Annotated in this window: 52 protein-coding genes (1 of these 52 running past the window's edge); 35 read left to right on the top strand and 17 right to left on the bottom strand. The window is 65.6% G+C overall.

All coding sequences use genetic code 11. The features are described 5' to 3' along the window. From GOSPT_RS07450 to GOSPT_RS07430, 5 genes are all read right to left on the bottom strand, one after another. On the bottom strand, positions 1-831 hold part of the coding region annotated (locus GOSPT_RS07450) for a metal ABC transporter permease (protein WP_005204725.1) (this coding region is incomplete at its 3' end). The annotated region extends 63 nt beyond the left edge of the window; 831 of 894 annotated nt are visible. Beyond that, positions 828-1,640, bottom strand: coding sequence for a metal ABC transporter ATP-binding protein (locus GOSPT_RS07445; protein WP_005204723.1), 813 nt, complete (start codon positions 1,638-1,640; stop codon positions 828-830). The genes GOSPT_RS07445 and GOSPT_RS07450, both read right to left, overlap by 4 nt. Then, positions 1,637-2,554, bottom strand: a complete 918-nt coding sequence (locus GOSPT_RS07440; protein WP_005204721.1) for a metal ABC transporter solute-binding protein, Zn/Mn family — start codon at positions 2,552-2,554, stop codon at positions 1,637-1,639. The genes GOSPT_RS07445 and GOSPT_RS07440 overlap by 4 nt, the downstream gene beginning before the upstream one ends. Before the next feature lie 79 nt (positions 2,555-2,633). Beyond that, a complete protein-coding gene (locus GOSPT_RS07435; protein ID WP_005204720.1) occupies positions 2,634-3,224 on the bottom strand; it encodes a TetR/AcrR family transcriptional regulator in 591 nt (196 codons plus the stop codon). Between the two features lie 9 nt (positions 3,225-3,233). Then, positions 3,234-4,538 carry a cytochrome P450 gene (locus GOSPT_RS07430; RefSeq protein ID WP_039855115.1) on the bottom strand — a complete coding sequence of 435 codons (1,305 nt, stop codon included), beginning with the start codon at positions 4,536-4,538 and terminating at the stop codon, positions 3,234-3,236. A 148-nt stretch (positions 4,539-4,686) separates the two neighbouring features. Here GOSPT_RS07430 and mshA point away from each other — a divergent pair, with 148 nt between their 5' ends. The 9 genes from mshA (at position 4,687) to GOSPT_RS07375 (ending at position 14,707) form a co-directional block, all read left to right on the top strand. Next, positions 4,687-6,024, top strand: coding sequence for a D-inositol-3-phosphate glycosyltransferase (gene mshA, locus GOSPT_RS07425; protein ID WP_005204717.1), 1,338 nt, complete (start codon positions 4,687-4,689; stop codon positions 6,022-6,024). A 42-nt stretch (positions 6,025-6,066) separates the two neighbouring features. Further along, positions 6,067-6,675: a type III secretion system chaperone family protein gene (locus tag GOSPT_RS07420; protein ID WP_005204714.1), complete on the top strand. Its 609-nt coding sequence runs from the start codon at positions 6,067-6,069 to the stop codon at positions 6,673-6,675. 95 nt (positions 6,676-6,770) lie between these two features. After that, a complete protein-coding gene (locus tag GOSPT_RS07415; RefSeq protein WP_005204712.1) occupies positions 6,771-8,378 on the top strand; it encodes an AMP-binding protein in 1,608 nt (535 codons plus the stop codon). 349 nt (positions 8,379-8,727) lie between these two features. Next, a complete protein-coding gene (locus tag GOSPT_RS23845; protein ID WP_168431217.1) occupies positions 8,728-8,871 on the top strand; it encodes a hypothetical protein in 144 nt (47 codons plus the stop codon). 1,056 nt (positions 8,872-9,927) lie between these two features. After that, positions 9,928-10,605: a hypothetical protein gene (locus GOSPT_RS07395; RefSeq protein ID WP_373278531.1), complete on the top strand. Its 678-nt coding sequence runs from the start codon at positions 9,928-9,930 to the stop codon at positions 10,603-10,605. Between the two features lie 712 nt (positions 10,606-11,317). Further along, positions 11,318-12,064: a phosphoglyceromutase gene (locus GOSPT_RS07390; RefSeq protein WP_005204705.1), complete on the top strand. Its 747-nt coding sequence runs from the start codon at positions 11,318-11,320 to the stop codon at positions 12,062-12,064. A gap of 54 nt (positions 12,065-12,118) precedes the next feature. Beyond that, positions 12,119-12,454, top strand: a complete 336-nt coding sequence (locus tag GOSPT_RS07385; RefSeq protein ID WP_005204704.1) for a GNAT family N-acetyltransferase — start codon at positions 12,119-12,121, stop codon at positions 12,452-12,454. 109 nt (positions 12,455-12,563) lie between these two features. Next, complete coding sequence (locus GOSPT_RS07380) at positions 12,564-14,024, top strand: sensor histidine kinase (protein ID WP_005204702.1); 1,461 nt, start codon at positions 12,564-12,566, stop codon at positions 14,022-14,024. After that, complete coding sequence (locus GOSPT_RS07375; RefSeq protein ID WP_005204701.1) at positions 14,021-14,707, top strand: winged helix-turn-helix domain-containing protein; 687 nt, start codon at positions 14,021-14,023, stop codon at positions 14,705-14,707. The genes GOSPT_RS07380 and GOSPT_RS07375 overlap by 4 nt, the downstream gene beginning before the upstream one ends. On the opposite strand, the gene GOSPT_RS07370 is transcribed toward GOSPT_RS07375, so the two are convergent. After that, the gene (locus tag GOSPT_RS07370; protein WP_005204699.1) at positions 14,689-15,834 is read right to left on the bottom strand and encodes a GGDEF domain-containing protein; all 1,146 of its coding nucleotides are present in this window, start codon (positions 15,832-15,834) and stop codon (positions 14,689-14,691) included. The genes GOSPT_RS07375 and GOSPT_RS07370 overlap by 19 nt on opposite strands. Before the next feature lie 39 nt (positions 15,835-15,873). Continuing rightward, positions 15,874-16,698: a DUF3109 family protein gene (locus tag GOSPT_RS07365; protein ID WP_373278530.1), complete on the bottom strand. Its 825-nt coding sequence runs from the start codon at positions 16,696-16,698 to the stop codon at positions 15,874-15,876. A 127-nt stretch (positions 16,699-16,825) separates the two neighbouring features. Here GOSPT_RS07365 and GOSPT_RS07360 point away from each other — a divergent pair, with 127 nt between their 5' ends. The 10 genes from GOSPT_RS07360 to GOSPT_RS07320 all read left to right on the top strand — a co-directional run bounded on the left by GOSPT_RS07360 (position 16,826) and on the right by GOSPT_RS07320 (position 26,919). Further along, entirely contained in the window at positions 16,826-17,851 is a 1,026-nt protein-coding gene (locus GOSPT_RS07360; RefSeq protein ID WP_051993779.1) for a Ppx/GppA family phosphatase, read from the top strand. 27 nt (positions 17,852-17,878) lie between these two features. Further along, a complete protein-coding gene (locus GOSPT_RS07355) occupies positions 17,879-19,588 on the top strand; it encodes an Rv0497 family membrane protein (RefSeq protein WP_005204688.1) in 1,710 nt (569 codons plus the stop codon). Between the two features lie 7 nt (positions 19,589-19,595). Then, positions 19,596-20,492 carry a sugar phosphate isomerase/epimerase family protein gene (locus GOSPT_RS07350; protein WP_005204686.1) on the top strand — a complete coding sequence of 299 codons (897 nt, stop codon included), beginning with the start codon at positions 19,596-19,598 and terminating at the stop codon, positions 20,490-20,492. Next, complete coding sequence (locus tag GOSPT_RS07345) at positions 20,489-21,340, top strand: thioesterase family protein (RefSeq protein ID WP_005204685.1); 852 nt, start codon at positions 20,489-20,491, stop codon at positions 21,338-21,340. The genes GOSPT_RS07350 and GOSPT_RS07345 overlap by 4 nt, the downstream gene beginning before the upstream one ends. A 70-nt stretch (positions 21,341-21,410) precedes the next feature. Further along, complete coding sequence (gene proC, locus GOSPT_RS07340) at positions 21,411-22,247, top strand: pyrroline-5-carboxylate reductase (RefSeq protein WP_005204682.1); 837 nt, start codon at positions 21,411-21,413, stop codon at positions 22,245-22,247. Positions 22,248-22,468: 221 nt separating this feature from the next. After that, positions 22,469-22,699 (top strand): helix-turn-helix domain-containing protein, encoded by a 231-nt coding sequence (locus GOSPT_RS07335; RefSeq protein WP_005204681.1) that lies wholly within the window; start codon positions 22,469-22,471, stop codon positions 22,697-22,699. Positions 22,700-22,941: 242 nt separating this feature from the next. Next, complete coding sequence (locus tag GOSPT_RS23100) at positions 22,942-23,043, top strand: 30S ribosomal protein bS22 (protein WP_003402602.1); 102 nt, start codon at positions 22,942-22,944, stop codon at positions 23,041-23,043. Between the two features lie 122 nt (positions 23,044-23,165). Beyond that, entirely contained in the window at positions 23,166-24,230 is a 1,065-nt protein-coding gene (locus GOSPT_RS07330) for an NAD-dependent epimerase/dehydratase family protein (RefSeq protein WP_005204679.1), read from the top strand. A gap of 214 nt (positions 24,231-24,444) precedes the next feature. Continuing rightward, positions 24,445-25,617, top strand: a complete 1,173-nt coding sequence (locus tag GOSPT_RS07325; protein ID WP_005204677.1) for a lysophospholipid acyltransferase family protein — start codon at positions 24,445-24,447, stop codon at positions 25,615-25,617. Positions 25,618-25,755: 138 nt separating this feature from the next. Beyond that, on the top strand, positions 25,756-26,919 hold the full coding sequence (locus GOSPT_RS07320) for a zinc-binding dehydrogenase (protein ID WP_005204675.1): 1,164 nt from the start codon (positions 25,756-25,758) through the stop codon (positions 26,917-26,919). A 466-nt stretch (positions 26,920-27,385) separates the two neighbouring features. Here the strand turns inward: GOSPT_RS07320 and GOSPT_RS07315 are convergent, their stop codons facing one another. After that, complete coding sequence (locus GOSPT_RS07315; RefSeq protein ID WP_085941919.1) at positions 27,386-28,444, bottom strand: HAD family hydrolase; 1,059 nt, start codon at positions 28,442-28,444, stop codon at positions 27,386-27,388. Between the two features lie 281 nt (positions 28,445-28,725). Here GOSPT_RS07315 and GOSPT_RS07310 point away from each other — a divergent pair, with 281 nt between their 5' ends. The 9 genes from GOSPT_RS07310 to mce1N all read left to right on the top strand — a co-directional run bounded on the left by GOSPT_RS07310 (position 28,726) and on the right by mce1N (position 37,983). Continuing rightward, positions 28,726-28,983 carry a glutaredoxin family protein gene (locus GOSPT_RS07310; protein ID WP_005204670.1) on the top strand — a complete coding sequence of 86 codons (258 nt, stop codon included), beginning with the start codon at positions 28,726-28,728 and terminating at the stop codon, positions 28,981-28,983. A 135-nt stretch (positions 28,984-29,118) separates the two neighbouring features. Next, a complete protein-coding gene (locus GOSPT_RS07305) occupies positions 29,119-29,931 on the top strand; it encodes a redox-sensing transcriptional repressor Rex (RefSeq protein ID WP_005204667.1) in 813 nt (270 codons plus the stop codon). Between the two features lie 34 nt (positions 29,932-29,965). Beyond that, complete coding sequence (locus tag GOSPT_RS07300) at positions 29,966-31,360, top strand: glutamyl-tRNA reductase (protein WP_005204666.1); 1,395 nt, start codon at positions 29,966-29,968, stop codon at positions 31,358-31,360. After that, the gene (gene hemC / locus GOSPT_RS07295) at positions 31,357-32,283 is read left to right on the top strand and encodes a hydroxymethylbilane synthase (RefSeq protein ID WP_005204665.1); all 927 of its coding nucleotides are present in this window, start codon (positions 31,357-31,359) and stop codon (positions 32,281-32,283) included. Before GOSPT_RS07300 ends, hemC begins: the two co-directional genes overlap by 4 nt. Positions 32,284-32,335: 52 nt before the next feature. Beyond that, on the top strand, positions 32,336-34,006 hold the full coding sequence (locus tag GOSPT_RS07290) for a bifunctional uroporphyrinogen-III C-methyltransferase/uroporphyrinogen-III synthase (protein WP_005204664.1): 1,671 nt from the start codon (positions 32,336-32,338) through the stop codon (positions 34,004-34,006). A gap of 11 nt (positions 34,007-34,017) precedes the next feature. Beyond that, entirely contained in the window at positions 34,018-34,995 is a 978-nt protein-coding gene (hemB, locus tag GOSPT_RS07285; RefSeq protein WP_005204663.1) for a porphobilinogen synthase, read from the top strand. 600 nt (positions 34,996-35,595) lie between these two features. Further along, on the top strand, positions 35,596-36,594 hold the full coding sequence (locus tag GOSPT_RS07280) for a hypothetical protein (RefSeq protein WP_005204662.1): 999 nt from the start codon (positions 35,596-35,598) through the stop codon (positions 36,592-36,594). A gap of 19 nt (positions 36,595-36,613) precedes the next feature. Further along, positions 36,614-37,150, top strand: coding sequence for a hypothetical protein (locus GOSPT_RS07275; RefSeq protein ID WP_005204660.1), 537 nt, complete (start codon positions 36,614-36,616; stop codon positions 37,148-37,150). Beyond that, a complete protein-coding gene (mce1N, locus tag GOSPT_RS07270) occupies positions 37,147-37,983 on the top strand; it encodes a transport-regulating membrane protein Mce1N (RefSeq protein WP_005204658.1) in 837 nt (278 codons plus the stop codon). The genes GOSPT_RS07275 and mce1N overlap by 4 nt, the downstream gene beginning before the upstream one ends. 10 nt (positions 37,984-37,993) lie before the next feature. Here mce1N and GOSPT_RS07265 read toward each other — a convergent pair whose 3' ends face one another. Then, positions 37,994-40,045: an acyl-CoA dehydrogenase family protein gene (locus tag GOSPT_RS07265; RefSeq protein ID WP_039855121.1), complete on the bottom strand. Its 2,052-nt coding sequence runs from the start codon at positions 40,043-40,045 to the stop codon at positions 37,994-37,996. Positions 40,046-40,248: 203 nt separating this feature from the next. Between GOSPT_RS07265 and GOSPT_RS07260 the strand changes: the two genes are divergently transcribed. Further along, entirely contained in the window at positions 40,249-41,934 is a 1,686-nt protein-coding gene (locus tag GOSPT_RS07260; protein ID WP_005204639.1) for an AMP-binding protein, read from the top strand. Between the two features lie 13 nt (positions 41,935-41,947). Here the strand turns inward: GOSPT_RS07260 and GOSPT_RS07255 are convergent, their stop codons facing one another. The 4 genes from GOSPT_RS07255 to GOSPT_RS07240 all read right to left on the bottom strand — a co-directional run bounded on the left by GOSPT_RS07255 (position 41,948) and on the right by GOSPT_RS07240 (position 45,683). Next, positions 41,948-42,424, bottom strand: coding sequence for a hypothetical protein (locus tag GOSPT_RS07255; RefSeq protein ID WP_005204638.1), 477 nt, complete (start codon positions 42,422-42,424; stop codon positions 41,948-41,950). A gap of 220 nt (positions 42,425-42,644) precedes the next feature. Further along, positions 42,645-43,463, bottom strand: coding sequence for a mycofactocin-coupled SDR family oxidoreductase (locus tag GOSPT_RS07250; RefSeq protein WP_005204637.1), 819 nt, complete (start codon positions 43,461-43,463; stop codon positions 42,645-42,647). A 28-nt stretch (positions 43,464-43,491) separates the two neighbouring features. Beyond that, positions 43,492-43,944: a nuclear transport factor 2 family protein gene (locus tag GOSPT_RS07245; RefSeq protein ID WP_005204636.1), complete on the bottom strand. Its 453-nt coding sequence runs from the start codon at positions 43,942-43,944 to the stop codon at positions 43,492-43,494. A 23-nt stretch (positions 43,945-43,967) separates the two neighbouring features. Next, entirely contained in the window at positions 43,968-45,683 is a 1,716-nt protein-coding gene (locus tag GOSPT_RS07240; protein ID WP_005204635.1) for an FAD-dependent oxidoreductase, read from the bottom strand. 254 nt (positions 45,684-45,937) lie between these two features. Between GOSPT_RS07240 and GOSPT_RS07235 the strand changes: the two genes are divergently transcribed. The 3 genes from GOSPT_RS07235 (at position 45,938) to GOSPT_RS07230 (ending at position 48,087) form a co-directional block, all read left to right on the top strand. Beyond that, positions 45,938-46,627 (top strand): TetR/AcrR family transcriptional regulator, encoded by a 690-nt coding sequence (locus GOSPT_RS07235; RefSeq protein WP_039855107.1) that lies wholly within the window; start codon positions 45,938-45,940, stop codon positions 46,625-46,627. A 36-nt stretch (positions 46,628-46,663) separates the two neighbouring features. Then, positions 46,664-46,804, top strand: a complete 141-nt coding sequence (locus tag GOSPT_RS23840) for a hypothetical protein (RefSeq protein ID WP_168431215.1) — start codon at positions 46,664-46,666, stop codon at positions 46,802-46,804. 119 nt (positions 46,805-46,923) lie between these two features. Continuing rightward, positions 46,924-48,087: an acyl-CoA dehydrogenase gene (locus tag GOSPT_RS07230; RefSeq protein ID WP_005204633.1), complete on the top strand. Its 1,164-nt coding sequence runs from the start codon at positions 46,924-46,926 to the stop codon at positions 48,085-48,087. Positions 48,088-48,171: 84 nt separating this feature from the next. On the opposite strand, the gene GOSPT_RS07225 is transcribed toward GOSPT_RS07230, so the two are convergent. Further along, positions 48,172-48,762, bottom strand: coding sequence for a YdcF family protein (locus tag GOSPT_RS07225; protein WP_005204632.1), 591 nt, complete (start codon positions 48,760-48,762; stop codon positions 48,172-48,174). Between the two features lie 258 nt (positions 48,763-49,020). Here GOSPT_RS07225 and GOSPT_RS07220 point away from each other — a divergent pair, with 258 nt between their 5' ends. Beyond that, a complete protein-coding gene (locus GOSPT_RS07220) occupies positions 49,021-49,917 on the top strand; it encodes an endonuclease domain-containing protein (RefSeq protein ID WP_005204630.1) in 897 nt (298 codons plus the stop codon). An 83-nt stretch (positions 49,918-50,000) separates the two neighbouring features. Here GOSPT_RS07220 and GOSPT_RS07215 read toward each other — a convergent pair whose 3' ends face one another. The 3 genes from GOSPT_RS07215 to gabT are packed head-to-tail and all read right to left on the bottom strand — an operon-like array spanning position 50,001 to position 54,834. Then, a complete protein-coding gene (locus GOSPT_RS07215) occupies positions 50,001-51,467 on the bottom strand; it encodes an NAD-dependent succinate-semialdehyde dehydrogenase (protein ID WP_005204629.1) in 1,467 nt (488 codons plus the stop codon). Further along, positions 51,445-53,415 (bottom strand): primary-amine oxidase, encoded by a 1,971-nt coding sequence (locus tag GOSPT_RS07210; protein ID WP_005204628.1) that lies wholly within the window; start codon positions 53,413-53,415, stop codon positions 51,445-51,447. Before GOSPT_RS07210 ends, GOSPT_RS07215 begins: the two co-directional genes overlap by 23 nt. Positions 53,416-53,454: 39 nt before the next feature. Then, positions 53,455-54,834 (bottom strand): 4-aminobutyrate--2-oxoglutarate transaminase, encoded by a 1,380-nt coding sequence (gabT, locus tag GOSPT_RS07205; RefSeq protein ID WP_005204627.1) that lies wholly within the window; start codon positions 54,832-54,834, stop codon positions 53,455-53,457. Positions 54,835-54,938: 104 nt separating this feature from the next. On the opposite strand from gabT, the gene GOSPT_RS07200 reads away from it, so the two are divergent. Further along, a complete protein-coding gene (locus GOSPT_RS07200; protein ID WP_005204626.1) occupies positions 54,939-56,441 on the top strand; it encodes a PucR family transcriptional regulator in 1,503 nt (500 codons plus the stop codon). Further along, positions 56,438-57,364 (top strand): SGNH/GDSL hydrolase family protein, encoded by a 927-nt coding sequence (locus GOSPT_RS07195; protein WP_005204624.1) that lies wholly within the window; start codon positions 56,438-56,440, stop codon positions 57,362-57,364. Before GOSPT_RS07200 ends, GOSPT_RS07195 begins: the two co-directional genes overlap by 4 nt. Positions 57,365-57,671 lie beyond the last annotated feature (307 nt).

Below are 57,671 nucleotides of genomic sequence, written 5' to 3'. Positions count from 1 at the left end.
GACGAACACCGACACCGGCAGCTTGGGGGCCAACGACAGGATCAGCCCGCCGACGGCGGCGACCTCGGCGAAGATCACCGACAGCACCATCATCAGTGTGGGGTTGGCGGTCAGGCGGGCCGCGGCGGCGCCGGGGGTGATCATCAGCGACATCACCAGCAGCGCGCCGATGATCTGCACGCCCTGCGCGCAGGCGAGGCCCATCAGGATCGCGAAGATCACCGACAGTGTGCGCATCGGAACGCCGTTCGCCTCCGCGACGCGCGGGTCCATCGACGCGAAGAGCAGCGGCCGGTAGATCACCGCGAGCACTGCGAGCACGACGGCGGTGGTGATCGCGATCGCGGTCAGGCCCTGCACGCCGACGCTGACCACCTGCCCGGTCAGCAGCGCGAAGCCCGTGCCGATCCGACCGTAGAGCGCGAGGAACAGCACGCCGAGACCCAACCCGAACGCCATCACCACGCCGATGACCGAATCACGTTCTCGCGCTTTGTTTCCCAGATAGCCGAACACGCCTGCGGCCACGACGGCGCCGATGATCCCGCCGATGTTCACGCTGATGCCGGCAAGCAGTGCGGCGGCGGCGCCGGTCACCGACAGTTCGCTCGCGCCGTGCACCGCGAACGACATCTGTCGCACGACGATCAGCGGCGCCAGCACGCCGCCGAGTAGTCCGAGCAGCGCCAGCGCCAACATGGCCTGCAGCACGAAGTCGTAGTGCAGCAGGTCCGCGGTCACCGAGAAATCCCAGAAGTCGCTCCAGTGCACGTCGGCGGCAAGCACCGTCTGCCCGGCGGCGAGGTCGGTTGGGGTCGAGCTGATCGTCATGTCGCCGGAAGCCCCTCGGGAGCGGTGCAGTGATGCGCGTCCTCTTCCCCACCGACGACGAGCAGTCGTCCGTTGACCCGCAACACCTCGACGTCGCTGCCGTAGAGCTCCGACAATGTCGCGGTGTTCATCACTTCCTCGGTGGTGCCGATGCGGAATCGGCCGCCGACCAGGTACAGCACGCGATCGACGTAGGGCAGCACGGGGTTGATCTCGTGCGTGACGAATACGACGGCTGTGCCCGCGTCGCGGCGTCGTTTGTCGATGAGTTCGACGACCCGCTCCTGGTTGGCCGGGTCGAGGCTGGCCAGCGGTTCGTCGCAGAGCAGCAGTTCGGGATTGGTGGTCAGGGCTTGGGCGACGCGCAGTCGCTGCTGCTCGCCGCCGGACAGCAGGCCGACGGGTGCGTCGGCGAACTCGGTCGCGTCGACCTCGGCGAGCGCAGCGTCGACCTTCGCTCTGCGCGCACGACGCCCGCGGATGCCGAGACCCCAGTGCGCGCCGTCGACTCCGAATCCGACGAGGTCGCGACCGCGGATCGCCATCGAGTCGGCGTCGTCCGCGTGCTGCTGCGGGATGTATCCGACCTGGTCGGTGACGGTCAGCTCACCCGCCGACAACGGGTACTGATGCAGCAGTGTGCGTAGAAACGACGTCTTGCCCGAGCCGTTGGGGCCGAGGACCGCGACGAACTCGCCGGGCATGATGTCGAGATCGAGATCATCCCAGAGCACCCGCTCACCGAAGGCGAGTCGGGCGTGCCGGAACGATGCGACGGGTTCGCGACCGTCGGGATCGGACCCGCTCACGCCGGCAGTGCCGAGGCGAGCGCAGCGATCTGTTTCTGCTGCCAGTCGATGTAGCTGGTCTGGCCCGCGGGCAGTGTCTCGGTGAACTCCACAACAGGAACGTTGGCAGACTTCGCGATCGACAGCAACGCTTCGGTGACCGCGTCGACGGCCTGGGTGTTGTAGATGAACACCTGCACCTCGTGCTTGCGGAGCAGATCCTCCATCGCGGCGCGGTCGGCGGCCGACGGCGACTGTCCCTCTTCGACGGCCGAGGTGAAGCCTTCCGGGGCAATATCGCGCAGGCCGGCCTCGGTGAGCAGGTACGCGGCGAGCGGCTCGGTCTGCGCGACCTTCGTGCCGTCGTGGGTCTTCTTGATATCGGCGAGAGATCCGCGCAGGCCGTCGATCTTCTCGTTGAACGCCTTGGCGTTGTCGCGGTACGTGGTGGCGTTGGCCTCGTCCTTCTTGGCGAGGTCGTCGGCGAGTTCGGTGGCCACCTGGCCGACGACGGGCAAGTTGTAGAAGACGTGCTCGTTGGTCTCGCCGTGCGCGGAGTGGTCGGTGTCCTCGTGGTGGCCGGTCATCGTGTCGAAGGCGTTGATCACGGAGCCCTTGGCGTTCTGCGACGCCTTCTCCATGTACTCGTCGTAGTGTCCGCCGTTCATCAGCACCACGTCGGCGTCGACGACCTTTGCCGAGTCGGCCGCAGACGGCTCGAACTCGTGCGGATCGCCCGTCGGATCGTTGAACAACACCGTCACCGACGCTTTGTCGCCCGCAACCGCCGACGCGACTGCACCCCACACGTTGGTCGAGGTCACGACGGTCGGTTTGCCGTCGGAGCTGCCGGAGTCGTCGCCAGAACAACCGACAAGTGTCAGTGCCCCGCCGACGGCGAGGGCCGTGGTCAGTGCCAGGACTGCGCGTTTCATCGTTCGCCTACCCGTTTCGCTAATGACAATCGTTACCGAAAGAAGTGTAGGTGATGATCGGCGACGACGCGCTGCGGGGTCAGTTCGCCCGCGTGACCAGCGTCGGCGCGACGAATCGGCGCAGCAGTTCGCGTTCGGCGGCGGCGTCGACCTCCGGTGTGCTCAGCAGCGACACGATCACGCGGACGAGCCAGGCGGCGCGAACCTCGAGGTCGGCGTCGGTGGTACCGGGAACGATGCGCCGCAGGAAACCCGCCGCCACCGCGTCGATGGCGGGGGACAGCTGCGCGAGGCGCCCAGACGTCGCGGCCATGTCGGCGGTGAACCATTGGGACAGAGCAGGATTGGCGCGCACTCCGGCGATCGCTGCCCCGGTGGCGATCAGGAGTTGCTCATCGGGCGCGGCGTCGTCGGGGATGGCCGAGTCGACGTCGCGCGCCACTGTGCGCGCGGCCCGCTCGACGTAGGCGGCCATCAGCTCCTGCTTGCCGGGGAAGTGCCGGTACAGCGTGGCGCGCGAGCATCCCGCCGCATCGGCGATGTCGCGCATGGTGACCTCGCCGACACCGCGCGCGGCGAACAGTTCGGCGGCGGTGTCGAGGATGCGGGTCGCCGCGATCTGCGCGCGGTCGTCCGCGAGCCAGTCGACTCGTGTCTCACTCATCGGCATCTCTGGCGATCATCGGGAGCCGTCCGCGTAGAACGGCACGTACGTGGGGCGTCGAACGTAGTTGCCAGGCGCGTAGGTGATGCCGTCGGTGTCGACGTCGAAGTCGGGGTGGCGGGCGAGCAGTTCGGTCAACGCGACCCTGGCCTGCATCCGCGCTGCCGCCGCGCCGAGACAGTGGTGGTGACCGTGGCTGAACGACAGGATGCGGCGAGGTCTGCGTTCGACGTCGAGGTGCTCGGCGTCGGGACCGAACACCGACTCGTCGCGGTTGGCCGCGGCGTAGCAGAGCAATACCTTGCGGCCGTGCGGCACGGTGACCGGTCCGTCGGGAGTGTCGGTGTAGGTGACCGTGCGCGTGGTGGTGCGTGCGAGTCCCTGCACGGGCGAGGTCAGCCGCAGCAGCTCGTCGACGGCGTCGGGGATCAGGGCAGGGTCGTCGACGAGGCGTCGGCGCTGCTCGGGGTATCCGGAGAGAAGGTCGACGCTGCCGCCGAGCAGGCCGGTCGTCGTGTCGTTGCCGCCGGTGATCATGGTGAACACAAAGGCGAGAATCGACACCATGCCCGCGGGATCGTCGGCGACGCCCGCGTCGACGAGCGCCGAGACCGTGTCATCGCCGGGGTGCGCGCGGCGATGCTCGACCAGTTCGCCGAAGTACGTGAGCAGTTCACTCGTGGCCGCCGCAGCTCCGCTGCCGTTCGACGCCGCAGCTCCGCTGCCGTTCGACGCCGCGGGTTCCGGACCGGCCAGGGCGCCGACGATTGCTGCGGTCCAGTCGTCGAAGCGAGTCCAGTCCTCGTCGGGAACTCCGAGGTAGTGGGCGACGACCATGCTCGGCAGTGGCTTGAACAGCTCGCCGACGATGTCGGTGGGACCATCGCCGTCGAGGCGCTCGAGTCGTTCGACGACGAACTCGCGGACGCGCGGTTCGATCGATATCACCTGCCGGGGCGTGAACCCGCGCGCGACGAGCGAGCGGAAGGCCGTGTGCTGCGGCGGGTCCTGCATGACCAGGGGAGGGTTGTCGGCGAGGCCGATCGCCTCCAGTTCGCCGTAGACCACGGTCAATCCCGCTGCCGAGGAGAAGGTGAGTGGGTCCGACGCTGCGGCGAAGACGTCCGCGTGCCGCGTGAGTACCCAGTAGTCGTCGGGGTTCCGCACGTCTCCTGAGTCGTGCGGGCTCTGTGCATCGCCGGTCACGTGGAGAACGGGCGACTCGTGCCGAAGACGCGCGTACATGCCGAACGGATCGCGCCACGTATCGGCGGATCGCAGTTCGAATGAGGCATCGCTGCGAGACACTTGCACTGCCATGTCTCGACAGTGAGGCATTCGGGCATGACTGTCAATGGTGTGATCGCCGGGCAACGCACGTCGTGAGACGGTCGGCCGCAGCCGTCTACCTGCGTTGTTCGGGTGTGCTGAGGATCGTCGACCGTCAGACCTTCTCTACAGTGGAGTAATGAGTTTCAGGGGGCCGCGGCGAGTCGCGCTCGTCTCGGTACACACCTCTCCGCTGGCGCAACCCGGTACGGGCGACGCCGGCGGTATGAATGTGTACGTGTGGCAGACCGCGCAGCGCCTCGCCCGACGTGGCGTCGAGGTGGAGATCTTCACCAGAGCGACATCGTCGTCGGACGCGCCGATCGTCGAGGCCGCGCCCGGCGTAACCGTGCGCAATGTGGTCGCCGGGCCATTCGAAGGCCTCGACAAACGCGATCTTCCGACGCAGCTGTGCGCGTTCACCGCCAGCGTGCTGCGGGCCGAGGCGCAGCAGCGTCCCGGGTACTACGACCTGATTCACTCGCACTACTGGTTGTCGGGGCAGGTCGGCTGGCTCGCGCGGGACCGCTGGGGAGTTCCGCTGGTGCATACCGCGCATACCCTGGCGGCGGTCAAGAACGCCTCACTCGCCGCGGGCGACACCGCGGAGCCGATGCTGCGCGTGGTGGGCGAGCAGCAGGTCGTCGACGAGGCCGATCGCCTCGTCGCGAACACTGAGACCGAGGCGCACGAGCTGGTCTCGATGTATCACGCCGACCCCTCGCGGATCGACATCGTGACGCCCGGCGCCGATTTGGACTGCTACACACCGGGATCGATGGCGCAGGCCCGCGCTGAACTCGGATTGCCCTCTGACGCAACGCTGTTGACGTTCGTCGGACGTATTCAGCCGCTGAAGGCTCCCGACGTACTGCTGCGCGCCGCGGCCCCGCTGATCGAGAGGTCGCGGGGCGGTGATCGTCCCGTGCGGGTGCTCATCGTCGGCGGTCCGTCGGGTTCTGGTCTCGAAACGCCTTCCGCGTTGGTCGATCTCGCCGCCCAACTGGGTATCTCCGACGAGGTGATCTTCCTGTCCCCGCAGCCGTCTGCGAAGTTGGCGCAGGTGTACCGGGCGTCGGATGTGGTTGCGGTGCCCAGCTATTCGGAGTCTTTCGGTCTCGTCGCGATCGAGGCGCAGGCCTGCGGAACGCCCGTGATCGCGGCGGATGTCGGTGGGCTGTCGGTCGCGGTCTCATCGGGACGCAGCGGCGTTCTGGTCAACGGCCACGCCATCGGCGACTGGACCAACGCGCTGGAGAAGATGATCAGCTCTCCGGACGAGCTTGCCGCGATGCGTCGACACGCACGTGCGCACGCCGAGAACTTCTCCTGGGAGCACACCGCGGATGCGTTGCAGGAGAGCTACTCCCGCGCGATGGCCTCGTTCGCCGCGGCGCCCGGTGCGCGGGTGGGCCCGACCGTCGCCGCGCGGCGCGCGTCGAGGCGATGGCGTCGTCGTCATCGCGCGAATGTCTGATCCGAGTATCCAACCGACCCAGCGTCGTCAGGAGCGATAGCGATGAGCCACATCGAGAATCTCGAACTGCTGGAGGAGTCGCTGTCCGAGCGCGACATCCCGTACAGCCGAAAGAGTTCCGGCGGAGCGCAATCCGAACACGTCATCCTCGAACTGCCCGGCGAGAAGAAGCTCAAGACGACGGTCCTGCTGACCGCGGGACCGTACGGGGTGCGCGTCGAGGCATTCGTCTGTCGTCACGCCGATGAGAACCACGAGGCCGTCTATCGCTACCTGCTCAAGCGCAATCGTCGTCTCTACGGGGTTGCCTACACCATCGACAACATCGGCGACATCTATCTGGTGGGTCGAATATCGGTGGACGCGTTGACATCTGACGAGATCGATCGTGTGCTCGGACAGGTTCTCGAGGCCGCGGACGGCGACTTCAACACGCTTCTCGAACTCGGCTTCGCGACGTCGATCCGCCGCGAATGGGCATGGCGTGTCTCGCGAGGCGAGTCGCTGCGCAACCTGCTCGCCTTCGAGCACCTCATCGACAAGGAGTCGCTGCCGCAGCCGGGCGAGCCGCTCGAAGGTCGGTACGAGCCCTCCTCGGTGGTCGACGCCGCGCAGGACGGTCCCGCGGAAGGCGCGCAGCTCGACGAGTGACGGTGCGCGGACCTGCGAAGGAACCGAGAGGGCCGTCACATCGTGGCAACAGCCATTGGTACGATCGATTTGACTGATTTACCAACGGAGGTGCCATGAGCGTCAAGAGTCCCTACCCCGACGTCGAGATCCCGAATGTCAGCGTTTACGAGTACCTGTTCGGCAACATCGCCGACGACGATCTCGACCGCGTCGCGCTCATCGATCCCAAGGCCGACACGAAGACCACATATCGCCAACTGATCGGCCAGATCAACGCTGCAGCAGGCGCTCTCGCGGCTCGCGGCATCGGTGTCGGCGACGTCGTCGGCATTCTCTCGCCGAACATTCCCGCGTTCGCCACCGTCTTCCACGGAGTGCTGCGCGCGGGTGCGACGGCCACGACGATCAACGCGTTGTTCACCGCGCGCGAGATCGCCAAGCAGCTCACCGATTCCGGTGCCAAGATGCTCGTCACCATCTCGCCGATGGCCGCGCAGGCACTCGAGGCTGCCAAGGAAGTCGGGATCGCCGACGACGCCGTGATCATCCTCGACGGTGAGGGCGTCGAGGCGTCGGGGCACCCCAACGCCGCCGACCTGCTCGGCCCCAATCTGCCCGCACCCGACGTCTCATTCGATCCGGCGACGCACGTCGCCGTCCTGCCCTACAGCTCGGGCACTACCGGAAACCCCAAGGGCGTCAAGCTTTCTCACACCAACCTCGTCGCCAACGTCGCGCAGATCGCCCCACTGCAGGGAATGGCGCGCGACGATGTGATCGTCGCGGTGCTGCCGTTCTTCCACATCTACGGCATGACTGTCCTGCTGAATGCCGCGCTGCGCGCGCGGGCGAGCCTCGTCGTGATGGCCAAGTTCGACCTCGTCGAATTCCTGGAGAACATCCAGAACTACAAGGTCACCTATGCGTTCATCGCGCCGCCGGTCGCCGTCGCCCTCGCGAAGCATCCGATCATCGACAACTACGACCTCTCGTCGCTGCACACCATGCTCTCGGGCGCGGCGCCGCTCGACGACGAGCTCGGCAAAGCTGTTGCCAAGCGGCTGAATCTGCACATGCTGCAGGGCTACGGCATGAGTGAGCTCTCGCCGGTCAGCCACCTCATCCCGATCGACTCACAGGACGTACTCGGACTCGACGAGCCGCCGCTCTCGTCCGTCGGCTGGCCAATCCCCAACTCGGAGAACAAGATCGTCGATCCGGCAACGGGTGAAGAGTTCGCGGTGCCGAGCGAGGGAATGTCGGAACCCGGCGAACTGTGGGTCCGCGGACCCAACGTCATGCTCGGCTACCTCAACAACGAGCAGGCGACCGTCGACACCATCGACGCCGAGGGCTTCCTACACACCGGCGACATGGCCCAGCTCGACGCGACCGGATCGGTCTACATCGTCGACCGCCTCAAGGAGCTCATCAAGTACAAGGGCTACCAGGTGCCACCCGCCGAGCTCGAGGCCCTGCTGCTCACGCACCCGAAGATCGCCGACACGGCAGTCATCGGCGTGATCGACGAGGAGTCCGGCGAGGAGATCCCGAAGGCTTTCGTGGTCACGCAGTCCGACGCGGAGCTGACCGAAGCCGACGTCATCGAGTTCGTCGCCGCCAAGGTCGCGCCGCACAAGAAGGTGCGCGCCGTCGAATTCATCGACGTCATCCCGAAGTCGGCGTCGGGCAAGATCCTGCGCAAGGATCTCCGCAAGTAGAGCACCCAGACGCTCGGATACATGGCCGGTGACCTGCGCAATTGCGTGGTCACCGGCCATCACTGTACGCAGCACAGTGAAGTGCTCAACAGAAGACATCCCATTCATCGACGTCACATGCGGGCGCACCTGGTACGACAATGGGCGACGCTGCCTCGAGACCGGACGCCGCTGGTAACAGGGGTGGGGCGGGGGTCTGGAGATGGGGGCGCCAGCCACCTTCAAGCAGATAGCCACTCTCCCCGACACTTTTTCGAGACCGCTGAGGAGGCATCGAGAGGGCGACTACGGTCTCGGGATGCGGAAACGAAGGATCAGGATCGATGTGACATGCGACGACGACCAATATATGGCAATCGCGAACATGCTGTGGCATGCCCTCGAATTCAGCAAAGCCAGCGACTTCAACGTCCACCACGATGGCAAACAGACGGATCAGCAGTTGAACGACTACTGGGACGACCTTGGTAGCGGCTCTCGGTGGACAACCTGACGCGTGCGCTGATCGCCTGCCCCTCGCAGCTACACACAGGCCATACGACAGAGGGTGGCCGTGGGGCTTGGAGGAGGTCACAGGGGCACGGGTGGTCGGTCGTCTGATCGGAGGGTTGTAGCTTCTGGTCGGTCATTCTGCGGAGATTGTCTGGTATTCGTGAATACCTGTCGTCCGAGGGAAAGCGTGGACCGGTGCAAAAACAACTTACGATGACTCGACTTGTCGGCCTTGTTGCTGCGGCGTTGGCTGTTCTGGTGGTCATTGTGTGGGTGCCACTGGCGACGTCGACGATGCGTGCTCCAGGCGTTGACTCCGGAACTATCTTTGCGTCGTCTAGCTCGTGGACGTATTCGTCGAGTTTTGACGCTAACGACACCTCGTCCTATTACGACGGGGCCTCGTCGGAAGCCGACATACGGGCGGGAGCGGAGGCGTCGATCCACGACTGGTTGGCGGACGTTGACCGCGGTGCTGCTGCTTTCGACTATTGCGATGAGCGGCACTCTGATAGGCGCGTCATGCTCATTTCTCTTGGGGTGGCCGCAGTCGTTCTCGCGGGTGTCACCGCCATCATGTGGTGGCGTGACCGGAGTAGGCGACCAGGACCGAGAGTTGGCCTGACTGACAGGTAGGCTTTCGTCCTGAAATCCTAAGACGACTCGACCTTGTGTCGCAGCGGAGGCGACTGTGCCAGCTGGGGTTCGCCGGGGTTGGCGATCAAATCGCATGCCTTCTGATCAGCGAGAACCGGATTGTCGGTGATCGATGTGATGCTGTGACATGTATCCCGACTTCATGCGAGGCCAGAGCGACCTATGTCACACTGGTCACACGGGGACACCGCACCCGCGGATTGGAGAATATCGATGACCGCTGTCTTAGAGCCTGACGGCGCTGTTGAGGTTGCGTCGGCAGCTGATCTGCATGCGGCGATTGACAACGCTCTACGCCGCGCTGATTGCACATTCGATGATCTTGCTCGCCAGGCGCGTGAGGGTCGCTTTGAGTCCATGCGAGCACGTCTCGCCTGGGTAGCGATAGGCGACTTGTATGGTGTCGACATTGAGCAAGTCTTTCAACCTTGAGCGCGAGTCTCACACCTTTGCCGACGAGCTTTCTGGGCTCCTGAACGGCACGATTTGCGATGGCGTGCGGCTGACATCGGTTGTAACGGCGGGCCGTGACCGCTCGCGCAGCGTGATTGGCTACCGAATCACGAAGGATAACCAGGATCTAGAGACGTGTATCCCTGTCACTCTCGGCTCAGATCCCACGTTCCATCTGGGCTTTTCAATGCGCCTCGAACGCGACCATGAGAACAAATTCTTGATGGTTCGCCAGTCGGTGATGTTGCTCTCGCCAACTGCCGACCCGTCAGATGCGTTGCTGCACTACGACTACGCGCGAGACAAGCGGGATGGCTACCCAGACGCGCACCTGCAGATTTGCGCGACATCTGAGACATGGCAAGACGTTGGGCAGCGGCTCGACGGATCGACACGACTACTTGAACGAATGCACCTTCCAGTTGGAGGTCGTCGGTTCAGGCCGACCCTCGAGGACATTGTCGAGTTCCTCGTCACGGAGCACCTCGTGGAGGCGCGGCCATCGTGGAGGGATGCCGTAGATTGCGGCCGCGAGAGCTTCCGAAAGAAGCAGTTGCGCGCTGCGATTCGCCGCGACCCCGATACGGCTCGGGATGCCCTGGCGAAGATCGATGCCGACAGTTAGCGGGCACATTTTGCCCACACTTGCCTACAAGGCTGGGTGATCTGCGGTGATGTTCAATTCTGCTAATCCGCAGGTGAGGTTGTTTCACTGCCGGTGAAATACCCACGGTTGCACTTGAGATATACCGTCAGGCGCTCCCATTCGCCGGTAGTGTTTGGGCTTGCTTGTATGTGCGTCGCTGGACGAATCCGCAGCAGAGTGCGAGGCACAGGCTCCCTTTCATGACGCCTTCCCGGCTGTCCGCTGAGGACCGCCAACCGTCACTGTCATCGTGCAGGTGTTCATGGGGTCGCCTGCTCTCCATCGAGTGCTACCAGTTCGGCGTCAATCAGCAAGGCGCCCAGGCGAATCGCGGAGTCCGTATTCAGCTCGAACAGATCTAAGTTGCCCGACGTCGCATACAAGGTGTGCCATTGGTCCCCGCTCTGGATGAGGTGCTGGTACTCGACGATAGGGCCGGCGCCCTCACGGCAAAGCAGTTAGGGATGCTGCCGATTACGCGAATCTTGCTGGTCATGGGAGCCTTACGCAAGGCGCAGAGCGTCGGGCAAGATCCTGCGCAAGGATCTCCGCAAGTAAACTCAGATCGCAAGGCAGCGGGCCGCTTTCGGATACTTCCGAGAGCGGCCCGCTCTGGTTGATGACCCACGGCCCTGCGCGAAGCCCCATGCGCAGCTCCCGTGTGACGCTTCCGTGTGGAAAACTGACTCCCATGAGCAACGGCACCCTGATTCTCATGCGGCACGGCGAGAGCGAATGGAACGCGTCCAACCAGTTCACCGGTTGGGTCGACGTCGCGCTGACCGACAAGGGTCGCGCGGAGGCGACGCACGCGGGCGAGCTGCTCGTCGAGCACGATCTGTTGCCGGACGTCCTCTACACCTCGCTCCTGCGACGCGCGATCACCACCGCGAACATCGCACTCGACGCCGCCGACCGGATCTGGATTCCCGTCGTCCGCGACTGGCGTCTCAACGAGCGCCACTACGGTGCGCTGCAGGGCCTCAACAAGGCCGACACGCTCGAGAAGTTCGGCGAGGAACAGTTCATGCTGTGGCGTCGCTCGTACGACACCCCGCCGCCGCCGATCGATCCCGACTCGGAGTACAGCCAGACGCACGACCCCCGGTACGCCGACCTCCCCGAGGTACCGCTGACCGAGTGCCTCAAGGATGTCGTTGAGCGACTCATCCCGTACTTCGAATCCGACATCGCCGCCGACCTCAAGGCCGGTAAGACGGTGCTGATCGCCGCGCACGGCAACTCGCTGCGCGCGCTGGTCAAGTACCTCGACGGCATCTCCGACGCCGACATCGCCGCGCTCAACATCCCGACCGGCAACCCGCTGCGCTACGACCTCGACGACAACCTCAAGCCACTCAACCCCGGCGGGACCTACCTCGATCCCGAGGCGGCTGCAGCGGGTGCTGCGGCGGTCGCGGCGCAAGGTAAGAAGTAGTCCGTAACCCAATCGTCACGGGCGGGTTGCTGTGACCGCGGTTACATTGGTTGCATGGCCGATTCTGGAACCCTGCGCATAGTCCACTCGGCACCGCAGGAAAGGTACGAGGCGATCCTCACCGATCCCGAGTCCGATCCGCGCGATGAGCCCTCAGAACATCTCGTCGGGTACCTGGATTACGTGTCGGAGCCCTACCAGGTGATTTTGACTCACACGGTGATCCTCGACGCCTACTCGGGACGGGGATACGCCGGCCAGCTCGTGCGGACCGTTCTCGACGACATCAGGTCTCAGGGCAAGCAGGTCGTGCCGGTCTGTTCGTACGTGCGCCACTACATCGACGAGCACCCCGAGTACGCCGATCTGGTGGCGTCGGTCACCTCTTGAATGTCGGAGACCGCGGTGTCACGTAATGCGGGTGGAACGGTGCGTGAACAGCGGTCGAACTGTCCTGCACTGAGTGTTCCTGCAGTTTGGTGGGCCGTAAGCTGACGTTGTGACCGGTGTATTCGTGGGCGGCGTGACAGTTGCCGTCGCCCTCGTGGCGGCTGTCGTCGTCGGATTCGCGCTCGGTCGTTTCTGGCGCCGTGACGCGATCGCCCGTAACTCGCCCGCCCGCACCCGCGACGATGCGCAGCGCACCCTCGACGACGCCGCCGTGGTTCCCGAGGTCGCCGACGATCAGCCCAGCTACTCGTTAACTCTCGCCGAACGCCCGCGGGTGGTGCCCGAGAGTGCGGAGCTGCGCGACAGCGATGTGCACGGCACCACCGAGGACGGTCGGATGACCACCGCGGGACTGCTCGGCCTGATCGTGCGCAACTCCGACACCGCGGTCGCCGTCGTCGACCAATTCCGCGACGTCGTCCTGTACAACCATCGCGCCGTCGAACTGGCCCTCGTGCGTGACAGACTGCTCGACGATTCGGTCTGGGAGGCGGCGAAAGAGGTCCTCGACACCGAGGCCGAGCGTCGTTTCGATTTCGAACCCCCCGCGTCCGCGTTGGGATTCCTCTCGACGGGGCGCGCACGCGGCAAAACCATCGAATCGGTGAGCTGTGTCGCGCGACTGGTCCGTGAGGGCGAGGAGCGCTACGCCGTTGTCTACGGTGTCGACGACACCGAGCATCTGCGCGTCGAAGCCACCCGTCGCGACTTCGTCGCCAACGTCTCGCACGAACTGAAGACACCGGTCGGTGCCATCAGCCTGCTCGCGGAGGCGCTGCTGGAGTCGTCCGACGACTCGGATTCGGTGCAGCACTTCGGTAATCGCGTGGTCGCGGAGGCCACGCGCATGGGCAACATGGTCACCGAGCTGCTCGCGCTATCGCGACTGCAGGAGGGTGAGACTGCTGACTTCTCGCTCGTCGACGTCGACACCCTGATCGACGAAGCGATCGAATCAGCGGGTGTAGCTGCCGAAGCGGCGTCGATCTCGCTGCGCGCCGACGCCGCAGCAGACCTGACGGTGCGTGGTGACCGCATGCTCTTGTTGACGGCGCTGAACAATCTGATCGTCAATGCCATCTCGTACTCGCCGCCGCACACGACCGTCTCGGTGAGCAGGCGCGTGACCCGCCACGACGGGAGGCCGATGGTTGCCATCTCCGTCACCGACCGGGGGATCGGGATCGCACCCGCCGACCAGCAGCGAGTCTTCGAGCGCTTCTTCCGTGTCGACAAGGCGCGGTCGCGCAGTACCGGCGGCACCGGTTTGGGGTTGGCTATCGTCAAGCACGTCGCCGCCAATCACGGTGGAGTCATCTCTCTGTGGAGCAAGCCCGGTACGGGCTCTACATTCACCCTGTGTATCCCGCAGGACATGAGCACCGAGAGTGTGTGGGACACCGAGATCGCCGACACCGAGATATTCGAACCTACGGCAGTTGTTGCCGTGGTCCAGGGCGAGGCAGTTCAGCCTGCGCCGATCGCACGACCGAAGGAAACCGACAGGTGACTCACGTTCTGATCGTCGAGGACGAGGAATCGCTGGCCGATCCGCTGGCATTCCTGTTGCGCAAGGAGGGATTCGAGGCCACCGTCGTCAACGACGGCGCGGCGGCACTCGGCACCTTCGACCGCGTCAGCCCCGACATCGTTCTGCTCGATCTGATGCTTCCCGGTATGTCCGGCACAGAGATCTGCAAGTCGTTGCGCACGCGGTCGAGCGTGCCGGTGATCATGGTGACCGCACGCGACAGCGAGATCGACAAGGTCGTCGGACTCGAACTCGGTGCCGATGACTACGTCACCAAGCCGTACTCGGCTCGCGAGCTCATTGCCCGAATCCGTGCCGTGCTGCGTCGCGGTGGCGACGGGATCGACGACGACCTGGCCATCGGTATCCTGGAGGCCGGTCCGGTCCGGATGGACGTCGAGCGCCACATCGTCGCCGTCAGTGGACAGCAGATCACGTTGCCGCTCAAGGAGTTCGACCTCCTCGAGTACCTGCTGCGCAACTCGGGTCGAGTGCTCACCCGCGGTCAGCTCATCGACCGCGTGTGGGGTGCCGACTACGTCGGCGACACCAAGACCCTCGACGTGCACGTCAAGCGGCTTCGCTCGAAGATCGAGCCCGACCCGGCCAGCCCGAAGCACCTCGTGACGGTCCGGGGACTCGGCTACAAGCTCGAGCCTTGACTGCTCGACTCCCGGTTGTCCGGGTCGTGAGTGTTGGAGTTCTGACCCGGCCCGAGCGTGACCCGAGCCGCCTGGTCGCCGCCTGATCGTTTCGCGGTGTACATCGCCGTGTCCGCCGACGCGACCAGTTCGAACACGTCGCTGTCGGGATGGCCCGTGGCGACGCCGACGCTCGCCGACACGCCGAGATCCGTTTCCTGGCTGATCGCGTGCAGGACGCGGGCGGCGAGGCGCTCTGCATCGGTCTTTGTCGCGCGCAACGCCATCGCGAATTCATCGCCGCCCAGTCTGACGATCAGTGTGTGCGTACCGGGGACCTGGCAACGTCGGAGTAGATCGGCCACGGCGACGAGGACATCGTCGCCTCGCTGGTGCCCGTAGATGTCGTTGACGGCCTCGAAGTTGTCGAGGTCGACTGCGACGACCGTCCACGGGGGCGAGTCGGGTGATTCGATCTCGGCCTTTGCGACTTCCTGTCGAAGGCCGCGCCTGTTCAGCAATCCGGTCAATGAGTCGACCGCCGACGCGTCAGCACTGGAACGGAACATGCTGTAGGCGATGCGCAGGAACGGTAAGACAAGCGCTGTCAGCAACAGGGCGATCAAGCCTTTGCTCATCGCGACCGGAAGCCATTGCGGGCCTTGGACGAAAGCGCTTGCGACCACCGCAGTGACCACCACGGTGACCGCGAAGACGATGTGGCAGATATTGGCTGCGGTGCTGTGGAAGAAGGCGATGTAGGCCCCGGTTGCCGCGAACAACGGTGTCGCGGCAACGCCGAGCACGAGGTTGTGATGAGCGAAACATGCTGTCGCGACACCGATGTCGGCTGCGGCGATCAATACCAACGATTCGAGATGTGATGGCCAGCGTCCGAGGAGCCACCGTGCCGACCAGCAGATGCCTGCGACGGCCAGGCCTACCATCACGAGGTTGCCGTACGGCCACAGCACGCCTGGGGGAGCGAGGGCGGCGAGCATCGCGGTCACCCCGATGGTGGCGCCGTCGATCGCTACCAGCCACCTGCTCCAGCGGAGCAGGCCGCGAGAGGTGAGGTAGGACACCAGCCACTCGTACTCGTCGGTCTTCAGTAACTGCCGAGCTGTATTTGGTATCCCAAATCGCATGCTCGGTAGTGTGCCCGATCAGCGGCGACTGCGGGGTGGTTAGCCCAGTTCCTCGTACTTGATGTCGGTTGTTCGACGCGTCGTCGCCGCTGCGGTCGCCGGATGAACCGCGACGATCCCGAGGCCGTTGCGGCGTCGGCACGCCCTGGCCAACTCGTCGTATGCGGGTTTGCCGAGGAGTTCGGTCAATTCGGGTGCGTAGGACTCGAAGACCTGTGTCGCGCCGACGTGGGCGTCGGGCGAACCCGAGCAGTACCACTTGAGGTCGTGGCCGCCCTCGCCCCAGCCGCGGCGATCGAACTCGGTGATGGTGGTCTTGAGGACCTGCGTGCCGTCGGGACGCTCCACCCAGTCCTGCTCGCGCCGGATCGGAAGTTGCCAGCACACATCGGGTTTCACGCTCCACGGCTCGATGCCCTTGCGCAATGCCATCGCGTGCAGTGCACACCCGGGGCCGCGGTCGAAGCCGGGACGATTGAGAAAGATGCACGCGCCCTTGTGCGTTCGCGTCTTGAGCGCGGGTTCGTCGTCGAGGTCTCCCTCTTCGAGATAGCCGCGCTTGCCGAGAGGGTCTTTGCCAGAACCCTTCTCGTAGTACTGCCAGTCGTCAGGGGTGAGCATGGCGACGCTCTTCGCGAGGTGCTTGCGGTCGTCCTTGTCGGTCAGGTAGGCGCCGTGGCTGCAGCAGCCGTCGTCGGGCCTGCCGTCGATGATCCCCTGACAGGCCGGGGTTCCGAAGACGCAGGTCCAGTGCGACAACAGCCAGGTCAGGTCGGCGTTGATGAGGTGTTCTGGGTCCGCGGGATCGAAGAACTCATACCATTCCCGCGCGAAGTCGAGTGGTACCTCGGGGGCCGGTGAGATCTGTGCGGACGGGGTGGGGCTTGGCACGCGTTCACGGTAGTCGTATCGGCCGCGTGGTGTCTGATCGCGCCCGTGTGTTTCGCCACCCACGCAACCTGGCGAATCGTCGACGCACTACCGTGTATTCGTGCGTTTAGGAGTGCTCGACGTGGGCAGCAACACTGTCCACCTGCTCGTCGTCGATGCCCATCGAGGCGGCCACCCGACACCGATGAGTTCCACCAAGTCGGTGCTGCGGCTCGCCGAACAGATCGACGAGAAGGGCAGGCTCACCGAGCGCGGTGCCCGATCGTTGATCGACTCGGTCGACGAATTCACCCACATCGCCGCGACGTCGGGGTGCGAACAGACGATGGCGTTCGCGACGTCTGCCGTGCGCGACGCAACCAACTCTGACGAGGTACTCGACCGCGTCGAAGCCAAGACCGGTGTACGGGTGACCGTGTTGAGCGGTCGCGACGAGGCGCGGCTGACCTCGCTGGCCGTGCGGCGCTGGTACGGCTGGAGCGCCGGTCGCATCCTCGCGCTCGACATCGGAGGGGGATCACTGGAGATCTCCAACGGCGTCGACGAAGAACCCGACGTCGCGTTGAGTCTGCCGCTGGGCGCGGGCAGGTTGACCCGCGAGTGGCTGCCCGACGACCCGCCGGACCGTCGACGTATCGGCGTGCTGCGTGACTGGCTCGACGCTGAACTCAGAGACCCCGCGCGCGAACTGCGTGCGGCGGGCAAACCCGACATCGCGGTGGCGACGTCGAAGACGTTCCGGTCGCTCGCGCGGCTGACCGGGGCTGCGCCGTCGGGAGCCGGATTGCGGGTCAAGCGTCAGCTCACCGCGAGTGGGCTGCGCCAGTTGATCGCCTTCATCTCGCGGATGACCCGCGACGACCGCGCAGAACTCGAGGGCGTCAGCGCCGACCGTGCTGGTCAACTCGTTGCGGGCGCGCTCGTCGCGGAGGCGGCGATGCGGGCGCTGTCGGTCGATACACTGGAGATCTGTCCGTGGGCGTTGCGCGAGGGCGTGATCCTGCGTCGTCTCGACACCGAGCTGGCGGACAACCAAGAACAGATCGGGACGACCCCCGCTGAAGCGACCCGCACAGGGACGGCGCAGTCGGCGGGTTCGGCACCGGCAACCCAGGGCCTGCGCTAGGCGGCCTGAGGAGGAGAGCGAGTTTCGATGGCCAAGCAACCGGGGTCACCCACGGGCGGATCGGACGACTCGGCGTCGGAGTCGAGGCCCATCTCCGTGTCGGAACTGCTCGCACGTCGCGACGCTGCCATCGCCGACGAGGAACGCGCGAAGCGGCTCACCGAAAACCGGGGTAGGCGCCGCGCCGGGCGCGACGGAGCCGTCTCGGTGTCGGAGCTCACCGGCGAGATCCCGCGGATCACCGACGCCCCGAAGAGCGAAACCCCGAAGGCTCAGGCCCCGAAGACTCAGGCCCCCAAGACTCAGGACGCGAAGTCCAGCGCACCGAAGTCCGACACCCCGAGTGTCTGGAACTCGCCCGATTCCGCGTCGCATTTCCCGCGCTCGAGCAGCCCGGTCCCGCGGCGCGCATCCGACCGCCGACCGCTGCAGGACTCCGCCGACCCGGCCGGCGCGTCGACCGGCTTCGACGGCGGCGTCTACGACGCGCCTCCGCAGACCCGCGACTTCAGCTCAGCTGCCATCGCCGAGCGGGCATCACGCAGCACGCGCGACGGGCGACAGGCGAACGATGACGAGCACGCCAATGCCGTCACCGGAATCATTCCGATCGTTGGCGATGACGACACCGACGACGGTGTGCGGCTCGTCGAAGCCGACGACGTCGACGTCGTCGAACTCGATTCGCCGCCGCCCACCCGCACCGGCCGATTCGCGGACGTCATCGACGACGACTTCGACGCATACCGGTCCTTCGCCGAGTACGACGAGAAGCGCGCGACGTCGAAGAAGCGTTCCGACCGACGATCCGGCGACAAGCCCAAGCGCAAGCGCGGGTGGTTCGGCCGCAAGGCGTCCCGAGACGACCGCTCCGCTGTTGCATCCGATTCCGTTGCATCCGATTCGGTCGAGTCCGATACGCCCGCCGACGACGATCACCTCAGCGGCACCCCCGCTGCCGCCGCGGTGGTCGAGGAGACCACGGTGATCGGGATCGTCGACGATTCACGCGATCCGGCCCCGGCCGCCCGCGGATTCGACGACGCAGACGCGCTCGACGACGAACGTTCGTACGGGTACTCGTCGTTCGACAGCATCCGCGAAGATGCCGACGACAACCACCGCGATGCGGCCGACCACGACACAGTCGAACACGGTGCGGCCGAACACGGTGCGGCCGAACATGATTCGGCCGCCCGCGAAGCGACGTCCGCGTTCGACGTCGCGGAAACCCGTACCGCCGAGGCGCTCGAGTCGGACTCTCCCGAGACCGCGGGCAGCGACTTCACCGCCTTCACCGAAGTCGACGAAGACACGGCCGCACCAGTAGCGGACAAGACAGCAGCGGACGAGGAGACAGCCGACAGCGCGGCGGCAACGCTCCGCACCCCGGCGTCCAAGGCTTCCCGATCCGCCAAGGACTCCACATCCGCAGCCGCGAAGTCCGACGAGAGGCCCAGTGGCTCCGACGACGACCGCTCGCCCGCGAAGGCGTGGCTGTTGGTCATCGGTGAGGCGATCCTCGGGTTGGCGGTCGGTGTCGGATTGTTCTGGGGATTCACCGAACTCTGGCGCTGGAACGTCTACTTCGCGCTGGTGCTCGCGGTGCTGGTGATCTTCGGCATCGTCTCGTTCACGCACGCCGTGCGACACTCCCGCGATCTGTTCACCACGCTGTTGGCGCTGGGCGTCGGGCTCATCGTGACCATCGGTCCGTTGGTGTTGCTCGCGACGTGAGGATCTGATGATCACTCCTGTAGCCGACATCCCGATCGGGCTGTCGACGGCGTCGGTCTATCCGCAGAACACCGAGGCGGCCTTCGCGTACGCGGCCGAGCTGGGTTTCGACGGCGTCGAACTCATGGTGTGGGGCGAAGCCGTCAGTCAGGACATCTCGCATGTCGAGTACCTGTCAGAGCGATATCAGGTTCCGGTGCTGTCGATCCACGCGCCGTGCCTGCTCATCTCGCAGCGCGTGTGGGGTCGCGATCCGCAGGCCAAGCTGGCGCGTGCGGTGTCGGCGGCGGAGGATCTCGGAGCGCCGACCGTCGTCGTGCATCCGCCCTTCCGCTGGCAGCGGGCGTACACCGCCGCATTCGACGACCTCGTGACAGAACTCGAGGAGAACAGCGGCGTCGACGTCGCGGTGGAGAACATGTTCCCGATGCGCGCCGACCGACTCTTCGGTGCGGGTAAGCGTTCGGCGCAGCGGTTGAATGCACGCGGGGGAGGGCCGGGACGCGCGGCGTCGGCGTTCGGAAAGTCCACCGACCCGACCGACGACGGCTACGCGCACTACACGCTCGACCTCTCGCACACCGCGACCGCAGGGGTCGACGCGGTCGACCTGTTCGAGCGCATGGGGCCGGCACTGAGCCATCTCCACCTTGCCGACGGCAGCGGTGCGGCCACCGACGAGCACCTGATTCCGGGAGACGGGTCGCAGCCCTGTGTCGAGGTGTGTCGACGCCTCGCCGCGAGCGACTTCGCCGGGGCGGTCGTGCTCGAGGTCAGCACGGGATCCGCTCGCACCAAACCCGAACGCGCAGCCCTCCTCGGCCGCGCCCTCGACTTCGCGCGAACCAACCTTCGACGCGATCCCGTCCGCACAGCACCGATCCAGGAGACCGAAACCGAATGAGCGACAAGATCGCCGGGCTGTTGACCCTGCGTCCCACCGAGGGCCCCGGCGATGTGAACTATCACGCGAGTATCGATCCGACGTTCACGATCGGCCCCAAGGTGCACGGCGGCACGATGCAGATGCTGGTCGCCCGCGCGGCGCTGCACGCATACGACGAGCTCGTCGGCTCAGACGAGTCGATGCCGTCGGCAGCCGACCTCGTGCCCGTCGCCATCGCCAGCGACTACCTCGCAGCACCGGATCCGTCCGACGTCGACCTCGCGGTGACGCTACGCAAACGCGGCCGCACCGTCACGCTGCTGACCGTCGACCTCGCGCAGAACGGACGACTGATGGTGTCGTCGTCGGTCACCCTCGCGCGACCCGACAGCGGCACGCCGCATCACTCGGCGCCGTCCGTGCTCGACGACCTGCCCGTCGATCCGCAGCCCGACGGCATATCCATCGACGGCTCGCCCGTCGGTGAGGTCATGCACCTCGGCGGCGCACTCGACCTCGTGCTCGATCCGACGAGTTTTCCCGTCGCGCGTGGCGAGACCGGTGAACCGGTCGTCCGCGGGTGGACACGTCCCAAGAACACCGAGCCCGACGTCGATTTCGCGGTGCTCGTCTGCGACATCTCGCCCCCGGTGGTGATGAACCTCGCGCTCTTCGGCTGGGCGCCGACCGTCCAGCTCACCACCTACGTCCGACGACATCCCGCGCCTGGCTGGCTGAGGTTCGCGGCGTCGAGTACCGAGGTCGGACCCGGAATGTTCGAGGAGGACCACCTCGTGGTGGACTCGACGGGCACCGTGGTCGCACAGTCGCGTCAGCTCGCGCTGATCCCGCAGCGGCAGAGCTGACCCGAGCGACCCTGACTTCAGAACCCCGCTGACTTCAGATGTCACGGTTGAGAACGAAAGGCATCACGACGTGAGTGAACGGATCGCCGTCATCGGCGGTGGCAAGATCGGTGAGGCACTACTCGCCGGACTCATCGCAGCGGGTCACCAGCCCAAGAACCTGGTCGTGGCCGAGCCCAACGAGGGACGCGCCCGCGAACTCTCCGAGGAGTACGGCGTACTGGTCACCGACGTACCGACCGCCGTGGAGGGTGCCCAATACGTCTTCATCGCGGTGAAACCCGACATCGTCGACGCCGTGCTGCGCCAACTCGCGCGGGTCGACGACGACGGCGAATCCGAGCGCGTCACCATCAGCCTCGCAGCGGGTGTGCCGATCGCCCGCTACGAGAACGCGCTGCCCGCGGGCGTACCGGTCGTGCGGGTCATGCCGAACACGCCGATGCTCGTCAACGAAGCGATGTCGGCGGTCGCGCCGGGGCGCCACGTCGACCCCGAGCAGCTCACCGCGGTCGTCGGACTGCTCGAGAGCGTCGGCAAGGTCATCGTCGTTCCGGAGAAGCAGATGGATGCGGTTACCGCGATCTCCGGCTCCGGACCCGCCTACGTGTTCCTCCTCGCCGAATCGATGATCGACGCAGGCGTCGCACTCGGCCTCACGCGCGCGCAGGCCAGCGAGCTGGCAGTGCAGACCATTCGCGGGTCGGGGATCTTGATGAGCGACTCCGGGGTCTCTCCGGTAGAACTGCGCGCAGCCGTGACATCGCCGGGCGGAACCACCGCGGCAGCGATCCGTGTGCTCGAGGAAAACGGCGCGCGAGCAGCGATGTACCGGGCGACGGAGGCGTGTGCGCAAGCCAGTGCACGGGCAGGACGTCGACCCGACGTTGAGGGTTTGGGAGGCTGATCGACCGACCACGCCCGGCGTCGACTCCCAATATTTGGGGCCTCTACCGGCCAAAACCCCAGTATGTTGTGGTCGGGGATCAGAAATCAGGCCAATCCAGGCCACTTACGTCGCTTTTTTCACATCTGCCACGCTAAGCTGCTTTAAGCACGTGCGTGTCTGGTGTCCGCCGGAGGGGAAGCCGGCGGCCGCGACGCGTGCTCCGGAGGTATGAGTAACTCATGGCAGCAGAGACTCCTGGTGACAGGTCAGGTGCGGTCAGCAACGCGGCTTCAGGGTCGCAGTTCTTGACCGTGGCCGAGGTCGCATCCCTGATGCGCGTCTCGAAGATGACCGTTTATCGCCTCGTCCACAGTGGGGAACTCCCCGCGGTGCGCGTGGGTCGTTCCTTCCGCGTGCACGCCAAGGCCGTGCACGACTACCTGGAGACGTCCTACTTCGACGCGGGCTAGTCCGACCGTGAACTACGAGGCCAACTCCTGCCGAACGGCTGCAGCTCGTCGTCGGCAGGAGTTGTGCTGTTCGCCAGAGGTCACCTGATTTTTCTCTTTGCGACCTCGACCGGTAGTGTTGATGATCGCGTAGCTGATCTCGCCGCAGGGTTCCGGCGGGCAGGCCTCACCACCCAAGTGTGAGTGTCGACGACAGCGTGCCGTGAAACCGCGTGAGACCGTGTGAGTAAGGAAGTGCCCCGATGGGTTCAGTGATCAAGAAGCGCCGCAAGCGCATGTCGAAGAAGAAGCACCGCAAGCTTCTGCGTCGTACCCGCGTGCAGCGTCGCAAACTCGGTAAGTGAGCCTTCGCGCCGATTAGACCCGGCGCGGATTCGCTCCACCGACTTGTTCGCGGTCACCTCGACCGCGCGCCGAAGAACCCGCCTGAGTGCGGGTTCTTTTTCGTCGGGCTAGCCTTGCCTTCATGCCCGATGGTTCTCAGTCCGACGTCCAACAGGTTCCGCGCACGGTGCTGGTCACCGGGGCGTCGACCTTCCTCGGTGGATATCTCGTCGCCGCGCTGGCGGCCAACCCCGACGTCGAGCGGGTCCTCGCTGTCGACTCCCGGGTGCCGCGCAAGGACCTGATGCGACGAATGGGGCGCGCAGAGTTCCTGCGCCTCGACATCCGCAGGCCCGCGATCGCCAAGGCGATCTCGCACTACCAGGTCGACACCGTCGTGCACGCCGCGACGTCGATCATGGAGACCGCTCCGCACTCGGCGGCCATCAAGGAGTTCAATCTCCTCGGTGCCATGCAGGTCTGCGGTGCGTGTCAGCGAAGCCCCTCGGTCAAGCGGCTCATCCTGCGTTCGACGGCGATGGTTTACGGTGCGAGTCCCCGCGACCCCGCCTATTTCACCGAGGAGACGCCCGCGAAGCGTGAGCCGCGGCGCGGCTACGGACGCGACATGCTCGACGTCGAGGGGTACGTGCGCGGGCTTGCGCGACGACGCCAGGACATCGACGTGACGACTATGCGACTGCAGGCGATGCTCGGTCCTCGAATCAACACGCGGATGAGTTCTTACCTTTCGCTCCCTGTGGTTCCGACTGTCATCGGCTATCAACCACGTCTGCAATTTCTGCATGAAGAGGACGCGCTCGCAGCAATGGAACACGTGACGCTGCGTGGGCGGCCGGGAACTTTCAACATCGCGGGCGACGGAGTGGTGACGTTGACGCAGGCCATTCGACGCGTCGGACACGTCGAACTACCTGTGGTGAGTGGTCTGCTCGCTCCGATCACCGGGGTGATGCAGAATCTGCGCTCGGCTCGTCTGCGGTCGTCGCAGACCGAATTCCTCACGTACGGAAGGGTTCTCGACACAAAGCGGATGCGCACCGAACTCCGATTCGCGCCGCGGTTCTCGACGTCGGAGACGCTCGACGACTTCGTCGAGCGCAGCGGAGTGAGTCCGGTGATCGCGCCGGATACCTGGCGAAAAGCGGAGCGACAAGTCGTATCGGCGGCTCATCGTCTCGCCTGAAAATGGGCGCCTAAATCGCACAGAGTGTCCGCTTTAGGCGTCAATTTGAATCCGCAATTTGACGCAATCAATGACGATGCAAATACGTCGAAGCAACGTGCACTATCAGGGACGAACCCGTAAACTCGGGCGTCAGACCCGGTGCGTCGACGCAGCGACACCGGGCACCCCCCCTCCAGTTCTTCTGCGTCATACCCGTTGGGGGTGGAACGCCTTGTCGAATCACGTGACGTCTTCTGGTGATGCACGCACGGCAAAGGTGATCCAGTTGTACGCAAGCTCCGGCGCGGGCAACCCCAGGGCAGGCATCGAAGCGTCGCGTCGCGATCAGTCGGGCGTCACGCGCGACGGCGGCCGCGGTCGCCACCCGAGCCAGCAGGCAACGGCGCCGTCGAGCATCGGCCACCCCAACACCGACGGCTTCGGTCGCCCGCCGGCTGCGGTCACCCCCATCAACGACGACGTCGCGCTCGAGACAGACGCCCTCGGCGTCGAGCAGCGTGGGCCCGCGCGCAGCCCGTTGTTCAGTCTCGGTGGTATTCGTGGCGCCGTCGCTGATTCACTTACTGCCACAGCAGGTTTCATTCGTGAGCGGATGACCGGCGACTACGAGATCGACGACTTCGGCTTCGATCCGCACTTCACCGAGTCGGTCTGGTTCCCCGCGATCCGTCAGGTGTACGAGAAGTGGTTCCGCGTCGAGGTGACCGGCGTGGAGAACCTGCCGCTCACCGGTGGCGCCCTGCTCGTCGCCAACCACGCGGGCGCGTTGCCCATCGATGCGCTGATGACCAGTCTGGCCGTCCACGACAATCACCCGACCGGTCGGTATCTGCGAATCCTCGCCGCCGACATGGCTTTTGACACACCCGCGGTCAGCGAGGTGGCTCGCCGTATCGGCGCGACGCTCGCATGCACCAACGATGCCGATCGCCTGTTGCGGGCGGGCGAACTCACCGCGGTGTGGCCCGAGGGCTACAAGGGGATCGGCAAGCTCTACAAGGACCGGTACAAGCTAGCGCGCTTCGGCCGCGGCGGCTTCGTCACGACGGCCCTGCGCAACGCCAGCCCGATCATCCCGGTGTCGATCGTCGGGTCGGAGGAGATCTACCCGATGCTCGCCGACCTCAAACCGATCGCTCGGATCCTCGGGCTGCCGTACCTGCCCATCACGCCGACGTTCCCGCTGCTCGGGCCGCTCGGCCTGGTGCCGCTGCCGTCGAAGTGGCACATCCACTTCGGGCGTCCCATCGAGACGGGTGGCTACGACGAGTCGTCGGCCGACGACCCCATGGTCGTCTTCGACCTGACCGACCATGTCCGCGAAGAGATCCAGCAGACACTCTTCCGCATGCTCAGCCGTCGGGGGAGCGTGTACTTCGGCTGACCGTGTCCGGTCTTGCTGGCTGGGCTCGGTCTTTGGCTGGGCTCGGTCTTGCCGGCCGGGCGAGCCGCGTCACAGCGTCGGCGTATTGTGCGGTAGAACGTTACAACGAGTGTTGGAACATCGCACGAGAGGAAGCCGATGCGGGCAGTGGTGTGTCACGAGGGCAAGCTGAGCGTCGAAGAGATCGAGACGCCGCAGCCAGGCCCAGGTCAGGTGTTGTTGAAGGTGCGGCGCACCGGGATCTGCGGCTCTGATCTGCACGCCCGCACGCACAGCGACGACACCGCCGACGTCACTGCCGAGGTCGGTTACGACCGCTTCATGCGCTCGACCGATCACGTCGTGATGGGCCACGAGTTCATCGGCGAGGTCGCCGAGTACGGCCCCAAGTGTCGCAAGAAGTGGGCGCCGGGAACTCTGGTCGCCGCTCTGCCGATCATCAGGCACGGCGAGACCGAGCACCTCGTCGGACTCAGCGCCGACGCCCCCGGCGCCTACGCCGAGTACGTCGTCGTCTCCGAGGACATGACGATGCCCGTGCCCGACGGTGTGCCCCTCGATCACGCCGCGCTGACCGAACCGTTGTCGGTGGCCGTGCACGCCGTCAACCGCGGTGGCGTGAGCAAGCGCGACGTCGCCGTCGTCGTGGGCTGCGGACCGATCGGACTGTCGGTGATCCTGGTTCTCAAGGCCAAGGGCGTCAAGACCGTCATAGCCTCCGACCTGTCGGCGGGGCGTCGAGATCTTGCCCGACGTTGCGGCGCCGACATCGTCGTCGACCCGACTGTCGACTCCCCGTGGGACATCGCCGCCAAGAAGGGCAAATACCTCACGCGCACAGGCCAATTGCTCGGCACCGCATTCGACGCCATGCACATCCTGCGCCGCGTCCCCGGCCTGCCGTGGTGGAAGGCAATCGAACTCGGCGACAAGGTCGGCGCCACCCCGAAGGGGCCGGTCGTCTTCGAGTGCGTCGGCGTACCCGGAATGATCGAGAACATCGTGTCGGGCGTTCCGCTGCGGACGCGCATCGTCGTGGTCGGCGTGTGCATGGAGTCCGACCGCTTCCGGCCCGCGATGGCGATCAACAAAGAGGTCGACCTGCGCTTCGTGATCTACTACGACCCCGCCGAGTTCCGCACCGCGCTGCACCTCATCGCCGACGGCAAGGTCGACGTGACGCCGCTGGTCACCGGCATCGTCGGATTCGACGCCGTCGCAGACGTTTTCGAGATCCTCGGCGGCGCGGAGCACCACGCCAAGGTGCTCATCGACCCGTCGAGCCCCGTCGCGGCGCTCTGAGGTCGGCGGGCCGGCGGTTCGAGGTTTGGCCGCCCGGCCCGCGGGAGGTTTCTAGGGGAAGGGTCCTTCCGCTAGTTTCTGCTGTCGGGCGGGCGGAGGTTTCTAGGGGAAAGGTTCTTTCCTCGGGTTTCGTCCTCGTCCCCGCGAAGTTTCCGGGGGAGGGGTAAGGAAGTGGCGGAAGGATTCTTTCCCCTACTTTTGGCGGTCGCTTCGACGGTCCGGCAGGCTGTTTCGGGAGCTGCTGGCGCGAAGTTTCTGGGGGAAGGGTTCTTTCCTCGGGTTTCGTGCTCGTCCCCGCGAAGCTTCCGGGGGAGGGGTAAGGAAGTGCCGGAAAGATTCTTTCCCCTACTTTCGACGACCCGGCCTGCGGGAGGTTTCCAGGGGAAGAATCCTTCCCCTACTTTCCGCCAGCGCGCGCCGAAATCCGAAGCCCGAAGTCCGAAGCCCGACGACCCGACCCCCCGCGTCAGCCCTTGTTGCGCAACAGCTTCACGGCGCCCGCGCCGGCGGCGCCGGCGGCGCCGGCGGCCCCGACGACCAGGGCGGTCGACGCCCCGTACTTCGCGGCCTTGCGGGCGGTGCGGAAGTCGTACATCTCCCAGCCGCGCACCTTCGCGACGTCGCGCAAGTCGGCGTCGGGGTTGATCGCGACGGCGCGCCCGACCAGGGACAGCATCGGGACGTCGTTGTGTGAGTCCGAGTACGCGGTGCACCGCTTGAGGTTCAGCCCCTCGCGAATTGCCAACGCGCGCACGGCATGTGCCTTGCCGGGGCCGTGCAGGATGTCGCCGACGAGCCGACCGGTGAACTTGCCGTCGACACTCTCGGCGACGGTGCCGAGTGCACCGGTGAGGCCCAGATGGTCGGCGATGGTCTGCGCCAGCTCCACCGGAGTCGCGGTGACGAGCCATACCTGCTGGCCGGCGTCGAGATGGCGCTGCGCCAAAGCCCTTGTGCCAGGCCAGATCTTGTCGGCGATGTACTCGTCGTAGATCTCCTCGCCGAGTCTGGCGAGCTCGGCCGTCTCGCGACCCGCGATGAACGACAACGCCTTTTCGCGACCCTCCGCGACGTCTTGGGCGTTCTCCTTGCCCGTGATGCGGAACTTGGCCTGCGTCCACGCGAAGTCGAAGATGTCGGAGTACGAGAAGTACTTGCGCGCAGCGAGTCCGCGTGCAAAGTGCACGATCGACGCTCCCTGGACCAGGGTGTTGTCGACGTCGAAGAATGCCGCGGCGGTGAGGTCGACGGCGACGTCGGACTCGCTCGGTGAGCGGGCGCGCAGCGAGTCGACTGCCGCCTGCGCCGACGCCTCGCCCGCGAGGGCCTGTCGCAGTTCCTGCGCGGTCTGCCGGAAGCGTCCGGTGGCCGCGGTGGCCCGTTCGGAGATCCAGGTCGTGACACGCCCGGATTCGTCGTCGTCCTCTACCGCAAGGATCTCGTCGTCATCGTCGCCGCCGGAGCTGTCGACGTCGTCGGCGTGTGATTCCCAGTCTTCGCCGCTGGGTGCCGGTCGTACCGCCAGCTCGTCGGCGGTGCCCGACGGAGCGTCGTCTGGCGTGGTGCTCTCCGGCCTGGTGCTCTCTGGCCTAGCGCTCTCCGACGGAGTGCCGCCGACGTCGGACACCTCGGACCCGGAATCGGGAACCTCGTTGTTCGGCTCCTCGCCCTCAGAGGTCACGCCCACCCTCCACCTCTCACGAATGCACAACCACTCACGAATGCCGCCCTCGCTCAGGCCTGCTCACCAACAGAGTAGTCATGGTGTCAGACTGTCCTGGCACCAACGTCGAAGGAGTTCGTTCGATGTCCATCACGCTGCTCACTCGCGACGGCTGCTCGGCCTGCGAGGCCGCCCGCGCCGACCTCGATCGGATCTGCGGCGAGCTGTCCGTCGAGTTCGACATCGTCGACGTCGACGTCGCCGCGACCTCCGGCGACGCCGAGCTTCGCGCCGAGTACGGCGACCGTCTGCCCGTAGTCCTGCTCGACGGCGAAGAGCACAGCTACTGGGAAGTCGACGAGCCGCGGCTGCGCGCCGACCTCGCCGCCGCCAAACCCTGAAGGTCCCGCGAACCCTGAGCGCCGACCTCGACACCCGCGAAACCCTGAGCGCCCGCCGCGGGTCGCGTGCCGTGCGTCGAAGGCCGCGTATTACGCTGATGACTCGGTCGGGACAGTCGAAAGTGAGTTTGCGCAATGGCTATCGGGTCGGCGTCTGATCGCATCCCCGAGCCGTCGGTGACCCGCCTGGCCACCTACCTCCACGTTCTGCGCTCGTTGGGTCAGCGGGGCATCCTGGTCGCCTCCAGCGGCCAATTGGCGACCGCAGCGGGAGTCAATCCCGCCATGCTTCGCAAAGACCTGTCCCACGTCGGCGCCAACGGCGTCCGCGGCGTCGGATACGACGTCGGACGCCTCACCGCCCGCATCGCGCTCGCTCTGCACACCGACACCGTCCACACCGTCGTGCTCGTCGGCGCAGGCACCCTCGGCCGTCTGCTCGTCGCGCACACAGCCACCGACCGGACGTTCCGGGTCGTCGCGATGTTCGACGACGATCCGGACATCGTCGGGACCGTCGTCGACGACGTTGTGGTCTCCCCGTGCGCGCGCCTGGCATCACTTGCAAGCGATCCGACGATCGGCGCGGTCGACATCGGCGTGATCGCCACCGGCCCTGACAAGGCACAACGCGCGGCCGACGCGTTGATCGCGGCGGGAATCCGGCAACTGCTGAACGTGACCGCCGCAACGTTGTCCACGGACTCCGATGTCGTCGTCAGACAGGTTGATCTAGCCTTGGAGTTGCAGGTGCTGACGTTCCACGCGTCACGCACCCTGTTGTCTGTCGGGGAAGACGGGCAGCAGGGCCATGTCAACCTGCCTGAGGACGTGCCGCTCGAGACCACGAGGCCCGTCGCCGAGCTGGCCGTTGAGCAACTGCCAGGGGTTGGCGTCGCGGAACGAGGCGTCCCCAGAACAGACATACGGAGTGTGGGTCAGGGATGATCAGTGCGAGATCTGCGATGGAGACGGTGACGCGGTGAGTGTTCTGCTGTTCGGAATCAGCCATCGGAGCGCACCCGTCGACGTTCTGGAGCGACTCGCGGTGTCCGACCACGACCGGTCCAAGCTCGTCGACGACCTGCTGTCGTCGCGTGCGATCTCCGAGGCCATGCTCGTCTCGACCTGCAATCGCGTCGAGATCTACGCCGTCGTCGACGCATTCCACCCCGCACTCGAAGCCGTTGGTGACGTGCTCGGCGATCATTCCGGGCTTTCCATCAACGACCTCACCCGACACGCCTACGTCCGCTACTCCGAGGCCGCCGTCGAGCATCTATTCACCGTTGCCGCAGGCCTCGACTCGATCGTCGTCGGCGAGCAGCAGATCCTCGGTCAGATCCGTAACGCCTACCTCGACGCCGACGCCAACAAGACCACCGGCCGCACCCTGCACGAGCTCGCTCAGCACGCGTTGCGCGTCGGCAAGCGGGTGCACTCCGAGACCGGAATCGACCGCGCGGGGGCGTCGGTCGTGTCGGTCGCGCTGCATCGCGCCCAGTATCTGCTGAAGACGGCGGCGCCCGAGACCGATCCCGAGCAGTCGCTGCGCAGGGCCGTTGTGATCGGCGCGGGCGCCATGGGGGGTCTTGCGACCGCCCAGCTGGCCCGTGAGGGCGTTCGCGAGCTCGTCGTGGTCAACCGGACCGTCGCCAACGCAGAGCACCTCGCAGGCAATATCGCGGCCAATCATCCCGGTGTCGCCGTGCGCGGCGTCGGATTCGACGACCTGCCTGCCGTGATGGCGTCCGCAGACGTCGTTGTCGCATGTACCGGCTCGATCGGGACCGTCGTCGGCGTCGGCGAGGTGCATTCGGCACTCGCCGCCCGTACCGCTGTGCAGCCGCTGATCATCTGCGACCTCGGGCTGCCCCGCAACGTCGACCCCGCCGCCGCGCGCCTACCCGGCGTCCACGTCATCGACATCGAGAGCCTGCGCGGCGATTCCGAGGCACAGGCCGCTCACGACGACACGGCCGCGGCTCGCTCGATCGTCGGCGGAGAGCTCGCCGACTACCTGACCCTCCAGCGTCAGGCAGAGGTCACGCCGACCGTCGCAGCTCTGCGTCAACGCGCAGCCGACGTCGTCGAGGCAGAGATTCTCCGGCTCGAGACCCGCCTGCCCGACCTCGAGGGCGCTCAGCGCGATGAGGTCGCCAAGACGGTTCGACGCGTCGTCGACAAACTGCTGCATGCCCCCACGGTCCGGGTCAAACAACTCGCTTCGACGCCCAACGGCGACCACTACGCCGAGGCGTTACGCGAACTCTTCGAGCTCAAGCCCGGCGCAGCCGAGGCCGTCTCAGCACCGGAGAGCGGTCTGGGCGACAAGCATGGCGTCCGCGAGAAGTCGGCCGATCAGGGAGAGCGTTGAACCCTATTCGCATCGGTACGCGCGGCTCGCTGCTCGCCCGTACCCAATCGCAGACCATCGCCGACGCTCTGACCGCCAACGGGCACCCCGCGGAGCTGGTTATCATCAAGACGGCCGGCGACGCGTCGGCGGCTCCGGTCGCCGAGATCGGCGTCGGAGTGTTCACGACGGCCATTCGCAACGCGTTGCATGCGGGCGAGATCGACGTCGCCGTCCACTCCTACAAAGATCTGCCGACAGCACCCGATCCAGGCCTGCGGATAGCGGCGGTCCCACCCAGGGAAGATCCACGAGATGCGCTGGTCAGCAGCGGTAACTTGGTGCTCGGAGCGCTGCCTCCGGGTGCGACGATCGGCACGTCCTCCCCGCGAAGGGCCGCACAGCTTAAAGCATTGGGTCTCGGTTTGGAAATCCGCCCCCTAAGAGGCAACCTAGATTCTCGGTTGGGCAAAGTCGCCGGCGGCGAACTCGACGCAGTCGTTGTCGCCCGTGCCGGACTCGTCCGCATCGGCAGGGCCGAAGAGGTCACCGAAGCGTTCGATCCCGTGGTGCTGTTACCAGCACCGGCGCAGGGTGCACTGGCAGTTGAGTGCCGCTCCGACGATGCCGAACTGGTGAGAATTCTCGCCGAGTTGGACGACGAGGCCACCCGCGTGGCGGTCGACGCCGAGCGTGCGGTATTGGCGGCTCTCGAAGCCGGATGTACCGCGCCGGTCGGTGCGATAGCTGAAGTGGTCGAGTCGATCGATGAGGACGGGCGCATCTTCGCTGAACTGTCGCTACGCGCGGCGGTGGCGGCCGAGGACGGATCCGACGTGATCCGCGCTTCGGTGGTGGGTCCGGTCGACAACGCCGAACAACTCGGACGAGGCCTCGCCGCCGAACTGCTGGATCTGGGAGCGGGCGAACTCGTCAACTCCTGAGCAGCAGAGAAGAACTGCAGCCCTCTCAACGAGGGCAGGAGAGTGCGAACGCATGAGCCGTACGAAGAAGGCCAATCCGGGTCGAATCCTCTTCGTGGGATCGGGTCCCGGCGATCCCGACCTGCTGACCGTGCGTGCGCGGACAGTGATCGCGAACGCGACCACCGCCTTCATCGATCCCGACGTTCCAGCAGCCGTCGTGGCGATGATCGGCTCCGCCCATCGGCAGGAGCCCGCAGAATCCGCGCGTAAGAGCACCAAGAACGACACGAAGAAGGCCGACCAGGCCACCGACGAGACCGAGTCAGACGACACGTCGACTCCCGCCGAAGACATCGTCGAGGAGCAGGACCAGATCGTCCATCCCGCACTCGGCGATCCCGCAGAGGTCGCGCGCACGCTGGTAGCCGCCGCCAAGGAGGGCGACGACGTCGTCCGCGTCGTCTCCGGTGATCCGCTGACCACCGATTCGGTGCTGTCCGAGGTCAACGCCGTCTCGCGTACCTCGGTCGCCTTCGAGGTGTTGCCAGGACTGCCTGCGGCATCCGTGGTGCCGAGCTACGCGGGCATGCCGCTGGGTTCGAGCCACACCGAGGCCGACGTCCGCGCCGAAGGCGTCGACTGGGCTGCGCTCGCCGCGGCACCGGGACCGCTGGTGCTGCACGCGACGTCGGGTCATCTGGCCGAGACCGCCAGCGCACTGACCGAGCACGGACTCGCCCCGCAGACACCCGTTGCGATCACGATCAACGGCACCACCTGCGCACAGCGCACCATCGAGGCGACGCTGGCCACTCTCAACGAGCAGGGCAACGCGCTGAGCGGACCGCTGATCCTCACCATCGGCAAGGTCGTCAGCCAGCGCGGCAAGCTCTCCTGGTGGGAGTCGCGTGCACTGTACGGCTGGACCGTGCTGGTGCCCCGCACCAAGGACCAGGCGGGCGACATGAGTGAGCGCCTCGTCAGCCACGGCGCGGTGCCCAAGGAAGTCCCGACCATCGCGGTCGAGCCGCCCCGCAGCCCCGCGCAGATGGAGCGCGCCGTCAAGGGGCTCGTCGACGGTCGCTACCAGTGGGTCGTGTTCACCTCGACCAACGCGGTGCGTGCAGTGTGGGAGAAGTTCGCCGAGTTCGGACTCGACGCCCGCGCATTCTCCGGCGTGAAGATCGCCTGCGTCGGCGAGGCGACTGCCGAGAAGGTGCGCACGTTCGGCATCAACCCCGAGTTGGTTCCGTCCGGCGAGCAGTCGAGCCTCGGACTCCTCGAAGACTTCCCGCCGTATGACGACGTCTTCGACCCGGTCGACCGAATCCTGTTGCCGCGCGCCGATATTGCCACCGAGACCCTCTCGGAGGGCCTGCGTGATCGCGGTTGGGAGATCGACGACGTCACCGCGTACCGCACCGTGCGAGCCGCTCCGCCGCCCGCCGAGACGCGCGAGATGATCAAGACCGGCGGATTCGACGCCGTCTGCTTCACCTCGAGCTCGACGGTCCGCAACCTCGTCGGCATCGCCGGAAAGCCGCACGCGCGCACCATCGTTGCGTGTATCGGCCCCAAGACTGCCGAGACCGCAACCGAATTCGGACTGCGCGTCGACGTTCAGCCGGAGTCGGCGTCGGTGACCGAACTGGTCGACGCCCTCGCCGAGCATGCCGCTCGCCTGCGGGCCGAGGGCGCACTGCCTCCTCCGCGCAAGAAGTCGCGGCGGTCGCGGTCGTAGAGGTGGGGCGTATGACACCGGTTATTCGACCCCGCAGATTGCGCACCACGCCGGCGATGCGTCGGCTGGTGGCGCAAAACGCGCTGCGCCCAGCCGATCTCGTGCTGCCGATGTTCGTCGCCGACGGCATCGACGATCCGCGTCCGATCGGGTCGATGCCCGGCGTCGTGCAGCACACTCTCGACTCGCTGCGCAAAGCGGCCGACGAAGCCGTGCGTGCAGGCGTCGGCGGGTTGATGCTCTTCGGTGTTCCCGAGGCCGAGGACAAGGACGCCGTAGGGTCCGGCGCCGATGATCCCGACGGCATCCTGAATCGCGGATTGCGTGTTCTCGCAGACGATCTCGGCGAGTCGACCGTGCTCATGGCCGACACCTGTCTCGACGAGTTCACCGACCACGGGCACTGCGGGGTGCTCTCCGACGACGGCCGTGTCGACAACGACGCGACACTCGAACGCTACGTGTCGATGTCACTCGCGCAGGCCCGCGCCGGTGCGCACCTTCTGGGTCCGTCGGGAATGATGGACGGTCAGGTCGCCGAGATTCGTGCCGCGCTCGACGCCGAAGGCCTCACCGACACAGGGATTCTCGCGTACTCGGCCAAGTACGCGTCCGCGTTCTACGGTCCGTTCCGCGAGGCTGTCGGGTCCTCGCTGCAGGGCGATCGTCGCACCTACCAACAGGATTCGGCCAACCGCACCGAGGCTCTTCGTGAGGTGCGTCTCGACCTCGACGAGGGCGCCGACATCGTGATGGTCAAGCCCGCCATGAGCTACCTCGACATCGTCCGCGACGTCGCCGAGATCTCTGACGTTCCCGTCGCGGCCTACCAGATCTCGGGCGAGTACTCGATGATCACCGCCGCCGCCGAGCGTGGCTGGATCGACCGCGACGCCGCCATCCTCGAGTCTCTGACCTCGATCAAACGCGCAGGCGCCTCGATCATCCTGACGTACTGGGCGACCGAGGTCGCCGCCAAGCTGGCCTAGGCCGCCTTACCGCTGGTCGGGCCCTCCCGCTGGTCGAGCGAGGCTGCCTCTCCCGTTGGTCGAGCGGGCCCGAGCGGAGCGAGGACCCGAGTCGAGACCACTCGCAACTCCGTGGTTGGGCGGGGCGGCCCCTTCCGCTGGTCGAGCGGACCCGAGCGCAGCGAGGACCCGAGTCGAGACCACCTCGTACCGCGAGCGGCACTCGTTGCGGCCCCTTCCGCTGGTCGAGCGGGCCCGAGCGGAGCGAGGTCCCGAGTCGAGACCACTCGCGGTTCCGTGGTTGGGCGGGGCGGCCCCTCCCGCTGGTCGAGCGGGCCCGAGCGCAGCGAGGACCCGAGTCGAGACCACTCGCGGTTCCGTGGTCGGGCGGGACGGCCACTCCCGCTGGTCGAGCGGGCCCGAGCGGAGCGAGGACCCGAGTCGCGACCACCTCGTACCGCGATCGGCACTCGTTGCGGCTCGAGGTCCGTACACAATCGTGACGCCAGCGGGCCGCCGCGACAATTATTGTCGTGGCTCGCGCTGACGTCGAAGTTGTGTACGTAGTCGCGCGGCGCAGGTCCTCATCGCGCACCAAGCTGCGTTCACTACGCTGGAGCTATGTCGCAATTTCTCGATCCGCGTCGCGACCCCGCGTCCGCGCAGGCAGACGGGCAGCGCGAGCGCCCGAAGCTGCCCGACTCCGTGGCCATCGCGTGTGAGCTGTGGATTGTCGTGGTCATCGCCAGGATCGTGACGGCCGTCGCGCAGTATCCGACCCTGCGCGACACGATGAACCAGCGAGCCTCCGACCTCCCCGCCGATACCCCGCGCGCAGAGGTAGATCTCATGACGTCCTCGGGCTTCCTGATCGCGATTACGGTGATCACCGCGGTTGTGCTGTCCGCGATCTCGTTGACCTTCGTCTGGTTTGTGCGCAAGGGATACAACTGGGCGCGGGTGCTGCTCGGCGCGATGGGAGTCTTCGTCCTCATCGACATGGCCTTCTCGCTGATCGCAGGTGTCGATCCCTGGTGGATCGGAATCCCGCTGATCATCGGCGGCATCGCCGCGCTCGGTGCGACCATCCTCCTCCTGAGACGCGAGTCCGACGCCTACTGCCGCGCGATGGCCGCCTACCGCAGACCGCAACCCACACCGTTCGGGTACCCCGCCCCTCCCGGCTACCCGCCCCAGTATCCGCAGGCCCCGCCGTACCCGCAGACCCCGCCGTACCAGCAGTCGCCACCGCCTTACACGCCATACCCGCAGTCCTACGGACAGGCACCCGACCAGCAACCTCCCGCCGGCGGTCAGTACCCCGACAACGCCCCCTACGCCCAGGGCTCGCCGACGTCGTGGGAAGACGAGGCGCGACGCCGGGGCTGGCAGCCTCCGACGACCGGCGAGTCGGCATCACCCCAAAAAGCAACACCCCAGACCGGATCGCTGCAGAAAGATCCGAATACCGTCGGCACGCCGTCGGGAACAGTCGGTGGCGACTACGCTTCCGGAGAAGGGGACCGACCCGACGAGGCGGGTCTCCACAGCCACGAGAACGAGTCGACGCCCCGCAGCGAGCCGTCGACAGACAGAAAGCAAAGCAGTGACCCTTCCTGACGCAAGTAAACGCCCGAAAATGGTGACCTGGGCGTACCGATGCTGGATCGCGTCCGGCGTTCTGTTGGGACTGCTCGGTGTCGGCTACATCGTGGCAGGCATCTTTGCCGACGCCCCGACGCTGCTTCCGATCGGAATCGGGATCATCGTGATCGCCGTCGGTGTGGCGTACGTGCTGCTCGGCAGCAAGGCCTACGTCGGGGATGCTCGCTGGCGCTCATCGTTGGCGGCGCTGACGCTCGTCGTTGTGATCATGCTGGTGTTCCTCAGCTTCGGTTATCCCGCCCTCGCGTTCACCCTGCTCGCCGCGGTCATCGGACTCTTCGGATCGTTGCTCGCCTACCGCCCGGAGGCCGACGCCTGGTTCAACGCGGGCAGCCCACCCGAGTGCCCGGAGAAGTCGACGTCGGGCAAGGGCAAAGCGGGCGGCAAGGGTCGCGCCGCGAACGGGAAGAGCAGGCCGGGAGGCAAGACGAGACCCGTCGAGAAGCGATCGGGTGACAAAAACTCGGCATCTGTGCGAAACAAGCAGGACCGGAAACGGGACATAGCGTGACCTCTGCCGCTGACGATCCCGCCGGTGGCAGCCCAGAAATCCCAAGCGGCAGCGCGGAGTCCTCAGACAGCGGCGTCGAGTCTGCCCGTGGCGTCGGTGGCAGCACCGCGCCCGCCGATGGCGAGACGCTCGACGACAACCCCGACGAATCCGCTGACGCGGGAGGAACTGCCGGCGCCGAAGCATCCGACGACGCAGAAGCGCTCGACGACGCCGGAGACTTCGATGGCGCCGACGAATCCGCCGAAGCAGAAGAATCCGCCGATGCGGAGGAAGACAACGCGGCCGCGCAAGAGACCGACACCGACGCCGCCCACCGAGCGCACCCGATCCCGGAGCTGGAGGACCGCGGCGAGACGTTGTTCGTCGAGGAGGGCGGTAGCTGGTGGGTCGTGGCGATCGGCCCTGTGCTAGCAGGCGCCGTGCTCGCGGTGGACATCGCCGGCCCCGGCCGTGTGCATTGGTTGTGGATCTCGGTCCTCGGCGCAATCATCACGCTGTTCTCGATTGTCCAGGTGTACGCGGCGCGGCGACACGTCGGAGTCGAACTGACCGAGACCACGTTGCAGCAGGGGACGCTGCTGATGGCACTCGCCGACATCGAGAAGATCTACCCCGCCAACAACGGCGCCGAACACGAGAAGTGGGAGAGCGCTCCGGCGCTCGGAGAACTCGCGGGGGTTCCGCGACGTCGGAAGGGCGTCGGCGTGAAGCTCTTTGACGGCAAACTCGCCCAGGCGTGGGCCCGCGACGTCGAACGATTCCGTCAGGAGCTCATCGAGGCACACCTTGCGGTGCAGCTCGGTGTGCGCCCTCGGGGGTCGAGCGACTAGACCCGACCTCTCAGTGGTTCTCGATCATCGGCGCGCCCATGAGCTCCTCCGGGATGCCGAATGCGTCGACAAGCGTCGCCGCGTAAGGGCGTAGGTCTTGGCAGAGTTCGTTGACGCCGCGTCGAATCGCCTTGGCGCGCTCGACGGAGATGTGGCGGTGCATCATGAACCAGCCGAGGTCGGCCTCGAGCGCGGAGTAGACGAACAGGTCGCACACCTTGCCGAGTACCTCCGCTGCGGCGCGCGAATCGCAGTCGTTGATGGCTTGGACGAAGGCTTCCAACACGATTCGCTCGGTGCGAGCCTGGCCGACCTTGAGCAGGTGGTCCTGCGCGTTGTTGAACACCTCGAACGCATCGTTGTCGTCGTTGGTTTCTCGACGCAGACGCTGAGCGCAGGTGCGCACCAGATGGTCCTCGCGGTTGCGGAACAGTCGTAGCTGAGTACCGCGGTCGGTCAGCGCGGACTTCTCGGTGTCCTCGTCCGAACTCTCCAAGAGTGTCTGAACAACCTGTCGCGCAGCGGTCTTCTCGACGACGACGTCGCGTGCCATCGACGCGATGAACCGCACCCAACCGCCAGCAGAGAGGCCCTGGACGTCGTCGGCGTACGCCGAAAGCACTTCCTTGGCGATGAGCTGGGTGAGCACGGTGTTGTCGCCTTCGAACGTGGTGAAGACGTCGATGTCGCCGCGGATGATCGAGATCTGATTTTCGTCGAGATAGCCTGCGCCGCCGCATGCTTCGCGAGCAACATTGATCGCGTGGGACGCGTGCCATGTCGCGTACGCCTTGAGTCCTGCGGCGTTCGCTTCGAGTTCGCGCTGGCGACCCGCCTTGGAATCATCGGATGACCCATCGGGTGATTCGGTCGGGGTGTCGGACTGCACCTCGTGCAGTTCTTCGGTGAGCTCGTTCTGTGCGAACGCGATGGCATACGACTTCGCGATCAGCGGTAGCAGCTTTCGCTGATGGCCGAGGTAGTCGAGGATGACGATCTCTTCCTCATCGCCCGGAGCGTCGAATTGCCTGCGCACCAAGCCATATCGCGTTGCGATGGCCAACGCCTTACGCGACGCGGCTCCCGCGGTGGCCGCAACCGTGATCCGACCGCGGATCAGCGTGCCGAGCATGGTGAAGAAGCGTCTGTTGGGGTTGTCGATCGGCGACGAGTACGTGCCGTCGTCCTCGACGTCGGCGTACCGGTTGAGGAGGTTGTCCTTCGGGATGCGCACCTCGTCGAACATGATGCGTCCGTTGTCGACGCCGGGCAGACCGCCCTTGTAGCCGCAGTCGCTCGTGGTCACACCCGGCAGGTCGTTGCCGTCCGCGTCGCGAATCGGCACCACAAAGCAGTGCACGCCATAGCTTTCCGGCTCCTGGCCGGGACCTGCGGTGATCAACTGCGCGAAGACCGATGCCATGCGGGCGTGCTCGGCGGCGCCGCCGATGTAGTCCTTACGGGCCGACGGCGTCGGCGAGTGGATCACGAATTCCTTGGTGGTCGCGTCGTAGGTGGCGGTGGTCTCGAGTTCCTGCACGTTGGAGCCGTGCCCGGTCTCGGTCATGGCGAAGCAGCCGAGGAGGTCGAGGCTGATGGTGTCGGCAACGTACTTCTCGTGATGCCTTGCGGTGCCGAGGTTTTCGACGGCTCCACCCCATAGTCCCCACTGCACGCCCGCCTTGACCATCAGCGACAGATCGGCGTAGCCGAGCATCTCGATCGCGGTGATCGACGCCCCGACGTCGCCCGTACCGCCGTGGTCGGCGCCGAAGCCGGCCGCTGCGAATCCTTCCTCGGACAGTTCGCGCATCTCGTCGAGGATGCGCGCCCGCGCCTGCTCGAGAGTGCGCGACGGATCGGGCAGGAGGTCGGCGCGGTTGGCGCGGCGTCGAACCTCATCACGGGTGGCCCGCCAGCGCCCGTCGAGGACGTAGCGCAGGTTGTCGACGAGCAGGTCGCGTTCGGCGTCAGACAGTTCGCTGGAGTCGGCGCCTGCCGTGTCGATGCTGGGATCGTCGTCGGTTGCTGGCGTCGAGGGACTCTCGGTTGGGGTCGACATGAGCTCCACGTTACGGATCAGATCCGACACCGGGGGCGATACCCGCAACGAGCTCCCCATGTGGCGCGCGATTCGCTCTGGCCGCAGCTGCTTGCCACCTCCTTCCGGGGGTGGCGCGCGCACGAGTGTGGTCCATATCGTAGGAGCACGTCAACGTCGCGGGGCTCACCCGCGTGTCATCGATGCCAAGCTGGGAGAACACCGTGTCGTCACAGACAACCGATGCCGCCGTCACCGCGCAACTCGACGCCGAGTTCGGCCGCATCGACTGCGGGACCGCAAACCGCTCGGAAATGACGCCGCTGCGCTTCTTGCAGCGCTCGGTCGAGGTGTTCGGCGATCGCACCGCCATCCGCTACGGTGCGCGCTCGGCGACCTACACCGAACTCGGCGACGAGGTGCAGCGTCTCGCCCGGGTGCTCGAGTCGACGATCTCCCCGGGCGAGCGGATCGCCTACCTTGCACCCAACGTGCCCGAACTACTCGTCGCGCACTTCGCGGTGCCGCTCGCGGGCGGAGTTCTTGTCGCACTCAACTCGCGCCTGGCAGGCCCCGAACTGGTGCACATCCTCAATCACGCCGGCGTCACCACCCTGTTCTTCGACGCCGAGTTCCGCCACACCGTCGCGTCCATCGCCGACGAGGTGCCCGACGTGACGTCGTACGTCGAGATCACCGATCCCGAGTTCGGTCCACCACCCGCCGACGTCGAATCGTCGGGTATCGGCGGATTGCGTTCTTACGCTGACTTTCTCGCGGCCGCCGACACACTAGATTCGACGCCGCTCCCGTGGACTGTCGACGACGAGGACCGCGTCATCAGCATCAACTACACCTCGGGGACGACGGGCAAACCCAAGGGCGTGATGTACACGCATCGGGGCGCCTACCTCAACGCGTTGGGCGAGATGCACCACAACCAATTCACCGGTAGCACAAGATATTTGTGGACTCTCCCGATGTTTCACTGCAACGGATGGTGCACGCCCTGGGCGGTCACCGCGGCGTCGGCGATGCACGTGTGTCTGCGCCTGGTGCGAGCCGACGCGGTATGGGACGCCATCGACGACCTCGGTGTCACGAATCTGTGTGGTGCGCCAACGGTTCTCATCACGATCGCCGGATCGCCACGCGCGCACCGCCTGGACGCACCGCTCCGGATCACCACGGCGGGCGCACCTCCGTCGCCGACGGTGATCGCGGCTCTCGCCGCGCTCGACATCAGTGTCGTCCACGTCTATGGACTCACTGAAAGCTATGGGCCGTACACGATCTGCGAGTACCAGGAGTCCTGGGACGATCTCGATCCCGCCGACCGCGCGGCGAAGCTGTCACTGCAGGGTGTCGGAATGGTGCAGGCGGAGCCGGCGCGAGTCGTCGAGCGCGGCGTCGTGCCACTTGTCGACGTTCCCGCGGATGGGTCGACGATCGGTGAGATCGTGTTGCGCGGCAACAACATCATGGCCGGATACTTCAAAGATCCCGACGCGACGCGACAAGCGTTCGAGGGTGGCTGGTTTCACACCGGCGACCTCGGCGTGATGCATCCGGACGGCTACATTCAGCTCCGCGATCGGGCCAAGGACATCATCATCTCGGGTGGCGAGAACATCTCGACAATCGAGGTCGAACAAGCTCTGGTCAGCCACGATGCAGTACTCGACGTCGCGGTCGTCGGCGTTCCCGACGAGAAGTGGGGCGAGCGGGCCAGAGCGTATGTGCTCCTGAAGGAGGGGCGGTCGCTGAGCTCCGACGAGTTGATCGAGTACGCGCGAACTCTGCTGGCAGGCTACAAGATTCCACGCGACATCGTCTTCGCCGACGAGTTGCCGCGGACGTCGACTGGCAAGGTTCTCAAGTTCGAGTTGCGTAAACAGTCCTCGAAATGACCTGTGCCGCTGGTCAAATCGCGTAGCGCGCGAGCAGGTCGGCGCCGACGGCGGGCGGCACGAGTTCTTCGGGAAAGATCATGGCAGGGGTCGCGAACTGACGTGTCCTCACCACGAACATCGTCCCGAGGTGTGCGACTCCCGTGATCGCCGACGTATGCACGGAGTTCGTCGTCGGGCCCACCGTCAGCGTGAGGCGGTCAAGGGACAACTCGCTCGCCATCGGTGTTCCCGCGGGGGCGAACCTCGCCCACATGGCACGGATCCGGCGGTAGGCAAGGAACGGCAGTGCAGCCGTGAGCACGAGGAGCGCGCAGCCATAGATCAGTACCGAGGACGATGAGTCGCCGCTTGCCGCGCTGACCGCACCGAAGACGACGAGCAGCACGCCGAACCCGCCGATGATGGCCGCCTGGACCACAACCTGACGGCGTAGACCGAGCACCAGAGACTTCGCCGCCCGCTGCGACATGTCGGGGCCCGCGATCATCTGGCACCGTACGACGCCCATCGGCGGTGGCGGTGGTGCGTCGAAGCGGGGGGATGGGCGGCAGTGTGTCGGGGTCTGGCGACGATGGAACGGTCACGCGATCTCCTCGGACTAGCGGATGGTCGTCGAAACCGTAGCCGACAACACCCGGGGTCGACGCCGTTGTCGCCCCGGGTGTCGTTCGTCCGACCGAGCGCGAGGAGTCAGTCGACGCGCCGAGTCAGGCCCTCTCGGTGAAGCCTGCGTCCACGGGTAGCTGCACGCCGGTGATGAAGCGCGCGTCGTCAGATGCCAGGAAGCGCACCGCGTTGCTGATGTCCTGCGCTTCGACGAGATCGACCGGGAGCAGATTGCCGCTCACATTGTTGGCCATGTCCGGGTTTTCGTCGTACCACGCGGCGGGCTGCGGATTGTCGACCATGTCGGTTCGCACTCCCGGCGGATGCACGGAGTTGACCCGAATGTTGTGGGGTGCAAGCTCGTTGGCAAACGTCTTCATCAGCCCGACAACACCGTGCTTCGACGCGGTGTAGTCGGCCATCGAACGGAGACCTTTGATGCCTGCCGTCGAACTGGTGAGGACGATCGATCCGCCCTCGCCTCGTTCGATCATCGACGGCGCGGCCACTTTGACCGTGTTGAACACCCCGGTGAGGTTCGTACCGACCACATCGGACCACCGCTGCGGATCGATCTCCAGGCTCGACAACGGCCCGAACGAGTACACGCCCGCGTTTGCGCAGACGATGTCGATATGGCCGAACTGGACCAGCGCGTCGTCGACGAGCGCCGACATCGCTTCGAGATCTCGCACGTCGCCGACCCGTGCGGCGATCTTCCGACCGGTCCCCTCGACTGCCGCGACCGTCTCGTCAAGATCCGACGCTGTCGCCATCGGATACGGGATGGCCGGGATCTGCGCACACAGGTCGATGGCGACGATGTCGGCGCCCGCCTCGGCGAGGGTGATTGCGTGTTGTCGGCCCTGACCGCGCGCTGCGCCGGTGATGAGCGCGACCTTGCCCTCTAGTGAAGTCATCGTGTTCTCCTCCTCTTCTTCTCTCGGTTCACGCCATCGCTTCGGCGTCTGCGAGCCACGGGTAGCGGGCGGTGTCGGCGCCGGCGTAGTCGGGGTCGAGGTAGATGTAGCAGCGCTGGATCTGGTGGTCCCTGATCTCGAACACGTCGGTCCACCGGCCCGCGTGCGTGACACCTGCGCGCCACTCGGTGCCGTCGGAGGTCACTCCGGAGGTGATTCCCTCTGCGACGACCATGTCGTCTTCGATGATGAACTTGAGATACTCGGGGTAGTGGTGGATCTCGACGAAGAGGCCAGCGACGTCGCCGAACATCCGGGCGATCTCTTCTTTCCCTTCTGTGACACCCCATTTGGGGAAGTACACGGTGGCGTCGTCGGCGAACAAACCGAGTACGTCGCCGCCGTTGTCGAATCGCTTGAAGTACTCGATCGCGACGGACTTCCGTTGTTCTCTCGTCATTGTCTGGGTTGAAATTGTCATCGGTTCTTCCTTTCAGGGTGTGATCACGCGTGAGCGACGTGATCGGTGGCGGCGTTGATGTCGCGATTGTGTTGGGCGGCTTCGGAATGCGCTGCATGAGCGGCGCGATAGGCGAAGGCGATGATCGGGTCGAGTGTCGCGCCGCCTGCCCAGTAGGCCTGAGCGGATGCGGAGGCGACGCAGTTGCCCACACCGTACAAACCCGGGATGGGCGTCGAATTATCGTCGAGTACACGACCATTGGTGTCCGTCTTCGGACCTCCCTTGGTGTCGAGTGTGCCGCCGACGAGCAGTGCCGCGTAGTAGGGCCCCGAGTCGGAGAGCGGCCACATCGTCGGATTCGTGCGTGCCGGCTCTTCCTTGACCGCGCCGTTGAACATGAGCTGGACGGGCTTCTCTCCGCGATGGAAATCGTCGTCGACGCCGGTGTGTGCGAATGTGTTGAATCGCGCGATGGAGCTTTCAAGATTGACCAGAAAGTCCTCTGCGAGTTCAGCATTGCCGGTCTTGTCGCGATAGCGGCCGAGTCGTTCTGCGATGTTGTCGCGTAGTTCGGAGAGCGTATTCCCACGAATGACGTGCGCATCGTCGGCGCCGGGTGGAGGAATGAGGCGGCCGTACTCTGTGTCGGCACTGTTGTCCTGACTGCGCTGGTCCCAGATCTGAATCATGACCAGGTTCGGGTATTCGGCGCGCTGCGCATCCCATGTGAAGAACTCTTGCGCGAGTTCGTTGTACTGCAGCTTCTCGTTCATCGTCCGTTGGCCGTACTTGTTCACGAACAGCGTCGAATCACCTGCGACGCAGAAGCTTCCGATGAGCGATGAGGGGGTGTTCACCGCGCGTTCCAGCGAGATCGGACACATCCACCCGTAATTCATGTTTCGTGTCTGCGCTCCGGCGAATGCGGCGATTCTCACGAAATCGCCCTCGTTGGTGATCGCCGCGCACCCGGGATAGAGCGGCGCCGACAAGAAGTTGCGGCGTAGCTCGGCGTCGTGGGTGAATCCGCCGGTCGCGAAGATGACGGCTTTGCGAGCCAGCACCGAAATCGTCTCGCCGGCAGCAGATGTCGCCTGGACTCCGACAACTCTTCCGTCCTCGATGATGGTGCGTTGGACTCGGAATCCGAGCCGGATGTCGACTCCGTCTCGCACTGCGGACTCGGTCATGCTCTCGATGCTGCGTGCACCTCCGTCTGCCATCGACTCTTTCGCATCGGCGTGGATGAGTACTCGACCTTGCGGGGTCTTGTTCTCGGCGATTTCCGACCAGTAGTCGTACGCGTCGGGGACGTGGCGGTAGGGTAGTGCGCCGGGTGAGTTGAGCAATTCGGCTGCGGGGGAGGCACTTTCGTAGATGGCGCGATATGCGTCGTACTCCTCCTGTGGTACGCCGAGTGTCGGCTTGGTGGCGTCGTACATCGTTGGTCGAGACAGTCGGGCGACGAACCGCAGATAGTCCTCTTCTCGGTCGGTCAGGCCGGCTTCCCGAAGCGGACGATTGTTGGGCACCCAGTACCAGAACGCGGCTTTGCGTGCGGTGCCGCCGAGTTGATTGGCCTTCTCCAGCAGGATGACCTCGTCGCCGAGCCATCGACTGAACAGTGCTGCGGGGAGTCCGCCACCTCCGCCGCCTACGACCACGACGTCGGCGACTGCATCGGGTTTCGGTGGTGTGGTTGCGGGGGCGGCCGATTGGCGGAGTGCCGCGCGAGTGCTCGGTTGAGGATTGCTCATGGGGGTCACTTTCATATGCGAGATGTCGTGCGCAGCGTGGCTCGAAGGGGAGCTTCTCGGTCGCGCTGGCTACCGATCGAAGGTGTGACGCGCATCACCTGACGTCAGGTTTAGTTTCGGCAACGCAATAGATATTCGAAAATAATTAGGAAACTGACTTCTGCGTCAAGAATCCGACGATCGAGTCACCTTTCGCACGTGCCGCCACGGCTGCGTGTTGGCGCAACAGGTTGATCACCAGCGATACTGAGTTCATGGCACCGAGTGACATAGCGGGGGGATCGGGCGATCTCCGAACCCAGGTCGTCGCGGCGTCGATCCGCCTGTTCAGTGAGAACGGCTACGAGTCGACGACGGTCGATCAGATTGCTGTTGCCGCCGGTGTCTCGCGACGAACCCTCTTTCGACAGTTCAGATCGAAAGAGGACATGATCTTCGCCGACCACGAAGAATTGCTGACCGACGTGGCCGCACAACTCGCCGACAGTGACGACGTCGACCCTCCGACTGCGGTGTGCGTAGCGGCCGAACTTGTGTTCACGCACTTCCATAAGACCCGTGACCTGGCTGTTCGACGCATGGACGTCGTATCGACGGTGCCGACGCTGCGTGAGCGTGAGTTGGTGACGACCTATCGGTACCAGCGGGTTTTCGAGGAGCATCTGCGTAGTCGGCTGCCCGATGAGTCGCCGGTCGATATCGTCGCGTTCGCCGCGGCGATCACGTCGGCGCACAACTACCTTCTGCGCTCGATGATCCGCGGCGACGAGGACGCGACGCTTGGCCGACTGCGTCGCGACTTGGCGCGCATCCGGATGGCCCTCGGTGCCACCGGGCGGCCCGAGATCGCTGTGATCACCTTTCCCGCGGGCACGTCGGCACTGGAGATCTCACGGGCGGTCAGCGAAAAGATCGGCGCGACGATCCCCGAGTCCGCCACCTGACTCTCGTCTCTGCGGTACGGAGTGCGCGCGAGCGTCGTGCGGAGCATGGTGACGCAGTGGCCGGAACCGTCGGTGTCGACGAGCGCCGGCGTGCTCGCTTCCGCGCTCACCTCGTCGGATACGGCGATGTACCGCGTCGAAGGAGCGGCGGCGATCGCACCGAATGGGCCTGAATGATGGCACCGAGTGTCGACAACGGGCCTCTGGGGCGAGTAATATGACACTCAGTGTCGCGTTCAATTGAACGCAATATGATCCCAAAATCATGTCATCGTCGACTGAATGAGGAGGCCCTCATGGGGTATGCCAACCCCGATTTCGATCTATTCCAGCTGCCAGAAGAGCATGTCGCGCTGCGCGAAGCGATCCGGGCACTCGCGCTCAAGGAGATTGAGCCCTACGCGGCCGACGTCGATGAGCGCTCACGATTCCCCGAAGAAGCGCTGAAGGCGCTGACGGCCTCCGGGTTCAACGCGATTCACGTACCTGAGCAGTACGAGGGCCAGGGCGCTGACTCGGTGGCCGCATGCATCGTGATCGAAGAGGTGGCCCGAGTGGACGCCTCTGCTTCGCTGATCCCGGCGGTGAACAAGCTCGGCACGATGGGCCTGATCCTCAACGGATCGGAAGAGCTCAAGCAGCAGGTCCTGCCTTCCATTGCCTCCGGCGAAGCCATGGCGTCGTACGCCCTGTCGGAGCGTGAGGCCGGTTCTGATGCAGCGGCAATGAAGACACGTGCGCGCAAGGACGGCGACAACTGGGTCATCAACGGCACCAAGTGCTGGATCACCAATGGTGGCAAGTCCACCTGGTACACCGTCATGGCGGTCACTGACCCCGACATGGGTGCTCACGGAATCTCGGCATTCATGGTGCACAAGGACGATCCGGGTTTCACGGTCGGGCCGCTTGAGAAGAAGCTGGGCATCAAGGGTTCGCCCACCGCGGAGCTGTATTTCGAAGACTGCACCATCCCCGCCGATCGCATCATCGGCGAGCCGGGTACCGGCTTCAAGACGGCACTCGAGACCCTCGACCACACCCGCCCGACAATCGGCGCGCAGGCCGTGGGAATCGCACAGGGTGCACTCGACCAGGCCATCGAATACACAAAGCAGCGTCGCCAGTTCGACCGCCCGATCAGCACGTTCCAGGGCGTCGAGTTCATGATCGCCGATATGGCAATGAGCATCATGGCCGCTCGCCTCATGGTCTACACCTCGGCCGCCCGCGCCGAGCGTGGTGAGAAAAACCTCGGCTTCATCAGCTCGGCGTCGAAGTGCTTTGCTTCCGACGTCGCGATGCAGGTCACCACCGACGCCGTGCAGCTGTTCGGCGGCGCAGGCTACACACGTGACTTCCCGGTCGAGCGCATGATGCGCGACGCCAAGATCACGCAGATCTACGAGGGCACCAACCAGATCCAGCGCGTCGTGATGAGCCGCGCGCTGCTGCGCTGACCTCCAATCACGCTCGGCTACAACAGAATCAACGACGACGCCCCGCTCGAGCTCTCGAGCGGGGCGTCGTCGTGTCGGTGTGGTTCAGCCTGCGTAGGCGGGCTGAAACAGCAGGTTTGCGTGCTGCGCTTTGGCGGCGTCGCGGAAGTTCTTCATGGCGCGCGGCATGTGGAAGTTGTTGGTGACGATCACCGCTCCCGTGGCACCCAACGACCTGAGCATGCGGACAGTGAACTCGGCATTCTGGACGGTCGAGGTCGACGCCGACTCGTTCACCATCTGCCACATCGGGACACCGCGATGGATCAGGCCGATGTTCATGAACTGCGCTTCGGAGATCGGTAGCCACCAGGTGTCGCCGCCGGACACGATCACGCGGTTGAACGGATGGGTGCGCGCGAGCTGGGCGCCGACGGTCATGCGCTGCTGCAGGACCGCGGGTGGCTGCCCCAACGTTCCCTGCTTTGCGCCGAGCACCACGATGTAGCGGGTGGGCGGACTCTGCCATAAGAAGACGCTGTTGGCGCTCAACAAGTCTGAGCTGCCGATATCGACACTGCCCGCGTTGATGTCGGCGTGAGCAGGAGCCGCGGCGACCACGCCGCCCGCGAGAGCTGTCGTCAGGGCCAGCAGCACCGCGGCGCTACGCAGTCGGAGATCTGTTCGTAGACGCATGCGGCCATCGTAGGGAGAAGGTTGTGCGCGCTAAAGGCCACAGGGATCACTTCAGCAACAATTCTCACGAATGTAACGTTGCGGTTGGGCGTGTCGACTGGGCGTTTCGTCGTGCCGAGTGGGCGCTCGAGATTGCCGAGTGGGCGTCCTGTAGTGCCGACTGTGCGTTCGGGAGCGTCGAGTGGGCGTAGCTGGGCGTCGACCTCAATGCGCAAAACTTCGATGGATCAAATCGCGCGGTCTCTGCGTCCAAGCATCATGACTCCTTTTGATGCATCACAAGTAGATTCGCCTGAGATCGTCGAGCGCAAAGCAACGCTCAGTGTCACCGGTATCAGCGCTACTGAGTTCGATTCGACGTTCCGTCGACTCCGCGGCAGCGGATACATACTCAAGTCGACGTTGATGACGGCCCGTCAGCGCATCGTCGCGGTCGCTCAGCAGGCTCAGGGCGACGTCGTGGTCGCGGGCATGGCAGCACTGATCATGCACGGGAGTGTTTGGTATGACGAGGATTTCACCATCGAGCTGATCCGCGGCACGAGTTGCTCCGGCCGACCTGCGAAAGGGTCCGTTACTCACCGCCTCGACCTCGACCCCGCAGACATCGTGACCATTGACGGAATCAAGGTCACGAGCGTGATCAGGACGGCATTCGACATCGGCCGCATTCGGTTCGCGTCACGCGCGCTTGGATATCTCGACGCACTGGCGCGCGCGACCAACCTCGATGTCGCCGCGCTGGAAAAGTACACGGCCACGCAGAAGGGGAGGCGCAACGTGGTTCAGCTGCGGCGACTGATACCCCTGATCGACCGCCGAATCGAGTCGCCCACCGAGGCATGGCTGCTCCTGACCATTCTCGAGGGCGGACTACCGGCGCCTGACCTCCAGATCGAGGTACGTGACAGATCCGGCGAGGTCTACGCGCGCATCGACATGGGATACGAGGCACTCAAGATCGGCATCGAATACGACGGCGAACATCACACCCGGCCTGGTCAACAGGTTCGCGACGCCGAACGCCGCGCACGGCTGCTCGACGACGGATGGCTGATGATCTACGTCGACAAGGCCAAGCTCCGCGACAACCCGTACGCCGTCCTAGCTGCGATCAGGCAGGCGCTTCATCGGCGAGGTGCGTACTTCGACTAGGCCGGAGCGCCCACTCGACGCTCTCCGGCGCCCAGTCGACGTGCTCGCGCGCCCACTCGACGCTCTCCGGCGCCCAGTCGATCTCAGAGCGCGACGTACTTGACGGTCAGGTACTCCTCGATGCCCTCGGAGCCGCCCTCGCGGCCGATGCCCGACTGCTTCACGCCGCCGAAAGGTGCTGCAACGTCGGAGATGACGCCACGGTTGACGCCGACCATCCCGACGTCGAGCTTCGACGCGACGCGCATGCTGCGGTCGAGGTCGCGGGTGAAGAAGTAGCCTGCCAGGCCGTACTCGGTCGAGTTGGCTGCGGCGATCGCCTCGTCCTCGGAGTCGAAGGTGCTGATCACCGCGACGGGACCGAAGATCTCGTCGCGGGTGACCGGTGCGTACGCGTCGACCTGATCGATCACGGTCGCGGGGTAGAAGTACCCCTTACCCTCGGGTGCCTTGCCGCCGAGACGAACCCGACCACCGTGTGCGACAGCACTTTCCACCGCTGCGGCGACCTTGTCGCGCTGCGCTGCGGTCACGAGCGGTCCGAGCGTCACGCCCTCCTCGTAGCCGGGGCCGAGTCGCACCGCCGACATCTTCTCGATCAGCTTGTCGGTGAACTCCTCGGCAACCCCGGACTGCACCAGGAAGCGGTTCGCGGCGGTGCATGCCTCGCCGCCATTGCGCATCTTCGCGAGGAACGCGCCCTCGACAGCCTTGTCGACGTCGGCGTCGTCGAATACGACGAATGGTGCGTTGCCGCCGAGCTCCATCGACGTACGCTGCACCCGCTCAGCGGCCTGTGCCATCAGATTTCGACCCACCGGGGTCGAACCGGTGAAGCTGATCTTGCGGATCCGATCGTCGGTGATGATGGCCGACGCGACGCCTCGCGCGTCCGTGGTCGGCAGCACCGAGAGCACGCCCGCGGGCAGTCCTGCTTCGGCGAAGATCTCGGCCAGTGCGAGCATGGTCAGCGGTGTCTCGTGCGCTGGCTTGACCAGCATGACGTTGCCGGCAGCCAATGCCGGACCGATCTTGCGCGTGCCCATCGCCAGTGGGAAGTTCCACGGCGTGATCGCGAGCGATGGCCCAACGGGTCCGTGGCTCACCAGGATTCGGCCGGTGCCTGCCGGCGACTGCGTGCAGCGACCGTCAATCCGGACGGCCTCTTCGGCGAACCAGCGCAGGAACTCGTTGCCGTACTTGGTCTCCGAAATGCTATCCGGCAGTGCGCGACCCAGCTCGAGCGTCATGAGCATGGCCAGGCTATCGGCGCGGTCGGCGACCAATTCGAAAGCGCTACGCAGGATCTCGCCGCGTTCACGGGCGGGCGTTGCGGCCCAGGAGTCGGCGACGGCTACGGCGCGGTCGAGTGCGTGTACGGCGTCGTCGACGCTGGCGTCGGCAACGGTGGTAAGTGCATCCTCGGTGGCGGGGTTGATGACGTCGAATGTCTTGCCGCTCTTGGCCTCGACCTCCTTGCCATCGATCCAGAGCCCGGTCGGGATTCCGTCGAGCACGGCCTGTGGGTCAAGCACCTGGGTGCTGGTCATGCGAGTTCCCTTCGTGATGACAGTGAGTCGGGGGCGATGCCTCGACGTCGAGAGAGGGGTTGCGGTCGAAAAAGCCGAATGGCTTGAGCCAGAACGACACGGTGTCGGCCGGCATCACCGGCCAGTCCTCCGGGCGGGTGATGTGATGGATTCCGAACGTGTACCACAGCACGACGTCGGTGTTCTCGATCGGCCGATTGGCCTTGGTCCACACGCCGAGTCCGGTGTCGCGTTCCGACTGATTGACGAACTCGCCTGCGGGCCAACGTTCGTCCGGGTGATTGGGGGTCACCCAGAGGGTCTGTCCCATGACGGTCGCGCGTTGGAAGATCGGCGACGCCGGGTCGAACATCGCCGGGAAGGCGCCTGTCGGAACCAGCTTGTACGCGGGATTCAGGCCGAGTGCCGTTGTCTTGTTGGGATTGGCGATCTTCCACGATTTCTGCGTCGCGAAGTTGGGGTCCTGCATACCCTCTGACTCGGTGAGCAGCGGCGTATTCTGTTGCACCAGGCCGAGACCGAGCGGATTGTCGGGGCCCATCGGCTCGACGACAGTCTCGCTGGCGTAGACCGTGTTGTCGGAGCCGTCGATGTCGAGATCCATTCGCGCAACGAGGAAATGCTGGTGGAACGGAGCGTACGTGCGGTTATCGACCGTCGTGCCGTGCGGATTCGACGTCACGCCGGGCGGCATCGGTGTGGTCACCATGATGCCGGTGGCCCGTACCTCGCATTCGATGTTGCCGTCCTGATAGAAGCGCCAGTAGACGAGGTACTCGTAATTGGCAACCGTGACATGGAAACTCACCGTCAACCGACGCATACGACGCACCTCTGCGCCTGCGTCGTGATCGACGTGCTTCCACAGCACGGCGTTGTCTTCCTCGTGGATGCAGATCGCGTTCGTGATGGTGTACGGCTCACCGGCGCTGTTGTGCAGCGTGGCGTCGAGGTATCGGATCTCGCCGAGACAGTCGCAACCAAGCTCGAGCGACGTCGTCATGAAGCCGAGGCCCCACTCGCCGATATCGAAAGCCGTACGGCGGTAATGATCCTCGCTCGGATCACGATAGGGGACGACCATCTCCGCGAACGAGAGACGATGCGCGATCTTGCGTACCTGTCCACCGTCGTCGTAGGTGACGGTGTGCAGGGTCATGCCCTCGCGATAGTTGAAACCCACACGCAGCGACCACTTCTGCCACGTGAGCTTGTTTCCTTCGAGCGTGAACGACGGCCCGTCGGGCTGGGTGATCTCCAGTGGCTTGAGCTCAGGCCGGTTGAAAGTGTCCCGAATGCGTTGCGGGATATGGCGAGGAACGTACTCGCCCATCACCTCCGGCTGGTCGAAACCGCCGGTGTCCTCGATGCGCAGTAGTTCCATCGTGTTCACGTCGATCACACAGTGCAGCCCCGACACCGGGTTCGCATACGGGTTGGAGCCCTCACTGTTGCGCACCCAGGTGTCCGACCAGCCGAGGCGTCGACCGCGGTACTCCTCGGGGATGACCGCGCCACCGTAGGTCCACGTATCCATGAAAACGCCGTCCAGATCGGTGATCCCGCGTCGAGCCAACGCCGCCTGGACGTCGGGGTGAGCACGCAGGACGCGGTCGCACTCCTCGAACTCGTCGACCGTGAAGTTCGCCTGGACCTCGGGAATCAGCTCGAACGAGTCGACGCTGCCACCCGAGATCGACACGAACGACTTGTAGGTCGTGTTCTCGCCACTGTTGAAACAGACCACCACCGCGCGACGCGGCGGAAGCGTGCCGTCGGCGTCGAATGCGGCGAGTTCGGTCTTCGTCGGCTCCGCGAGTTCGATCGACGCATAGCGCCAGCCGTCGCCGACACCCTGCTCGCTACCGAGTAGGGCTGTGACGGAACGGAATTCGTCGGCGGTCAGCGGATCGAGGGGATGTGGTTGATCCAGGGGATGCGGGGACACGACTCTCCTTAGTGGTCGAGCAATTGACGATTCGGCAGGTCAGGCGTTGTCCTTGAGTGCCTGGCACAGCACCGCCAGACCATCGCGCAGCAGGTCGTCGCCGATGACCAGCGGTGGCAACAGGCGTAGCACGTTGCCGTAGGTGCCGCAGGTCAACGCGACGACACCCTGTGCGAGAGCCGCCTTGGCCACCGCGGCGGTGAGGTCGGGATTGGGTTCACGAGTCGGGGATCCGTCTTCGGCGGGCGTGACCAGTTCGACGGCCATCATCGCGCCGCGACCGCGGATGTCACCGATCACGGGCAGGCCTGCACCGTCGAGTTCGTCCTTGGTGGCCGAGAGCGTCTCGGTGATGATTGTCTCGATGTGTCGCGCCCGGCCACACAGCTCGAGCGATTCCATCTGGTCGATGGCGGCCAACGCCGCGGCGCACGCAACGGGATTGCCGCCGTAGGTGCCGCCGAGTCCGCCGCCGTGCACCATGTCCATGATGTCGGCGCGGCCGGTAACTGCGGACAATGGCATTCCGCCGGCAATGCCCTTGGCCATCGTGATGAGGTCGGGCGTGACGCCCTCCTGCTCACACGCGAACCACGTTCCGGTACGGGCGAATCCGGCTTGCACCTCGTCGGCGATGAACAGCACGCGGTGCATCGTGCACCACTCGGCCAGCGTCGAGAGGAATCCCGGTGCGGGAACGATGAATCCACCCTCGCCCTGGATCGGTTCGATGACGATCGCGGCGGTGGTCTCGGCACCGACCTGCTTCTCGATCATCGAGATCGCGCGTTTGGCCGCGGCCACACCGTCGCTGCCGAGTTCGTCGCGGTACGGATAGCTCATCGGCATCCGGTACACCTCGGGCGCGAACGGCCCGAAGTTGCGCTTGTACGGCATGCTCTTGGCCGTCATCGCCATCGTCAGGTTGGTGCGCCCGTGGTAGGCGTGATCGAACGCGATGACCGCGTTGCGTCGCGTCGACAGCCGGGCGATCTTGACCGCGTTTTCGACGGCCTCGGCGCCCGAATTGAACAGCACGGTGCGCTTCTCGAAGTCGCCGGGGGTGATCTCGTTGAGCTTCTCGGCGACGGCAATGTAGCCCTCGTACGGCGTCACCATGAAGCAGGTGTGCGTGAAGTGCGCGGCCTGCTCGGCGACTGCCGCCGCGACGGCGGAGTTGCTCGCGCCGACGGATGTGACGGCGATTCCGGAGCCGAGGTCGATCAGCGAGTTGCCGTCGACGTCGACGATCACTCCGCCGTCGGCGTCGGCCGCGAAGACGGGAACGCTGGAGCCGACGCCCGCGGCGACGGCACCCAGTCGGCGTTGCCCGATCTCCCTCGAGCGTGGGCCGGGCAGTTCGCTGACCAGCTTCCGCTCCTGGGGCAGCCGGTAGACGATGTCGGTTGCTGTGGTCATGGACACCAGTGTTCGCCTGCGGGCCCCACCTGCGGACCTGACAAGTTGTACAGCGATCTGACGTTGCACTGCCACAATGTCCAGTTGGCGGTTACGGTGGGTGGGTGACCACCGTTCGATGGCTGATGGCCCAGCGTCGACTCGAACTCTCGCTGCGCGCCGGGGCCGACGGCCTCGACCACGAGCTCGACTGTGCGGTCAGCTCTGAACTCGTGAGCACCGCGGACTGGTTGCAGGGCGGCGAGGTGCTGCTGACCACCGGTATGCGACTGAACGACGACGACGACGTCGCGCAGCGCGAGTTCGTACGCAGCCTCGATGCCGTCGGTGCCGCCGCGATCGGATTCGGTGTCGGCCTCGGATTCGACGAGGTACCCGCGGGTCTGCTCGCGGCCGCCGACGAGTTCGGTCTCCCGCTGTTCGAGGTTCCGCTCGCGATACCGTTCTCGGCGATCACGCGGGCGGTCCTCGATCAGATCGCCGCGCAACGGTCGGCACGGCTGGTGTCAGCGACGCGCGCGCAACCTCGGATGACCAGGGCGGCAACGGTATCGGGATCAAAGGGGCTCGTGCGCGAGCTCGCCGATGCGGTCGGTCAGCGAGTGATCTTGTTCGACGCCGGGCACACCCCGGTTGCCGAGGCGCCGGGAAAGGCGAATTCCGTTGAGCTCGAACAGCTTCGCTCGATTGTGGTACGTGACCCGGCATCGGCGGGTGCCGTCCGCGTGACCGACGATTCGGTGCTCACCGTCGCGCGAGTCGGTTCGGGGGCAACGACCTTCGGGCATCTCGGCGTCATCGGGTCGAGTCCACTCGACGACGTCGGCCGCATGCTGATCGGCCACGCCGTCTCGCTGCTCGTCATCGAATATGCCAAGCCGCAAGAGGTTCGACGCGACGTCGGCGAACTCCAGGGCGAAGTGCTCGCGCTCGCCATGGACCGCCACGTCGGGGAGCGATCGCGCGAAATGCTGCTCCGGGCAGCCGATCCCGAGGGTCGGGTACGTGCGGTGGTGTTCCGTTTCGAGAGTGTCGACGACGCACAGCACGGTGCTCGACGCCTCGCCGTCGAGTTCGAGCGGCGGTGGCGACCGGTGTTCGTGCACCGGTGCGACAACGAACTCGTCGGCCTGATCCGCGGCGACGATCACGTCCAATTCGCCACCGGGCTCCTCGGAATACTCAGTGCGACGGGCGCCGTGCGTGGCGGCTTGGGGCCGTCGGTTCCGGTCGACGACGTCGCCGACTCCGTACGTCAGGCCCGCCTCTCGTGTCGGTCGGCAGCGGCAGGTCAACTACTCGACCTCTACGACCTCCGCTCGCTACTCGCGAGCGACACCGTGCGAGAAGTGTTGCGCGACAGCTACGCCGAGCGCATCGCCCCGCTTGTCGCCTACGACGCCGCGAACGCCGGACATCTGCAGCAAAGTCTGCTCGCGTACCTCGAGGCCAATGGCAACTGGGGTGCCGCCGCGAGCGCACTCGGCGTGCATCGGCACACCCTGCGCGGCCGTATCGAGCGTGTCGAGGACATGCTCGCCGTCGACCTCGGCGACGCTCGCACCCGCGCCGAACTGCTGCTGACCCTGCTGAGCGAGAGCGCGTGAGCGCCCGCCGCCCTTGGCTTCCCGTCGTCCTCGCGACGTTGCTGCTGGCGACGGCATGCACCGACGGCGGCTCGAATCCGGCGCAAGGTTCCGGGACGACCGCGAGTGCGGGGACGTCCGCCGGGACGGGAACGACCGGCAGCACAGGAACAACCGTCAGCGCTGCCTACGCCAACCTCGGCGACAGCTACAGCGCGGGAACGGGAGTGCGCCCGCTCGTCGAGGATTCGCCGCTGCAGTGCCAGCGGTCGTCGTCGAACTTCGCACACGTGCTCGCCCAACGACGCGGACTCGCCCTCGACGATGTCAGTTGCGCGGGCGCGACGACGTCGGATTTCTTTGCGGCACAATACTTTGGCGTCAATCCGCAGCTCGACGCGCTCGGGGAGGGTACGCGGATCGTGACGCTCATGATCGGTGGGAACGACGGTGACATCTTCTCCGGCACCATCGCCGACTGCGGTGAGGTGGCCGCCGACGACCCGAACGGTGCGCCTTGCCGCGCCCGATACGGCGACAGCTTTGTGCGAAGGGTCGAGGCGAACACCTACCCTGCGCTGGTGAAGGCGCTGCACGCCGTTGCCGACCGTGCTCCGAAAGCACGCGTGCTCGTCGTCGGATATCCGTGGATTCTGCCTCCGACGACAGGCTGCTATCCGACGATGCGCATTGCCGCGGGCGACGTCGCGTACATCCGCGACCTGCAAGCAACGCTCAACGAGACTGGGGCGCGAGCAGCCACCGAGACCGGAGCGACGTTCGTCGACATGTCGACGGTCTCCGAAGGACACGACGCCTGCCGGCCCGAGGGCGTGCGCTGGATAGAACCGCAGGTCGGGTCGTCGGCTCCGATCACAGTGCACCCCAACGTCGACGGCCAGCGCGCCATCGCCGACGAGGTGGGCGTCGTGCTGGGCCGGTAGACCTGGCAGCGCGGAACACTGCACGGCGCAGCACGCGTCACGTCTCAGAAAAATCCACAGTCCGGCGCCTATCCACAGCGTCGCCCATCCCGGCGATATCACCCCCGATACGCAGCGATCGGCGCGAGACGCTGTGGTCCGTGACCGGACTCGAGCACGACGACCAGTGGCGTGGCGTCTTCTCCTGGGCTGAACTGACTCGCCGCGACTTCAGCCAGGCGCAGGTACGGCGGCTGGTCGACTCCGGCGACCTGCGCCTGCTGCGTCGAGGCTGGTACGCCACCTCGTACGCCGACCCGACGGTTGT

The sequence above is a fragment of the Gordonia sputi NBRC 100414 genome (assembly GCF_000248055.1).
GTDB classification, from domain to species: domain Bacteria; phylum Actinomycetota; class Actinomycetes; order Mycobacteriales; family Mycobacteriaceae; genus Gordonia; species Gordonia sputi.
Note: the sequence above shows the minus strand (reverse complement) of the source record. Positions and strands in the feature narration are given on the sequence as shown.

Coding starts and splice junctions, on each gene's coding strand:
- GOSPT_RS07245 (WP_005204636.1), bottom strand. CDS start 43,944: ATGACAATTTCAACCCAGACAATGACGAGAGAACAACGGAAGTCCGTC.
- GOSPT_RS23100 (WP_003402602.1), top strand. CDS start 22,942: ATGGGTTCAGTGATCAAGAAGCGCCGCAAGCGCATGTCGAAGAAGAAG.
- GOSPT_RS07435 (WP_005204720.1), bottom strand. CDS start 3,224: ATGCCGATGAGTGAGACACGAGTCGACTGGCTCGCGGACGACCGCGCG.
- GOSPT_RS07255 (WP_005204638.1), bottom strand. CDS start 42,424: ATGATCGCGGGCCCCGACATGTCGCAGCGGGCGGCGAAGTCTCTGGTG.
- GOSPT_RS07215 (WP_005204629.1), bottom strand. CDS start 51,467: ATGACCAGCACCCAGGTGCTTGACCCACAGGCCGTGCTCGACGGAATC.
- GOSPT_RS07355 (WP_005204688.1), top strand. CDS start 17,879: ATGGCCAAGCAACCGGGGTCACCCACGGGCGGATCGGACGACTCGGCG.
- mshA (WP_005204717.1), top strand. CDS start 4,687: ATGAGTTTCAGGGGGCCGCGGCGAGTCGCGCTCGTCTCGGTACACACC.
- GOSPT_RS07370 (WP_005204699.1), bottom strand. CDS start 15,834: ATGCGATTTGGGATACCAAATACAGCTCGGCAGTTACTGAAGACCGAC.
- gabT (WP_005204627.1), bottom strand. CDS start 54,834: ATGACCACAGCAACCGACATCGTCTACCGGCTGCCCCAGGAGCGGAAG.
- GOSPT_RS23845 (WP_168431217.1), top strand. CDS start 8,728: ATGGCAATCGCGAACATGCTGTGGCATGCCCTCGAATTCAGCAAAGCC.
- GOSPT_RS07240 (WP_005204635.1), bottom strand. CDS start 45,683: ATGAGCAATCCTCAACCGAGCACTCGCGCGGCACTCCGCCAATCGGCC.
- GOSPT_RS07310 (WP_005204670.1), top strand. CDS start 28,726: ATGTCCATCACGCTGCTCACTCGCGACGGCTGCTCGGCCTGCGAGGCC.
- GOSPT_RS07415 (WP_005204712.1), top strand. CDS start 6,771: ATGAGCGTCAAGAGTCCCTACCCCGACGTCGAGATCCCGAATGTCAGC.
- GOSPT_RS07440 (WP_005204721.1), bottom strand. CDS start 2,554: ATGAAACGCGCAGTCCTGGCACTGACCACGGCCCTCGCCGTCGGCGGG.
- hemB (WP_005204663.1), top strand. CDS start 34,018: ATGACACCGGTTATTCGACCCCGCAGATTGCGCACCACGCCGGCGATG.
- GOSPT_RS07225 (WP_005204632.1), bottom strand. CDS start 48,762: ATGCGTCTACGAACAGATCTCCGACTGCGTAGCGCCGCGGTGCTGCTG.
- GOSPT_RS07275 (WP_005204660.1), top strand. CDS start 36,614: ATGGTGACCTGGGCGTACCGATGCTGGATCGCGTCCGGCGTTCTGTTG.
- GOSPT_RS07350 (WP_005204686.1), top strand. CDS start 19,596: ATGATCACTCCTGTAGCCGACATCCCGATCGGGCTGTCGACGGCGTCG.
- GOSPT_RS07320 (WP_005204675.1), top strand. CDS start 25,756: ATGCGGGCAGTGGTGTGTCACGAGGGCAAGCTGAGCGTCGAAGAGATC.
- GOSPT_RS07385 (WP_005204704.1), top strand. CDS start 12,119: ATGGCCGATTCTGGAACCCTGCGCATAGTCCACTCGGCACCGCAGGAA.
- GOSPT_RS07220 (WP_005204630.1), top strand. CDS start 49,021: ATGACTCCTTTTGATGCATCACAAGTAGATTCGCCTGAGATCGTCGAG.
- GOSPT_RS07230 (WP_005204633.1), top strand. CDS start 46,924: ATGGGGTATGCCAACCCCGATTTCGATCTATTCCAGCTGCCAGAAGAG.
- GOSPT_RS07420 (WP_005204714.1), top strand. CDS start 6,067: ATGAGCCACATCGAGAATCTCGAACTGCTGGAGGAGTCGCTGTCCGAG.
- GOSPT_RS07235 (WP_039855107.1), top strand. CDS start 45,938: ATGGCACCGAGTGACATAGCGGGGGGATCGGGCGATCTCCGAACCCAG.
- GOSPT_RS07305 (WP_005204667.1), top strand. CDS start 29,119: ATGGCTATCGGGTCGGCGTCTGATCGCATCCCCGAGCCGTCGGTGACC.
- GOSPT_RS07345 (WP_005204685.1), top strand. CDS start 20,489: ATGAGCGACAAGATCGCCGGGCTGTTGACCCTGCGTCCCACCGAGGGC.
- GOSPT_RS07335 (WP_005204681.1), top strand. CDS start 22,469: ATGGCAGCAGAGACTCCTGGTGACAGGTCAGGTGCGGTCAGCAACGCG.
- GOSPT_RS07265 (WP_039855121.1), bottom strand. CDS start 40,045: ATGTCGACCCCAACCGAGAGTCCCTCGACGCCAGCAACCGACGACGAT.
- GOSPT_RS07430 (WP_039855115.1), bottom strand. CDS start 4,538: ATGGCAGTGCAAGTGTCTCGCAGCGATGCCTCATTCGAACTGCGATCC.
- GOSPT_RS07390 (WP_005204705.1), top strand. CDS start 11,318: ATGAGCAACGGCACCCTGATTCTCATGCGGCACGGCGAGAGCGAATGG.
- GOSPT_RS07280 (WP_005204662.1), top strand. CDS start 35,596: ATGTCGCAATTTCTCGATCCGCGTCGCGACCCCGCGTCCGCGCAGGCA.
- GOSPT_RS07250 (WP_005204637.1), bottom strand. CDS start 43,463: ATGACTTCACTAGAGGGCAAGGTCGCGCTCATCACCGGCGCAGCGCGC.
- GOSPT_RS07290 (WP_005204664.1), top strand. CDS start 32,336: ATGAGCCGTACGAAGAAGGCCAATCCGGGTCGAATCCTCTTCGTGGGA.
- GOSPT_RS07330 (WP_005204679.1), top strand. CDS start 23,166: ATGCCCGATGGTTCTCAGTCCGACGTCCAACAGGTTCCGCGCACGGTG.